Origin of the sequence: Maritalea mobilis (assembly GCF_004363175.1) — a bacterium.
Taxonomy (GTDB): Bacteria; Pseudomonadota; Alphaproteobacteria; order Rhizobiales; family Devosiaceae; genus Maritalea; species Maritalea mobilis.
Genome location: NZ_SNYR01000002.1, coordinates 453053 through 510723, shown reverse-complemented (window position 1 = coordinate 510723; position 57671 = coordinate 453053). Strand labels below are relative to the sequence as shown.

Genomic DNA, 57671 nt, shown 5'->3' with positions numbered 1-57671 from the left:
TGGTAGCCTGCGATGGCATAATGGAGCAGGTGGTTGGCGCGCCACGCACTTCACCGGAATGGGCACATTCAAATCCAAAAGCTGCTGCTATAGAATTTGCCAGTTCAAATTCAAATTTTGAAATCCAAGAACCAAGCTGGCCTTTCAATGAAAGCCATTTGAAGAGCCGGGTGACCTATTGGCCAAGTGCATTTATCAAACGGATCAGTTGATGGCCGCCAATCTCGGTATGGCGCAGAAAAACTCAACGTGTTTGGGCAGCTTAGGAGTTAAGTTCGAGATAATCTCAGGGGCAATATTCCAAGGCAAAATCAACACAATATCCGGCTGCGTTTCTATCAGTGCTTCAGGCGAAACAATTGGAATGTGGCTGCCGGGCATAAATTTCCCCTGCTTGGAAGGCGCAGCGTCTGCAATTAGGGGCAGGAGTTCGGGCGTTATTTTTGCGAAGTTGAGCAGGGTGTTGCCTTTCGCCGCTGCACCATAACCCGCCACTTTTTGCCGATTAGATTTTGCGGCAATGAGGAAGGTTTTTAGCTCTGAGATGATCCATTCCGCTTCTTTTTGCAGCGCGGCATAGGCATCCATACCTGTGAGGCCAAAATCCATTTCTTCTTGCAAAATTGCATCCACATTCGCGCTCGGCGCACGTGGGTCGTCCTGATGCGCCAAATAAAGCCGCAAGCTGCCGCCGTGCGTTGGTAACTGCATCACATCGATCACTTTAAGCGCCGCCCGCCGTACAATCTTCTGGACAGACAATAGAGAGAGGTAGGAGAAATGCTCGTGATAAATCGTATCAAATTGACAATGGCGCAACAGATTAAGCAAATGCGGAAATTCAAAGCTTATCGTGCCGGTAGACTTTAACAAGTTTGCGGCACCTGCAACAAAATCATTTATGTCAGGCACATGCGCAAGCACATTATTGCCGATAATTAAATCCGCTCCACCATGCTCTGCCTTGATTTGCTCGCTAGTGGCATATCCAAAAAAATCACGCCATTGGGGTATGTTTAAAGCTTCCGCTGCGTCTGCCGTTGCAGCCGTTGGTTCAACGCCGAGACAAGGTATATCCGCCGCTACAAAGTTACGGAGCAGATAACCGTCATTGGAGGCCAGCTCTACGACAAAGCTTTCAGCACCTAGATCAAACCGTTCACTCGCCTGTTGCGAAAATTTTGCTGCATGTTGCAGCCAACTCTTTGAGGTTGACGAGAAATAGGCATAGTCGGCGGTGAACAGATCATCTGCGCGGGTAAAGTCCTCAGTTTGAACCAGAAAGCAGTTGTGACACACTTTTACCTTAAGCGGATATGTCACCTCATTGTGCTGCAATTGCGAAGCGGTCAAATAAGCATTTGAGGGCGGCATTTCGCCCAAATCAATCACGCTATGGCTCAGCACTGTTTGGCAATGGCGACACTTCATAGGGTAACACCATCTCCAAAGCTAGCGAGCAAAGGCAATTCTTGGTCACGAGGTGACAGATTTTGTGGGGTCAAGGGCCATTTAATATTCAGCGCAACATCGTCAAACCGGACACCACTTTCAGCTTCTGGCTGATAGGAGGCCGAATGATGATAAATAAGCGTGGCACTGTCGCTTAGCACCTGAAATCCGTGCGCGCACCCTTTTGGAATAAGAAGCCCCATTTGGTTTTCTGCGCTCAGTTCCGCGGCAACATGCTGGCCAAACGTGGCAGAGCCTTTGCGCAAATCCACTGCAACATCCCAAACACGACCCGCGATGGCTTGAACAAATTTCATTTCAGCATGAGGCGGCAATTGAAGGTGCAAGCCGCGCAAAGTGCCAGCACCGACATTGCGAGACATATTGGATTGGATGACGGTTTCGTTCCATCCATATGCTTGGAGTTGTTCTGCACAAAACAAGCGAGAAAAACTGCCGCGCTGATCACCAATCTCTTGGCGTTTCAGAATGAACACACCTTCAATCGCAGTAGAATGCGCATCAAACTTCATTGGCACCCCATAAAGTGTTCAATATCAGCATCACAAAGATCGATTGCATCCTGCCCTTGGTAAAAGGCCTTGTACCAAGCCATACATTGTTCGAGTGATCGCTCATTCGACCATCTTGGCCAAAGGCCGAATTCATCCCCGATGCGAGACGCGTCAAGTTGTAATAAGCCGGCCTCGTGCGGACCATCATGACCATCGCCCAGTTTGATCTCACCGCGCCCAAATTGTTCTTGTGCAATTTCGATCAGTCTGCCCACTGTCATCTTGTCATTATTGCTTGGCGCAATATTGTAGCTGGAAAATTGAGCATGCTCCGCCTGTTCCGACAGATAAAGATAGCCGAACAAAGGTTCTAAAACATGCTGCCACGGGCGCACTGCCTGTGGTCGACGCACATTCAGAGTTTCGTCCTTTGTCCAAGCCCGAACAGCATCTGGAACAATGCGATCAACAGACCAATCGCCGCCACCGATGGCGTTGCCCGCCCGAACGCTGATGAGTTTGGTTGACGTGTCTTCAAAAAAGCTTTGACGGTAGGACGAAATAACAATTTCTGCCGCAGCCTTGCTGGCGCTATAGGGATCATGCCCACCTAAGGGATCATCTTCCTTAAAGGGGCGACCTTCCTCCAAATTTCGATAAACCTTATCAGTCGTCGCAACGAGGCAAACTGCTGGATTATGATTTTGCCGTATGGCTTCCAGTACATGAGCTGTGCCCATTACATTGCTTGCAAATGTATCCAGCGGTGCATCATAGGATGGTCGCACTAGGGCCTGCGCTGCCAAGTGCAATATAATATCTGGTCGAGTATTTTGGATGATTTTTTCTACATCGGCAAAGTTTCGTAGATCGCCGATATGGCTATCCAAACGATCCTCAAGCTTGAGCAAATCAAAAAGATTGGGACTGCTGCTGGGGGGCAAAGCAAATCCCGTGACCTTTGCACCTAATCGTAAAAGCCATTGGCAGAGCCACGCGCCTTTAAAGCCGGTATGACCTGTCACCAGAACCCGTTTCCCTTCCCAGAATTTTGGCGTTAAATGCGGCCTTGCCATTCGCGCCTAATCCCAAACTTTCCAGGGCGCTTCACCAAGTTGCCAAGCACGTTCCAGTCGGTTTTTGTCGCGCAGTGTATCCATTGGCTGCCAAAACCCATCATGATTGAACGCACGAAGTTGGTTAGATTGTGCAAGTTGAACCAGCGGGCCTTCCTCCCAACTTGTTTGATCATCTTGCACCAGATCGAGGCACTGTGGTGAAAGCACAAAGAAACCGCCATTGATCGCGGCGCCATCTCCGCGTGGCTTTTCATTAAACCCAGTCACAGCGTCACCGTCAGTTTCCAATGCGCCATAACGTCCGGGCGGCGCAACTGCCGTTATGGTGGCTAAACGACCATGATCTTTGTGAAAGTTGACCAACGCACTAATATTTACATCTGCGACCCCGTCGCCATACGTCATGCAGAATGCGTCATCCTCGGCCACATAATGCGCAATGCGCTTAAGCCGTCCTCCAGTCAATGTATCGATACCAGTATCGACAAGTGTAACTTTCCATGGCTCTGCATGCCGCTCATGCACATGCATTTCATTTTTGGCAATGTCGAATGTCACATCAGATTTATGCAGGAAATAATTGGCGAAATATTCCTTGATCACATAGCCCTTATAGCCACAGCACACCACAAATTCATTGATTCCATGATGTGAATATAGCTTCATAATATGCCACAAAAGCGGCATGCCACCGATCTCAATCATCGGCTTAGGACGCAAATGTGTTTCTTCCGAAATGCGCGTGCCAAGACCACCAGCGAGGATTACGGCTTTCATGCGTGCGCCTCACAATAGCGTGTCCACATTTGTCGATAGGCTTGGCCCATTCGGCGGGCAAATCCTTCTTCATCCATTGCTGGACTATTCTGCAACTTTTTGCGCAGTCCGGTACGAATGTGTTCCAATTGATCAAGGTCTTGCGCAAGTTGTGTGGCAATTTCTATATAGTTTTGCTCAGTTTTCGCCACCCAATCTTCCAATCCAAGATTGGTTAAAATCGCGCCGCCCAGCGTGCCAACACTCGCACGGGCATAAAGCGTGACGAATGGATTCCCCATATAAAGATGCTCAACTAAGGTAGTGCCGGAATTGTGCGGGAAACAATCTAAAGCGATATCGACTTCACGCAAGACATCCCATGGCGGGGAATGAAAGCCCATGATCAATCTGTCTCGCTCTATCCCAAATTTGGCGAATTTTTCGGCGATCAAATTGCACATTTGAGCATCCTCAAAATTGCGACTATCGAGACGCAATTTCGATCCCTCAACTTGCTTTAATATTTCTGCCCAAACGCGCAATGTTTTGTCGTTTAAGCGCACTGTTCGAGAAAGCGAACAGAATGTCACAAAGCCATTTTCTTTGGCGGGAAGTGGACTTACGTCGCCCATTCCTGGCCCTGGGCGGTATACGAATGAAGGTCCCTCCATGCGCCAGACGGCACCTTCGCCGAACAAGTGATCATCATGTTCAGGTGTAACCAATGGGTCACCCAAATAATAATCAATTGCGTCCATACCTGTTGTGTAGCCGAAATCGAGCCAGTGTAACGATACCGGAGCGGGTTTCTCCGCGAAAGTTGGCAGTCGATTGCCTTTCGCATGGCCCGAAATATCAATCAAAATATCAATTTGATCGTCACGAATGCGCTCAGCTAGCGCATGATCACTCAGCTCATTGGTCGTAATCCAATGGTCGCAATGGGATTTATACTGGGCAGTAAATTCGTCAGATTTGTTTAAGTCGGCATAGGCATAAATCTCAAACTCATCCCGCATCGCATGTTCGAATAGCGGCAGCAAAAAATGATGAGTTGAATGCTTATAAAATGTGGAACACACATAGCCGACGCGCAAGCGACGTTTCGGATCTTTTGAATTTGCGTGCGGCTGTTGCATATGCTGCAGTGGCTCAGCAAAAACTTCGTTATATTTTTTATACCATTCAAAGATCTCTTCGCCAGATTTGCCCGGATCATAGTTCATTGTGAATAGCATGTTTGAGAAGGCTTCAGCATACCGAGGTTTGGCTGCAATGGCTTGCTCATAATGGAATTGCGCTTCGGCAAACTCGCCATATTCCTGATGCAGAACACCCATATTGTTATGGGCGCTGGCATGGTCAGGGCGTAATTCGAGTGCACGTTCAAATTCAGAACGGGCTGCCTCCAACATGCCTCGACGCAAAAAAGCATTTCCCGCATTGTTATGCATGCCCGCCGAATTTGGCGCCAACTCCAGCGCTTTGGCATAACTGGTGCTGGCCTCTTTACTTCGCCCCATTGCAAATAGTGCATTGCCATGATCATTAAATGCGTGAGCATGTTCTGGATTAAGTGTGTAGGCACCTTCAAAACATGCAAGCGCGTCGGTGTAGTCGCCCGCTTCAGCTAGTGCCAACCCCAAATTATAATAATGGTCAGGATTTTGCGGCTCGAGTTCCGCTGCTTTTTGCAATAATTCGACGGCAATGCCGAGTTGACCATTATCTTTATGGAGCAATCCCAAATTTCGATATGCGGGCGCAAATTTCGGGCTCATTTCGATAAGGGCTTTATATTGCGTTTGAGCCTCATCTATTCGGCCCTGCTGTTGCAAAGCATGTGCGCGATTGAATTGGCCATCCAGAAATTTAGGGGCCAATTTGAGCGCTAAATCGATGTAGTTTAATCCACGTTCTGGCTCGCCTAGTTCGACATACAAATTGCCAAAATTGCTAAGTGCTTCTGGAAATTGCGGCTGAAGCTCCAACGCTTTTTCAAAGGCACTTCGTGCTTCATCAAAACGCTCTAATGCTTTTTCGACGATGCCTAAACTATTATAAGCTTGAGCAAATTGAGGATTGGCTTTAATCGCCAGCTCGTGATGCGTTTTGGCGCTTTCTAAATCCCCCAAATCCTTTAGCACTGCACCCATATTGTTGAGATATTGCGGATGATTGGGATTCGCCAACAGGGCCTTTTCAATTAACTGTTTTGCGATGTCAAACTTGCCAACTTGTTTGGCCAGAAGGCCCATCAGGTGGTTGGCGTCGCCATGTTGCGGATTGATTTTTAGGATGGCTTGATACTTGGCTTCGGCTTGCGGCAGTTCGCCTTTTTGGTGGTGGGCAACACCTTGTGCCAGCAAGTCGTTTATCGGCCCTTGACCCGTGCCAGTATTTTGCTGCTTTTGCGCAAGCTTTTCTTGGCGGCGGCGTTCTGATCGGTTCATGCTTTAGGCCTCAATTGCATCAAGAGAATCATACTTGAGCAAATGCTAGCATCATTAAAAAGAACCGCATAATTGAACCAGTTTACAAAAAAGGCGGAGCGATGAACGCTCCGCCTTCTTCAAAGCAAAATGATGTAGATGCTTATTCCGCGATTGTTACGTCTGCGAAGTAAGGTACACCCAATGTTGAACGCCAGAAGCCTTTAACATGTGTGCCCATCATCATGTATGAGTTGCGGTGATACATTGGCAAAATCACGTGATCATTCATCATGATCGCTTCAGCTTTTGCCATTTCCGCCAATGAGTCAGCTTGATCAACAGCCGCTTTAGACGCTGCAATTGCTGCGTCATAGTCTGCGTTTGACCATTTAGCCAAATTGTTCGGGCTTGTTGAAACAAAGTTGTCCAAGAACGTCATCGGGTGCGGGTAGTCAGCGCCCCAGCCCATTTGTGCGATTTGGTACTCAACCTTTTGCACTTCTGGGTAGTATACTTTCCACTCGCTCACATCGATTTTAACGTCGATATTGAGGTTCTCTTTCCACATTTGCTGAATAGCTTCGAGCAATTTTTGGATTGGAGGTGAAGCATAGGTCATGAACACGGTTTCAGGGAAACCTTCGCCATTTGGATAGCCAGCTTCAGCCAACAATTTTTGAGCTTCTTCAACTTTAGCTGTTTCACCCAAACCATAATCTTCAGCCACATCGCGGAAATCTTCGCCCGCAATGTTCATGCCGTAAGGCACCAAGCCAGTTGCTGGCACGTCAGCAGATTGAAGAACGAATTCTACGATCTCTTGACGGTCGATGGCCATTGAAAGTGCTTTACGCACTTTAACGTCATCAATTGGGCTTTGCGCAGGGTTGAAGAACGCATATGTGGTGCCCAAAGATGGGATCACCAAGAACGCATCGCTTTCAACTGACAAACGCGGAATTTCAGAGGCTGGAACAGATTCAATACCGTCCACATCGCCTGCTTCCATCGCAGCCAAAGCTGTTGATTGTTGTGGGATCAAACGGAAAGTCAGTTTGTCGAGTTTAACGCCCTCAGCACCGTAGTAATTTGGGTTTTTCTCAAAAACAAAACCTTCACCCAAATTCATTTCAGTCACGCGGAATGGGCCGGTGCCGATATATGTGTCTGGGTTGCGTGTCCAACCTTCTGGGTCAGCTTCAACAACATCCTGACGAACAGGGAAATATGTTGAGTAAGCCACAAGCTGCAACATGTAAGGCACGCGCTGCTTCAAAGTGAACTCAACAGTGTGCTCGTCAACAGCCTTCATGTTTGGCTTGGCTTCTGCACCTTCATAAAACTCTTGTGCGCCTTCAATGTGATAAAGAAGGGCAGAGTTTTTCGCGCCGCTGGCCGGGGTCAAAACCCGTGTCCATGCATAGATGAAGTCTTCAGCAGTGACAGGTTTGCCGTCTGACCATTTTGCATCTTCGCGCAATTTGAATGTGTAGGTCAGGCCATCTTCTGAGATTTCCCAGCTTTCAGCCAATGCGGGCACAATCGCACCATCAGGTGCAAATTTCACCAAACCTTCAAATGTGTTGCCAATGATTGGCGCCGCAAATGTTTCGTTTGTGGTGCCTGGATCGAACGTGTCAGACTCATTGTTGACCACATAGACAAGTGAAGATTCAGCATATGCTGCACCACCAAGTGCCAATGAAGTTGCTGCAATGAGAGGGATCAGTTTTTTTAACATCTCACTCCTCCATTGGGGAAAGTCCCCATTGTTATCATTCGGGCCATTTTGAGTTGGCCCTTGGTTTAATGTGCCGATTATTCGGCGTAATGGCAGGCAACTTTGTGGTTGTCAGCCAATTCCTTTAGCTCAGGCTCTTCCACGGCGCACAAATCGGTTGCCAAGGGGCAACGTGTGCGGAACCGACAGCCCGAAGGCATATCGATTGGGCTTGGGATTTCGCCCTGCATTTGATCCTGATTATCTTTGCGCGCTTCCACCGGGTCCGCAATGGGGATGGAGGCCAAAAGTGCGCGGGTGTAAGGGTGTTTCGGATCGTCATAAAGCGCATTGTTCGGCGCGATTTCGACCAGTTTGCCCAAATACATCACACCAATCCGGTCAGATATGTGCTTCACCATGGAAAGGTCATGGGTGATGAACAAATAGGTGAGACCAAGCTCTTTTTGCAGATCCTCAAGCATGTTCACCACTTGCGCTTGGATCGACACATCAAGCGCCGAAATGGCTTCATCGCAAATCACAAGTTGCGGGTTGAGCGCAATGGCGCGGGCAATGCCGATCCGCTGGCGTTGACCGCCAGAAAATTCGTGCGGGAAGCGGTTGGCATGGTCCTTGTTCAAGCCCACAACTTCCAAAAGTTCATGCACCCGTGCTGTGCGGCTTTTATCGTCGCCTATGCCTGCAATTTCCAATGGCTCGGCAATCAAATCGCGCACATTCATGCGGCCATTGAGCGAGGCATAGGGGTCTTGGAAGATCATTTGAATATCACGGCGATGAGGCGTCAGCTCTTTTTCCTTGAGCTTGGCCAAATCAGTGCCGTTAAATTCAATCACGCCATCTGTGGGGCTATAAAGCCGGATCAAGGTGCGGGCGAGGGTGCTTTTGCCGCAACCGCTTTCGCCCACAAGGCCCAGCGTTTCGCCACGACGAATATCGAGATCTACACCATCAACGGCTTTTAGAAATTTAGGGTTTTGACCGAAAAATCCAGCTGACACCTGAAAATGCTTTTTCAGGTCACGCACCCGCATCAAAATTTCATCTTCATTCATGTGCGTTTGCTTATCCATTGGCAGCCTCCGGGGCTTTGAAAATCGCTTTCAGGGAATCCGGCGCATCATCATGATGCAACCAGCAGCGGGCTTCATGCACTGTGGGCTTGGCGTTGGGGCGCTCAAATAGCGGCGGCATTGCTTCCAAACATTGCTGCATCGCATGAGGACAACGTGGCGCAAACGGACACCCTTCCGGTGGCCGCAACATATCTGGCGGTGAACCGGGGATCGGTGTTAGCCGCTCTTTTTTGTGGCTGCGCACATCTGGGATCGAATCCAAAAGCCCTGTCGTATATGGATGCTGCGGAGACTCAAACACGTCATAAACGTCGCCTGTCTCCATCACCATGCCGCCATACATCACCAAAATCCGGTCAGCCACTTCAGCAATCACGCCCAAATCATGGGTGATCAAGATGATGGCCATGCCCAGCTTTTCCTGAAGGTCTTTCAGCAACAGCAAAATTTGGCGTTGAATGGTCACATCAAGCGCGGTCGTCGGTTCATCCGCGATCAGCAATTTTGGGTCACAGGTGAGGGCCATGGCAATCATCACCCGCTGGCGCATGCCGCCCGAAAATTCGTGCGGGTAATTGTCCAACCGGCTTGCAGCGCTTGGAATTTTCACCAGTTCAAACAGTTCAAGCGCCCGCTTGCGGGCTTCGCCGCGTGAAACAGGCTTGTGCGCCACAATGGTTTCGATCAACTGTTCGCCCACTGTTAGAGTTGGGTTCAAGCTGGTCATCGGGTCTTGGAAAATCATCGCAATGTCATCACCGCGGATGGCACGCAAATCTTTATCGGACAGGCCGGTAAGTTGCTTGCCCTCAAAATCGGCAGACCCGTCCACCACTTCGCCATTGGCTTTCAACAAGCCAAGCACAGAAAGGCAGGTGATGCTCTTGCCGGAGCCACTTTCGCCCACAATGCCCAAAATCTCGCCCGGCTTCACGTCAAAGCTGACGCCGCGCACTGCTTGCACATCGCCACGCGACGTGTGGAAATGGGTGGTGAGATTGTCGACTTTCAATAAAGGTGCTGAACTCATTTGCGCAACCTCGGATCAAGTGCATCCCGCAATCCATCGCCCAAAAAGTTAAAGGCAAACATGGTCAATGAAATTGCGGCTGCAGGGAAAAACAATTGGTGCGGATAGGCGCGCAGGGTTTCCACCGCTTCAGCGGTCAAGGTGCCCCAGCTAGCCATCGGCACGCTTACGCCCAAGCCGATAAAGCTCATAAAGCTTTCGATGAAAATCGCGCTTGGGATCAACAGCGTCAGGGTCACCAAAATTGGGCCCATCGTGTTGGGCAACAAATGGCGGGTCAAAATCCGCTTGGTGCTGGCGCCCATGGTTTTGGCCGCCGCCACATAATCCTGATTTTTAAGCGAGAGCATTTGCCCGCGCACAATCCGCGCCATATCCACCCAGAACACCGAGCCGATGGCGATGATGATCGAAAGGAAGCCGGATTGGAAAACCACCATCATCAGGATCACATATAGCGTGAGCGGAATGGTGGAGATAATTTCCACAATCCGCATCATCACATTGTCCACATTGCCGCCGAAATAGCCCGCAACGCCGCCATAGAAAACGCCGATAAAGAAGTTCACGAGCGCGGCCACAAAAGCAACCGTAAGCGAGATGCGCGCGCCATAAAGCTGACGCACCAGCACGTCGCGGCCCAAACTATCAGTGCCAAACCAGTTGGTCTGGTTCCATTTAAGGCCAAGTGAGGTGGCTGGATTACCATCGCCATCCACCAGCGTCGCTGGCAACTGGCTATAATCCACCCGCAGTTCTTCTTCGCCAAAGGCGTAGATGTGCTGCTTTTTCATCAAATCTTTGCGCTTTGCCCGCAACAGACCCAGAATTTCGCCACCTTCGTTCACTTCATAAAGCTTGAAGTTGCCGCTGTTCAAAAACACATATTGCGGCTCACCATCTTCCGGCGAGGTTTGATAAACCTCAAAGATTGGTGGGATATTTGAAAGCTTCAAATCCTGATCATAATAGGTGTGATGTGTCATCATCGGGCCGAAGATGGCCGCCAAAATCAGAAAGATGATAAAGGCAAGGCTGGCCATTGCGGGGCGATTGCGCCACAAACGCTGGCGCACATCCTGCCAATAGGTCAGGCTTGGCGCAGCGATAAATTCCGCATCCTGCGCACCGCGATCAATCGGGGCCCATTTATCTGCCGGGATCGTCATTTTATGCTGGTCCATTATGATTTCTCCGCCAGTTTAATGCGCGGATCGAGCACCATGTATAAAAGGTCAACAATCAAGATCATCAGCATCAAAAATGCTGCATAAAAGATCGTGATGCCCATAATGGTGGTGTAGTCGCGGTTGGAAATTGAAAGCACAAAGTGGCGGCCAATGCCCGGCAACGCAAAAATCTGCTCAATCACGAATGAGCCGGTCAGCAAGTTTGCCACAACAGGACCCAACACGGTCACGATAGGGATCAACGCATTGCGCATGCCATGCTTGAACAAAATGGTTTGGGGATGCAGACCCTTTGCCCGCGCGGTCACCATATAGTCCTGCCCCAACACTTCCAAAAGTGATGAGCGCGACAAACGCGCAATGAAAGAAAGCCAAAAGCCAGACAAAGCAGCCACGGGCAAAATATAACCGCGCCAATCGTCCAACCCGAATGTGGGCACCAGGTTCCATTGCAGCGCAAACAGATAAAGCGCAATGGTGGCCAACACATAAGATGGAATGGCCACACCCATTGTGGCGACGGCCATAATGGTGGTGTCTTGCCACTTGTTTTGATTGAGGGCGGCCACAATGCCCAGCGGAATACCCAGCGCCACAACGCACAACATGGCCAAAAAGCCAGTTTGCGCCGTCACGGGCAAACCTTCGCGAATAAGGTCATTCACGCGCACGCCTGGATATTTAAAGGAAGGGCCAAGATCGAACGTCAGAATGCCCTGCAGATAACTCAAATATTGTTGCCAAATCGGTTTGTCCAAACCATATTTGGCATTCAATGCTGCCTCAATTTCTGGCGCTAACATTTTCTCAGAAGTGAACGGCCCACCAGGAATGGCGTGCATAAGAAAAAATGTAAGCGTAATGATCAAGAACAAGGTCAAGGCCATCATTAAGATGCGCTTGATAAGATATTGTAACATTTAACGCCCCGCTGGATGGTTACATCGGCGTGTGCTTGACTCTCCCCATCCAGCACCGTCGCCGCCATCATATTGATCTTCAGAAGATACAAGAATGTTGGGGTGAGTAAAGAATTTTTTATGTTATAAAAATTTTTTCGATAGGTTCGACGCTGTTCGATTGGTCCAACGCCCCAGATTCTATGGGTAATCATCCGGAAATTTTTATTCGTGGATGGAATTGGCAGGAATTTTTGCTGATAAATTAGCAAAAACGCGACTAAATTGTCAGTATCGTAACACTTTCATATTTGATTAAGCACAAATTGTGATTAGTGTGCCAGTTAACTGAACGAGGGAAATCGACCATATGGCTTCACCCCCATTGCTCATTCTTGGGAACGTGAATATCGAACTAGTGATGGGCGATTTGGACCGTTGGCCGGATTTCGGGACAGAGATGACCATGTCATCTTCAGACTTTCGCGCAGGCGGGGCCGCAGGCACCACAGCATTGGCGCTTTCAGGCCTCAGCGTTGACCATCGTTTGATCGCCACCGTTGGGTCAGACAATTTGGGCACATGGTTGCAGGGCGAGTTTCAGCCGGGCACCACCGCTTGGACCACCATCCCTACAGCGACAACAGTTTCTGTGAACATGCTGCACAATGGCGGCAATGTGGTGGTGTTCAACTCCACCGGACATTTGCAGGATGTAACGCTCGACACCATGATCGACGCCATTCCGCCCGCTACGTCAAAATCTTCATTCGCTCTCGTCACCGGCGCGCATTTGATGCCAGCGGTAACCGCTGGCCTGTCTCAGCTTCTGATGATGTTGTCCACCATGGGGTGGACCACCGCGCTCAGCCACGACCGCCCTTTTGAAGGGTGGACCGAAGATACACGTGCCGTGTTCCTAAGCTGGGTGCGCGCTACCGATTGTATCTTGATGCGCGAGCATGAATTGTGCGCCGTGATGGAAGAAGATGATGTGGACGAGGCCGAAAAGGCATTGGTGAAAACCTTGGCCGACCACCAGGTTTTGGTGGTGCAGCGCGGCCACACCCGTGCGGATGGCTTTTATCAGGGCCAAATGGTCACCGCCTCGATTGACCCATTTGAAACCAACGACCCAGTTGGATATTCCGATATTTTCAATGCAGCCTTTATCTCATCCTATATGGCAGGTGAGGGGTTGCAGATGGCGTTGGAAGGTGGCCTGACCGTCGCATCAATTGCAGTCAGCACATCGCCACGCATCTATGGCGTGTTCGTTGATTAGGATAGACACGAAAAAGGGGCCATGCGGCCCCTTAATTCTTTTAGCTAAACGCAGAACTTAGTTCAGGTCGCGCTTAAAGCTAGCACCAATGCCATAGGTGCGTTCACCTGCCACATGGCCCGCATCAAGCGCATACATCACATCAAACTGCAAAGTGCTGAACGCATCTGGCTGCATGAAGTAGCTTGCGGCAATATCGATCTCACGACCAGATGGTGACAAATTGCCAGTGACCTGATCATAGATGATGTTGCCATCCTTATCCCGTCCGACAGGCAAATTCATGGTGACCGTACCTGCATCAGCGCGAATGGGCTGCGCTAAGGAAAGGGTCACGCGGTCACCCTTTTGCAGCAGGTCAGCTTTCGCCACGCCAATATGGAAACCAGAAAAGCTTGCGCCATCAAAATTGGTCACAAATCCATCGCCACTTGCCTGGCCAACTGCGCGGCCCAGCTCGGCACCACCAAATAGATTGATGCCGTTTGAAAGATCAGTGTTGAAGCTCAAATTGGCGCTCTGGGCGCTGGCCAATGTCGGCGTGTTAAACGCATCATTGCCCACCATGCCGAGGAAAGCGCCGCTTTCCACCATCTGGTTAAAGCCGAGTCGCAAAGAAGAATTGCCAAGATTGAACTTCGCAGAAGCCCCCGCGCCAGAAAGCGAGCCGTTCAGATTTTCGCTATGCTGGGCACTAAAGCCGTAAAATCCATATTCGCCAAAGCTTGTTTCATGGCTTTGGTAAACCGCAGTTGCTGTCTCTGCAAAAGAAAGTACCGACACATTTGGCGCCAAACTATTGGCTAAACCCAAATCTGTTTGCAATTGTGCAAGGCCATCTTGCGCCCCGAAATAGAGCACATTGTTCACATTGCTTGTCTCGTCACCCAATGAAAGTGAAGTGCGGGACTGGCCTTTATCTTGCAATTGATCAACAGAAGCGGATTGATAAGTGTTTTTGCCCTCTTGCACAAAATAATCTGCGCGAATGCTGAAATCTCCATTCAACGCATCAAACACAGCCATTTCCTGCTCACGCAACATGCGTGACAACCCATCACCATAGCTTGCACCGGTAGAGATCGATGCATCACCCAAAGATGAACGCGTACCGCTACTCAAATCCGCCCCGCGCACCACACTCACATCCCCAATAGGCTGCAACGCTGCAGAGATGTTCATCACACCATGGCCAAAAATATCGGAATAACCATGCGTGACACCGCCGCCGAAGTCGGTTGTTCCGTCAATGTTACTAGCAAAAAAAAGGTTGTCTGCGGAAGCAAGGAGCCGGTCGCGCCACTCCCCTGGAGTCAAAGACGGAAAGCCCTCGGCCAGCAAAGCAACCGCACCAGCGACTTGAGGTGCCGTGTAGGAGGTGCCGGCTCCTCCTTCGTACGCGTTATTCGCATTGTCAGATGCGGCGTAGGTCTCACCGTCACCAACAAGGCAAAACTCTGCGGCTTGCCCACAAGGCGTGGACAGTAATTTTGCAGACAAAATCTTTTCGGTAGATGCATCAATAAAGAACTCTACTTCAGAGACCGAAATCCAAGCTTCGGCCAATTCTGGCGCAACAACCGGCAGTCCTGCGCTCATATCTACATCGCCCAAATTTGTATTCGCATTGGCAAACACAATGACGCCTGTTTTCTGGAATTCATCCAGTGCATTGATGTAGTATTGCCAATCCGCAGTGCTGTCGGTGGTATAAGTTGCCAATGCCGCCGCTGCCGACTTGCCAGACGACATCTGGCTCTGGATGTTGGTTATAGAGTAATTGTATCCCCAAGAATTGTTCTGTACCACGGCGCCTTTGCTTGCTGCATCCTCGGTCGCATAGCCAAGACCTAGGATGCCGTTTCGTTCAAATGAGGCAAGATGAAGATCTGCTTCTGGCGCGACGCCCATAATCTCACCTGTACCTTGATTGCCTGTCGCAATCGAAGCGACATGTGTGCCGTGATCGGAACCGAGATAAGGTGCGACGATGCCATACTCGTGGATGATCTTACCGCTGAACTCTTCGTGGGTTGTTAGAAAACCATCATCGACAACAGCGACAAGCTGGCCAGATCCAGTTAAACCAGTTGAAAGCGCATTGTGAAGCTTGATCAAACGATAGGCATGCGGCTTGGTGCTCGCGCGGACGTAATTTCGGTCAACGGCAAGAAACTCGCTTGAGTTTGCAATTGTCGTCGCAAGGGCTGAATTCTCGGTGCCAGCGCTGCCTGTCGCCCAAGCTGCTGTAATGCTTGTTGATGTGCTACCGCCTGTGCCGCCTCCAGATGCGCCAGGGCCGCAAGCCGCTAGCATCAGAATACTTGCGCATGCAGAACTCATTAGTCCCATTCGATGAATTTGTTTTGGTAACGCCATGTTCAGTCCCGGTAACCGATCCATTTAAATGCTACTTGAACGCAATTCGCCTTAAAAAGCATTAACTATTTTAATTTGCCCAGCAAATTTGAAGTTCAAAACCTACTAAATACCAATGTATGATCAATGGTCTGTTTTTGCAGTTCAGCCAGACCTTTAAAACGTAGTTTCAAATGGTACTGTGTCGAAATTCGAGATAAGATCAACTCTAGGTTTTGGGAAAAATCATTATAATTCAGTATGTTAAATTAGATTAACGTTCTTGTTTTTCACAGGTGTAATTTTTGGGATTTTTTGGTTGCAAAATGGTATTAAATTGGATTTAATGAGATTGGGAAGGGCGAGATTTGTAGTTTCTAATCTGTTTTGAAATTGCATTCGCTAAAGGAAATTAAGGCGCTGTCAGTTGATCTGCGGTGCAGGAGGGCGAAATCGATGGCGATTCTACTCAAAAATGCCTCAGTCTTTGATGGTGAGACTTTTTTGAACGGCCATATGGTCGAGATCGCTGACGGTAAGATTGTCCGTTTAATTTCCGGTTCTGATCAATTCGACCAAAATGCATATGATCAAGTGATTGACCTTGAAGGGCAGGTGCTTGCGCCGGGCTTTGTTGATGTGCAGGTCAATGGCGGCGGCGGGATCATGTTTAATGATCAGCGCAATGTTGAAGGGTTGACGGAAATTGTCCGTGGCCACCGTCAATATGGCTCCACCACGCTTATGCCGACTTTGATTACAGATTCCTTCGAAGTTATGTGCGAAGCCGCTGATGCAATCGGCACCGCGATCAAGGCTGGCGTGCCGGGTGTGCGCGGCGTGCATTTTGAAGGACCATATCTCAGCTTGAAGCGCCGCGGCGTACATGCTCCAGAGTTTTTGCGCCAAGTGGATGCGGATGCCTTTGATCTGTTCACACGTGGTGATCTGGGAAAAGTGATTGTCACCGTGGCACCCGAGTGCGTGCCAAAAGATTTTATTGCAAATTTGAGCGAGAAGGGCGTGCATGTTTGCGCTGGCCACAGCGCCGCCACTTATGAGCAAGTGGGCGAAGCGCTGGATGTTGGTCTGCGCGGCTTTACGCACTTGTTTAACGCGATGCCACCTTTGGCAAACCGAGAGCCTAGTGTTGTTGGTGCGGGTCTTGATGATCCGAACAGCTGGTGCGGCTTGATCGTTGACGGCTACCATCTGCATTTCGCCAGCGCGCGCATTGTTGTGCGGGCGAAAAAGCAGGGCAAAATTATGCTTGTGTCTGATGCGATGGCGACAGTTGGCGCGAAGGAAAAGCATTTCAATTTATACGGCGAAACCATTCACGCTGTGGATGGGCGCTGCGCGCTGGAAGATGGCACATTGGCCGGTTCCGATTTGGATATGATGCGCGCGGTTGAGCTCACCCACAAAGAGTTGGGCGTGGAGCTTGGTGAGGCCTTGCGCATGGCTGCGCTTTATCCAGCAGAATTTTTGCAACTTGATGATCAGATTGGCCGCATTACACCGGGCTTTGATGCTGATCTCGTTGCTTTTGGAAAAGACGATATGAAGGTCACCCAAACTTGGATTAAGGGTGAAGGGGAGGCGCACTAATGCCAGTCTGCTTTGACATTGGCGGCACCAATATTCGATCTGGCTGGCCGGATCAGGATGGCATTGTGCAGATTGCTGGCAAGCGGCCAACGCCCGGCGATTCACTGGATGGCTTTTTGACCGCGATGGTTGAAATGGTGCAAGAAGCGCCGGCTGCGCAGCGGGATTATGTTGCCATTTCAATCGCAGGTTTTGCCGACCCTAAGACGGGCGCGCTCACCATTGCCAACATTCCTTGCCTAAAAGGCGAGAACCTTTCCGGCTTGCTTGAAGCGCGGGTTAATGTGCCTGTGATTGTAGCAAATGATGCGGATTGTCTCGCGCTTGCCGAAGCCTATGCAGGCGCAGCCAAAGGCGCGCAAAACGTGTTTGCCATTGTGCTGGGCACGGGCGTCGGCGGCGGCATGGTGATCAATGGCGATATTGTCACCGGCTTTGGCGGCATTTCAGGTGAATGGGGCCATGGGCCTGTTGTTGACCCAACGGCTGGCGGTATGGTCGAGCATATGGGCTATTTTCAGTGCGGCTGCGGCCAAAAAGGCTGTTTGGATACCGTCGGCGGCGCACGCGGCATGGAAAATGTTCATAAGGCGCTGCATCAAGCTGAGCTTGGCGCGGAAGATATTCTGAATGCATGGCGCCAGGGCGATGCCGCGGCGACACGCACAATCGAGGCATGTACCGAAATGGTCGCGCGGGTGCTCAGCACGTTCGTCAATGCGCTAGGTCCAGAATCTGTGCCTGTTGGGGGCGGCTTGGCCCATGCCAATGATCTGATTGCTGAAATTGATCGCCGCGTGCGCACCATGGTGCTGAACACATATGACCATCCTTTGGTTGTGCCTGCACACCATGTGAAAAATGCGGGCCTGGTTGGCGCAGCCTATTTGCGCCCCAATCAAATGCGTGGGGTGGCGTAATGTCAAAAATCACGCTTGAAATTTGCATCGATACTCCAGCGGCATTGATCGCAGCCAAAAAGGGCGGCGCTGATCGTGTGGAGCTTTGTTCCGCGCTTGTTGCGGGCGGTCTAACGCCAAATCGTGGCTTTATGCGCTTTGCTGCCGCGCAGAAAATGCGTGCGCATGTGATGATCCGTCCGCGTGAAGGCGACTTCTGCTTTGATCAGCATGAAATGCAATTGATGTTGGACGATATTGCGCTGGCGCAAAGCGAAAATATGCAAGGCGTGGTGCTTGGCGCGACCCAGCAAGATGGTCAACTCGATATGGCCATGTTGAACGAGCTGGTGGCTGCTGCCAACGGCATGGATATCACCTTGCACCGTGCATTTGATGTGACGCCAGACCCGTTTGAAGCGTTGGAGCAAGCCATTGAGCTTGGCTTTAACCGTATTCTCACTAGCGGGCAAAAAACAAACGCCAGCGCGGGCATTGAATTGATTGCCCAATTGGTCGAACGCGCGGCGGGCCGCATTGAAATTATGCCAGGTTCTGGCGTTGGTCTGGCCAACGCAAAAGAGCTGTTGGCGATCAATGGCATCACAAGTTTGCATTCCTCCTGTTCTGCGCCCTTGGCACAATCGCCAAAAGCGGCGCAGGACCTTGGATTCTCGGCCAAAGATGGTCGGCGCGAAACGGTGCAAAGCCGTGTTGAAGAATTGGTTCAAGCATTGGCAAATTTGGAGGGCGCAGCATCGTGACTACATCTGCTTTCCACATAAACTTGCCTAAAATTGAATTTAAGATTCAAGAACTTACCGCACTTCATGAAATTGATTTTCATAAATTGGGGGCAAAATTACGAATCTCGCTTGAGAATTTACAAATTTTGGTCCAAAGTACGAAAATTAATTTCATACAAGATCGGGAGGGATCGTATGACCTTTAAAATCGGTGTCGTTGGACTGGGATATCGTATAGGTTATTTGATGCAGGTCATCGGCCAAACTCAGAAGGATATTGAGTTTGTTGGTTATGTTGACCCAAATCCGGCTGGCTTAGGCTTGGTCAATGGTCAAGGGGTGCCTGGCATCTCAGTTGACCCTTCGGCGCTAAAGTCTTTTGATCCGGGTAAGCCATTTAACAGCTTGGAAGAGCTTCTTGAGCAAAATGACCTTGATCTGTTGATGGTCGGCTCACCAAACCATATGCACCTTGAGCATTTGCGGATCGCAATTAAAGCTGGTGTGAAAACCTTTGCTGAAAAGCCAGTGGTTACAACGGAAGAGCAAACCTTTGAGTTGCTTGAACTGTTGCAGGAAGCTGGCAATGTTGACCAAGTGATGATTGGCTTGGTGTTGCGCTACGCTCCGCTTTACCGCGATTTGATTGCAGCACGCGACAACGGCAAATTGGGCAACATCGCATCTATCGAAGCATCAGAACATATTGCGCCTTATCACGGCGCATTTTTTATGCGCGATTGGCGCCGGAACTCAAAATATTCTGGTGGCTTTATGCTGGAAAAATGCTGTCACGATTTGGACCTTTATCAAGGCCTTGTGGGCAAACGGCCAAAACGTGTGGCCAGCTTTGGCGGTCGTCGTTCTTTCGTGCCAGAAAACAAACCAGCAGAATTGGCGAATGTTTACCAATATAAGCCAAGCGGCTGGAATGGCAGCGATAAGGTTTTCGATAGCGATGGCGATATCATCGACTATCAAACAGCGCTGATCGAATATGAAGGCGGGGAAAACCTGTGCTTCCACACCAATATGAACGTGCCAGACGAGTTTCGTCGTTTCGCAGTGATCGGCTCTAAAGGCATGGCGGAAGGCGATTTCATTCGCAATTTCTTCAAGCTGACAGCAGCTGAAAATTCCGAGACTTTGGTCGACAAATCATATGAAGCCTCAAATCTTTCTGCTCACTACGGGGCTGATGAGCAGATGATTGAGGATATTTTCAATCACTTGCGGAATGGCGCAAAACTTCCAGTGTCCATTTTGGATGGTTTGGAAGCTGGCCTGACTGCAATTAAACTAGACGAAGCACGCTTGTCGCATTCTGTCATTGACCTCACTGAGACGTGGGCGAAATTTGACAGCTACAAGCTTGCAAAGGAGGAGGTTGCTTAAATGCAAGCAATGGGGGGACGTCCAAATGTGTTTCCGTATTTGCTGCTTTTGCCAGCGTTGTTCATAACGCTCGCAATTGTAGCATGGCCGCTGTTGGAAACAGTCCGGCTATCTTTTACGGATGCATCGCTAAAGCCAACTGAAGAATTTATCGGCTTTGCCAACTATGAGAAAATCTTTTCTCGCAATTTTCCGGAAGTGATCGGCCGTACATTCTATTGGATGGCGATTTCAGTATCCTTGAAAATGATTGTTGGTGTTTTGGGCGCGATGTTGCTCAACTCGGCAGTGCCAGGCCGCAGCTTTTTCCGCGTGTTGGTGATGCCCCCCTGGATTGTGCCAATTGCGATTGGCGTATTCATGTGGCGCTGGATGTATAACGGCCAATTCGGCATGATTTCCGGCGTTGCACAGCATTTGGGTATTCTTGCAGGACCATATGAATTTTTGGGCGACCGCACGGGCGCATTCTATTCAACCGTTGTTACAGACGTTTGGGTGGGCACGCCAATGGTCACCATCTATTTGCTGGCGGCCATGCAATCTATCTCGCCTGATTTGCACGAAGCTGCATGGGTAGATGGTGCAAGCCGTTGGTACCGTTTCCGTCGCATCACATTGCCGTTGATTATGCCAGCGGTGGCCACCATGGGACTATTGAGTGCGATTTGGACCTTCAACTCATTCGACATCATCTGGATTTTGACCGAAGGCGGACCACGTGGCTCCACAACGACCATGATTATCGACACCTATAAAACGGCGATTTCTCGAAACCGCTATGGTGAAGGTGCCGCACGCGCTGTGATGATCGTGATCTTCTTGTCTTCGTTCGCAGCATTCTATTTCTGCATGCTTTCACGCATGGCAAGAAGGAGCTTGAACAATGATAAATAAGTACCGTTGGTGGGAAATTGTCGGCATCTATCTCGGCATTGCCCTGTTCCTCATGTTCATTCTCGCGCCGTTTTTGGAAGCTTTCTTGGTGTCCATGCGTCCGCTGAACCGGATCAACTCTATTCCGTATAAAATTGTTACGGAGAATATGAGCTTTGAAGCCTATTTCACCATGTGGGAAAACGTACCACGTTTGGCGCGCTACATTTGGAACAGCTTCTTCATCGCAACCTGCGTGACGATCATCGTGTTGATCGCTGTGGTGCCAGCAGCTTGGGCCTTCGCACGGTTCGAATTTAAAGGCCGCGATGCAATGTTGGCCGCATTCCTTGCCATTAACATGGTGGGTGGTGCTGTGTTGATCATTCCATTGTTCCAGCTGATGCGCAATTTGGGCTTGCTCAACACTTATATGGCGATGATCATTCCGGGCGCAGCCTTTTTGATCCCAACTGCCATCTGGTTGTTGCGCTCATATCTAATGAAAATTCCACGCGAATTGGAAGAAGCCGCTTGGGTTGATGGTGCAAGCCGTCCGTATATCTTGCTGAAAGTGATCTTGCCGATCGCCATGCCGGGTATCGTTGTGGTGGCCATTGCGACCTTTATCGGCGCCTATGCACAACAATTCTTGTTCGCGTTAACATTCAATTCAAATTCTGACCTGCATCCTTTGCCGGTTGGTATTTACCAGTTCTTTGGTCGTCAAACCGTTGTTTGGAACGAAGTGATGGCCGCGAGTTTGGTCGGCATTTTGCCAGTGCTGATCATTTACATCTTCTTGCAGCGATACATCATCGCTGGCCTGACTGCTGGCGCAGTTAAGGAATAAGAAGCGCTGTACTAATTGGCAGAAAAAAGGGAGTTCAAGATGAAACTGACTAAAATTATGCTTGGTGGCGCATTGCTGCTTAGCTCTGCAACTTTCGCAGTTGCACAAGACCAACAAGCGATCCAGGTTATCCTGTGTGGCGATGACACATTTGGCGGTGAAGTAAACGCCAAGCACATCGGCGAGTGGGAAGCAGCCAATCCTGGTTTTGACGTTCAAATCGAATATGTGCCTTGGGGCCAGTGCCAAGAAAAAGCAACAACACTTGCTGCTGCCGGCACTCCAGCTGCGGTTGCTTACATGGGTTCTCGTACCCTTAAGCAGTTGGCACAAAACGATCTGATCTTGTCTCACGACTTGTCAGAAGAAGAGTTGGCAACTTGGGCCGACCCAGTTTTGGCAACAGTAACTGCGAACGGCAAAGTGTGGGGTCTACCACGCGCGTTCTCTACAAAAGCATTGTACTGGAACAAAGACCTGTTTGAAGCTGCTGGTCTAGACCCAGAAACTCCTCCTAAAACTTGGGATGAGATGTACGACGCTGCGAAAGCCATTAAAGACAACACCGACGCTGATGGCTTCGGTTTGGCTGCCGCTTCATTCGACAACACAATGCACCAGTTCATGAACTATGTGTACACAAACGGTGGTGAAGTGATCAACGCTGACGGCGAGATCGTATTCAACTCACCAAACAACGTACAAGCACTTGAGTTCTATGGTAAGATGGCTGAAGTTTCTCAGCCAGGTCCAGTTGCTTATGACCGTGCGAAATTGCGTCCATTGTTCGTGGAAGGCAAAATCGGCATGTTCATTTCTGGTCCATGGGAGCGTTCTGCTATTGCCGACACAAACTGGGGCGTAGCACCAATTCCAGTTGGCCCAATGGGCACACCAGGCACATTGTTGATCACTGACTCATATGCAGTGTTCAAAGGTTCAGGTGTTGAAGAGGCTGCGTTGGACTTTGCGAAGTACATGACAAGCCCAGACAAGCAAATGGAATTTGACATTGCTGCAGGTTTGACACCATTGCGTCCTAACCACCCAGGTGTGGCGAAAATCTTGGAAGAAGACCCAACCTGGGGTGCATTCCTTGACGCCATCGAAACTGGTGGTCCAGAGCCTTTCGTAACTGACTATGTTGGTCTGCAAGACGTGATCAACGAAGCTGTTCAAGGCGTTGTATTGGGCGAAGTTGAAGCCGCTGAAGCTGTTGAAATTGCAGCTGAAGACTTGGAAGACTACAAGTAAGCCTTTGCAAAAACGTGGGGTCCGCCATTGGCGGGCCCTGCAATGAAAACCGCAAATTAGGGGGGGATGACCGTGGGTCAACTCAAACTCGATAACGTTAAAAAAAGCTACGGCGACGTTGAGGTCATTCAGGGCGTTTCACTTGACGTAAAGCACGGTGAATTCATCGTGTTCGTCGGACCATCAGGTTGTGGCAAGTCAACTTTGCTGCGCATGATTGCCGGCCTTGAAGAAATTACAGCTGGTGATGTTGAGATTGACGACAAGGTTGTCAACACATTGCCACCAGTTAAACGCGGCATCGCGATGGTGTTCCAATCATATGCGCTTTACCCGCATATGAGTGTATATGAGAACATTGCATTCCCTTTGCGCGTTGAAAAACGATCAAATGAAGAAGTGGATGAAAAGGTTCGCAAAGCTGCAGAGATTTTGCACCTGACCCCACGCCTTCAACACCGTCCGGGCGAGTTGTCTGGCGGTCAGCGCCAGCGTGTGGCCATTGGCCGTGCGATTGTGCGTGAACCAAGCGTGTTCTTGTTCGACGAACCTTTGTCAAACTTGGACGCTGCATTGCGTGCCACCATGCGTGTTGAGCTCACCAAGCTCCACCATGATTTGGATGCAACAATGATTTATGTGACCCACGACCAAGTGGAAGCCATGACCATGGCTGACCGGATTGTGGTGTTGGACGCAGGTAACATCGCCCAAGTTGGTTCGCCACTTGAGCTGTATCACAAGCCAGACAATCTGTTCGTGGCCGGCTTTATCGGCAACCCAAAGATGAACTTCTTGGAAGTAATTGGCAAAGGCGTTGAAAAAGATGGCGTTCGGGTGGAAGTGCCTGGTGTCGGCGAATTTGTTTTGCCCGTCACTGCCGTTGATCCAAACAGTGTTAAAGATCGTGCGCTCACTTTGGGCATCCGTCCTGAGCACACCCACTTGTCAGAAGGCGAGATTGGTTTGGACCTTCAAGCTAATGTTGTTGAGCGTTTGGGCATCCACACAGTGGGTTATGCCAACCGCGAAGGCCAAGATGAAGTGATCTGCACCGTGCAAAGCGGCTCAGCGCCAATCAAAGCCGGTGAGAAATTCAAACTGCGCTTCAACGCAAAAGACTGCCACCTGTTTGATGCAGATGGCAAAGCCTTTACGCGCAATTTGGACCTTAAAGGATTGGGCTTGCCTGATCTCGACTAAGACTGACAGAAAATCTCTTTCGAGGCTTTCTTGGCTCCTCCCCACGGGCCTGAACCCCATCTTTTGATGGGGTTCTTTTTTGTCTACGCCATTGTTTCCAATTCGCATTCACCTTCTAAATGCCAAATCTTGGCCACGATCTGCCAGCCCCGTTTTTCGTCCCAGGCAAAATTGAGGTGATCGACAAAGATGCTCGTGCGTGAGCGCAGGCGCAATTTCACCATGGCACTCAATGGCGACAACCAATCAATGGTGATGATCTCATCATATCGCTTTTGGTTGAAACTGGCAGGCGAAGGACGGCTGGCCACATCAGCGCGAAAGCTGGCAATGGGGTCAACGAAGATCTCGCCATTGTCTGCATCGAATAGGGTGGATGAGGGGTGAAACACCGCATCCAACTTATCGACATCGCAAGAATAGATGGCGTCCAAATAGGTAGAAATGGCGGTGAAAAGCAGATCTGTGCGTGACATATAAAACTCCATTGAAATTCTGCTGTAATTTCTTGGAGTTTTCTAAAATTTTAGATCAATTTCCAGTGGCGGAAATGACGATATGCGTCAAATTCCCGCCAAACTGATCTTCGCCTCGAAATAAGGGCTACCAAACCCGACCGCGTGCAGCGACATCGATCATTTCGATAAACTCGCCATTCCGATGCAACGCAACTTGGTCCATCAAATTGCTCACCACACATGTGTGGTTCGGGATGATGCGGATTTTGTCGCCAACCTTCGGCTTGTCTTTGCAGGCAGAAAGGTCAACAACCGCATGTTCTTCAGACAGGCCGCTGATCACTGCTTCAGGATAATCAACAATATAGCCAAAGTCCGAAAAGCCCAGCAGATCAGACGTAAGCGCTTTCGACCCAGCGTCCAGCACCGCACGATTATCGGTCGGGCGCGACACAACAGTGGCCAAAATGGTCATGGCACAATCATCAAACGTGCAATGGCCCGCCCGCACCAAAGAGCGGTCATTATAAATATAAGTCCCCGCACGATGCTCGGTAGCAGACTTGGCTTTTTCCGCTGAAAATAGGCTCGGCGACCCACCGCTTGAAAGTACAGGGCAGGCAATGCCTGCCTCATCCAGCAACGCTTTGGTTTGATTGAAGAACAGATCAACATCATCTTCGCCATTGGGTGACGGATATGTCATCAACCCACCAAAGGTGAGGCCAGATGCGGCGTCGATTTTCTTCGCCAAGGCTAAGGCTTCGGCAGGCGATTGTACCCCGCAGCGCCCGCCGCCTGTGTCGCATTCCACCAAAACGGTTAGGGGCTTATGGCCATCGAATGCGGCCGCTAAGCCTTCAATGGTTGCAGCGCTGTCGGCAACGACGGACAAGGTGACTTGCTCGTTCAAATGCCGCAAGGGCTCCATCTTTTCCGCGCCGACAATGTTGAACGTCAACATAATGTCCTTAATGCCCGCATCAGCGAACACCTGGGCTTCAGAGATTTTTTGACAAGTGATGCCAATGGCTCCGGCATCAAGCTGCTTTTGCGCAAAGCGAGGAATCTTATGGGTTTTGATATGCGGCCGCGATTTTTTGCCCGCTTGATCGAGGTAAGATTGCACCCGTTTAATATTGGCATCCACGATGTTCTCATCGATCAGCACAACAGGCGTACTCAGATTATAAATCGAGTTGTTTTCAGTCATTATGATTTCCCGCTTGGCGCGTTTGATTTGGTTAGCCCAGATTATGCGGATCAGCGACCTTGGGCCAAATGTTTTTTGGCGCTTTTTGATAATCTGTTGTCGCAGGGTCGTTAGGATAAGGCCGACCTGCTGAACAATAAATCACCTTCTCCGCAATCGGCGCGAATGAATCATAGAAATGATTGGTGGATTTGATCAGCAAAATATCCTTGCGCGTCCAATCGACACCGCCCACCTCAAAAAGGCTCTTATCAAAGCTTTGGCAGCGGGTTGAATTCAGGATAACTTCAATCCCGTCAAAGCTTATGGTGGCAATATCGCCCATGGGCACAAAGCTATCGCCAAAACGATGCTCTGCATTAGTGACAAGCTTTTCAACCTTCACCCGCTTATCCACCGGATTGCCAGTGAAAGGAGCCGACTTAGCGCCAAAGCGAAGTGGGATCACTGCACCTTCGCCCGCTGCGAAACAGATTTGCACCGCAATCGGGTCCCAAATGGTCCCCACAGCAAAGTTGCTGGCGCCAACGCGCATCAGCTCTTCCAAAATCACGGTAGCGTCACCCGCCGTGCCGCCACCCGGATTGTCCCACATATCTGTTAGAACAACAGGCTTTTGCGCACCTTTTGCGGTGGCTACGGCATCGGCTACTGCGTCAACCTCATTGGGTTGCTCCGGCATGCTTTTGCCGCGCATGGCAAAAACTTCAAGGCCGAGTTCCCGCGCAAGCTGCGCGCCTTTTTCCCTCTGCCCATCAGTCACCACCACCATTTTGGTGCCCATTTCGGGTACGTCAGATGCCATAAAACCGTGGATGAGGGAGAGAGATAAAATATCTTGATCGCTTTGTTCAAGCGATATCATCTTATCGACGAAATTGCGCATTGGCTGGCGCGATGTGGGAAACACATCGATCATCTTGCAATCAAATACATTCACCTCAGGCTTCACTTGGCCCTGAAGTGTGGCATCCAAAATGCGATAAAGATCTTCTGCGCGATCCACAAAATCAATGTGAGGAAACTCTTTGAACGCCATAAAGAAGTCGAGTTGATCCACCCGCTTTTGCGTAAGCTGGCTGTGCGGATCAAAAGTGGCGCAGATCACACAATCCGCGCCAACAATTTCACGAACCCGTGCGAGCAAGTCGCCCTCCGGGTCATCATAATCTGCGGCCACCATCGCCCCATGCAAACCAAGCGCCACCGCATCAAGCGGCATGGCTTGTTTCACTTGGTCCAAAATCTCATCACGCAAGCTTTCGAAAGCCTGAGAGTTGATGATGCCGGCGGGGTCTGCCCAAGCGGCGGTGCCTTCAATAAAGGTCCACTGCTTTTCCTTTGCCCATTTGCGGCCAATTGGGATGACGGCAGAACAAAGGGTCGGGGTCTCTGGGTGGGTGCCAGGACGGGCATACAAGGATGCCTCAAAACCCCGCCGATCAATTGCGATAGGTGAAAAAGTGTTCGATTCGGTAGCCAAAGCCGCCGAGAAGACGCGCAGATTTGCCATGTTAATTAAGCTCTTTCGCCACCCATGGGATTAGGCAAATAGCCAGTGAAACCTGTAATCTTCCAACGCCCGTCCACATTGGCGCAGTAATATACAGTTTGCCACAACATGCGATCGCTCGTGCCATCAGCGCGTGGAATGCGACCATCAAATTTCTTGTGCACAATGGCCTTATCACCATTAATTTCAATGTCGCGGAGCACGGTTGCGCTGAAAATCGCGTCCATCGGGTCACCAGCAAAGGCACCTGCCTGCGATTCCTTTTGGAAATCGTGAGCCTGACGCAACCACTCATCTGCATAATCTTTAAGGGTCGGGAAGGCCAAACGCCAATGGTCTGGGTTGGCGGTGTTGTGTCCATGAACGCCCATAAAGCCTTGTTCTACAAAGTCATTTTCGACCATTGACCAATCGGCTGCGATAAAGGCTTTGATGTCACGATCCACCAACATTTCCCAAATTTGATGGCGTGCACTGTCTGATTTTTCGAAAGGATTCTGTCTTGCTGTCACGATACTTTACTCGGCAAAAAATTTTCATTTTTGTTAAAATTCCTATAGAAAAACTGGATTATTTCTGCTCATATGTCAATCTATAAGAAAATAATTTACATCGCTGTAGAATTTGGAGACGATCAATGACGATTAAACGTTATGGGGCGGAAAAATCTGGCGCGGGCGGCCAAAATTTGCCTTTTGCACGCGCAGTTGAAGCCGATGGCTGGCTGCATGTTTCCGGCCAAGTGGCCATGGTAGATGGCGAGATCGTTGGTGGCAATATTGTTGAGCAAACTCATGTGGCCATCAAAAACCTGATCGCCATTTTGGAGGAAGCTGGCTATGGCATGGAACATGTTGTGCGCGTAGGCGTGTGGCTAGATGATCCACGCGACTTCTGGTCATTCAATGGCGTGTATAAATCCTACTTCGGCGAGCATCCACCGGCACGTGCCTGTGTACAATCGAGCCTAATGGTCGATTGTAAGGTTGAAGTGGATTGCATTGCCTTTGATCCAAGCCGTAAATAGAGGCGTGTAACAAAAGGCGGATCAATGGCGGATATCATTGCCACATTGCAAAAAGAACGGGACGGGCTTTCACGCTCAGAACAACGTATTGCAGATATTGTTTTTGAAGAGAAACAATTCGCGGTGAATGCATCCATCATCGAATTGGCGGCGCGTGCGGACGTGTCGCCCCCAACCGTCACTCGATTTTGCCGTCGGCTGGGCTGCAACTCATTCTCTGAGTTTAAGGTGCGGCTGGCGCAATCTGCCTTTATCGGCACGCGCTATTTGGAACCTGAAATCAAAGTGTCGAGCACCCAAGAAGTGATCGACACGGTGATGGGACGGGCACAATCAACCCTGCATGTGCTGCATGAAAATGTAGACGCGCAGAGTGTTGAGCAAATTGCGGACCAGATTTTGAAGGCCAAAATGGTCTATGCTTTCGGTTCGGGGGGCAACTCCTCGCTATTTGCCCATGAAGTGCAAAACCGCTTGTTCCGGCTTGGCGTGCGGGTCACCGCTTCTGAAGACCATTCCATGCAGTTGATGACCGCATCGACCTTGGGTGAAGATGATATGGTGATCGGGCTTTCCATTTCTGGGCGAAACCGCGAAATGGCGCGGGCGCTTGAAGTGGCCGCAGGCTATGGGGCCGCAACGGCGAGCATCACCAAAGGTAAGAGCATTGTGGCGCAAGCCAGCGAATTGAGTTTGGCGGTGGATTTGCCTGAGGGCACAGACGTGCTGCGCCCATCTTCTGCCCGATATGCCTTTTTGGCTGCGATTGATATGATCGCCTTTTTGGTGGCGATCAGACGCAAAGACAGCGCGATTGAACCGCTGCGCCGCATTAAGCGGCAATTGGTGACCTATCGCGATGAGGACGATACACAAGTACTTGGAGATTAGATCGTGTCTGATCAAGCACAACAAAAAACAGCCATCGTCACAGGCGCTGGCGGCGACATTGGCCGCGCCATTTGTGTAGAGCTAGCAAAAGATGGCTTTGCGGTTTTGGCGCTTGATATCGCGCAAGAACCAAATGATGAAACCATCCGCCAAGTGCGCGAAGCGGGCGGCAAAGGCGAAGCCTTGATCTGCGATATTTTGGATGCGGATGACCGCGCCAAAATGGTGGAAGCTGGGCGGGCGCTGGGCGCAATTTCATTGTTGGTGAACAATGTGGGCGCCATCACAGCGGAAAGCTTGCAGCAGGCCACTGTCGAGAATTTTCAACAAGATTTTAAAATCAATCAGCTGGGTGCCTTTGCATGTTTCAAAGCCATCGAGCAGGATTTGATCGCCAATAAGGGCGTGTTGACCAATATTGCATCGGTCAATGGTTTGGGCGTTTTCGGGCACCCAGGCTATAGCGCCGCGAAGGCAAGCCTTATTCACTTCACCCGTTTGGTGGCAGTTGAATATGGCAAATATGGCATTCGCGCCAATGCGATTGCCCCTGGCACCGTGCGCACCCAAGCATGGGACGAACGGGCCAAGAAAAATCCTCAAGTATTTGAGGATGCAAAACGCTGGTATCCCTTGCAGCGTGTTGCGGACCCTGTCGACATCGCAAAAGTGGTGAGCTTTATTTCGTCTCCAGCTGCGGCTGCAATTTCAGGCGCCTGTCTGCCTGTGGATTGCGGGCTAACCGCAGGGCAGGCGGAATTGGCCGGCACCTTTGCACAATCTGAAGACTATTAGGGAAAATCTGCAGATTTCAATCCCTAAGATTTAAGAGGAACATATTATGTCAACGCCAAAATTCCGTCTTGAGGCCACATGGGTGGACCACGGGGAGGAGCCAGCAAAGATGAAGCTGGCGCTGACGAACCTTTCTGGCGCCGACCTGAAAAATTTTCGATTGTCCTACACAGGTTTGATGCGTGTTAAAGCTGACGTGAAAGTGGAAAACGCCACTTTCGTGCAACGCTTCGCCAATTTCCACCAGTTCGATCCACTGGAAAATACAGTGATCGCAGATGGTGACACTTGGGAGTTCACCGTTCAAAACCTAACCAGCAACGCCCAACACCGGATGGACGGGCCAAAATCTGGTTATGTGACCCTTGAGGACGGGTCTCATGTGGATGTGGACGCCGGCGACTTGCAAATTGAAGGTCGCCCAAGTGAATTTGCCGGCAATCTTGTCCCAGAAGGCAAATTGACTGACCCAATTGCTGTGGTGCCATGGCCAAACCATGTTGCTGTTGGTGATTTTGATACGCCACCAGTGGTGCTGTGCGCTGCTGAAGGCACAAGCGCTGATGAAAAGCGTGCGATCAACACTGTGGCGGCATTGGCCAAACGTCTGAAGCACGAATTGCCAGACCGGTTGCGCCTGACAAATGTGCCCGGCGGTCGCAAATTGACCTTGGTGAACAATGCCGCATTGGCCAGCGAAGCCTATGAGCTTTCGTTCGCGAAAGACGAAGTTGTTTTGACCTATGGTGACAAGGCTGGTTTGAACTATGGTTTGATCACCCTGTCGCACATGATGGACGGGGCAAAAGCTGAACCGACAAAGTTCAAATTCCCAACATCAGGCGAAATCAAAGATGCCCCACGCTATGAATGGCGCGGGTCTCATTTGGACGTGTCTCGCCAATTCTACCCAACAGATGCAGTGTCTCGCTTCATCGACATTTTGGCGTGGAACAAGCTGAACAAATTCCACTGGCACTTGTCTGACGATGAAGGCTGGCGCGTGGAAATTAAAGGCTATCCAAACCTCACCAAAGATGGGGCTGTGATGGGCGAAGGCCATGCCATGCCTGCACAATTGGGTGCTGGCCATGAATCAACAGGCGGTTTCTACACCCAAGAAGAGATCAAGGATTTGATCATTCACGGGCAGGCACTCAATGTTGAGATTATGCCAGAATTGGATATTCCGGGGCACTGCAACGCCGTGTTGGCAGCTTATCCTGAGTTGCGCGACCCTGAAGAGCCAGATGATAATTACCGCTCTATCCAAGGCTACCCAAACAATGCCATCAACCCGGGCATTCCAGCCACGTACAAATTCATCGAAACAGTGATGGAAGAAATTTCCGAACTGTTCCCGTCCAAATATATCCATGTGGGGGGTGATGAAGTGGATGAGAACTCTTGGTTGCAATCTCCAGCAGCACAAAAAGTGATGAATGAAGAACGCTTGAACGGCACCATGCAGTTGCAAGCACACTTTTTGGGTAAAGTGCAAAAATCAATCCGCAAAAAAGGCAAAATTGTCGGCGGTTGGGATGAAGTGTCCCACGGCGGCGGCATTGATAAAGAAGGCGGCACGCTTCTGTTTGCATGGCAAAAGCCAGAAGTTGGCTTGGAGCTTGCGGAGCAGGGCTATGACGTGGTGATGACACCGGGCCAAGCCTATTATCTCGACATGGCACAATCGCCAGTTTGGCAGGAATCAGGTGCATTTTGGGCGGGCTATGCCTCACCAGAAAAAACCTACACCTATGAAGCCGCTGGTGAATTCCCGGACCATTTGAAAGGTCGCTTGAAGGGCGTTCAAGCTTGTATCTGGTCAGAGCATTTGATTTCGCGTCAAGTGTTCAACCATCAAGTTTTCCCCCGCTTAAATGCAATTGCTGAAGCTGGGTGGACGGAAAAGGAGAATAAGGACTGGCCACGTTTTGCTGCACAATGCAAAATGCTGCCACGTCTATAATCCTCCCCAATTAAACCCTTCAAGAGAATAGGGACATCATAATGAGAATTGCCGTTGCAGGCTTGCACACAGAGTGCAGCACATACACCAGTGTGGAACAGACAAAAGAGAACTTTAATATCATGCTCGGCGCCGATGTGCTTAAGCATGAATTGTTCAAATTTCTGGACCATGAAGGCGTGGACATTGCGCCCTTGTTTTACGCACGGGCAACGCCCGGCGGGCCTGTGGCGGCGAAAACTTATGATGAATTTAAAGCACAAACCTTGGCCGCGCTCGACGCGGCCTTGGCTGAAGGCCCTTTAGATGGGGTCTATCTCGCCATGCATGGCGCGGTGCATGTGACCGGCATGGAAGATGCGGAAGGTGATTTTCTCGAAGCGATCCGCCAGCGGGTGGGCGACGAGGTGATCATTTCCTCAAGCTATGATTTGCATGGCAATGTGACCCAGAAAGTGATCGATCAACTCGACATTTTCACTGCATTCCGTCACGCGCCACATATCGATACCTATGAGACCTTCGAACGTGCATTCCTTTATTTGGTCGACGCGTTGAAAACCGGCAAACGCCCTAAAGTCTGCTGGGCACCAATCCCCGTTTTGTTGCCGGGCGAAAAGACCAGCACCGTTGATGAGCCAGCGAAATCGCTCTACGCCCAATTGTGGGACATCGATAAGCGTAAAGGCGTTTTGGATGCATCCTTGATGGTTGGCTATGTGTGGGCTGATGTGGCTCGCGGCACAGCGGCAGCCGTTGTGTGCGGCTATGACGACGCTGCAATCAAAAAGGCGGCGGAAGATATTGCCCAATCTTATTTCGATGCACGGGAAGACTTTGCCTTTGGTGTGCCAGCAGCCCCGTTGGCAGAAACATTGGACGCAGCGTCAAAAATCGAAACTGGCCCGATTGTGATTTGCGACAGCGGCGACAATCCCGGTGGCGGTGGCGTAGGCGATCGTGTGGACGTGTTGAAAGAAGCCATCTCTCGCGAGCTGAAAGATTTGCTGGTGATTGGCATTTGCGCGCCAAAAGCGGTGGCCAAAGCCTTTGAAGCAGATTTGGATGCGAAAGTGCATATGAGCATTGGCGCTGAGCTGGACACGCTAAACTCCCCAACCATTGAGGGTGATGCCACGATTTTGCGGCGGGCAGAACTGGCCAATGGGCAGCGCTTGGCGCTGGTGGAAATTGGCGGCGTGCGCGCGGTGTTGAACGAAAAACGGCAAACATTCCATGAGCCATCTGACGTGGCGGCGCTTGGTTTGGACGTGGCAGAAGAAAAGATGATCGCCATCAAATGCGGCTATATTTCTGCCGATATGTCAAAAATTGCCAACCCAAATCTGATGGCTTTGACCGATGGCGCGGTGAACCAAGACATTGAACGTTTGGTCAATAAACATCGCCAAAGCCCCACATTTCCGTTCCAGAAAGACTTTTCATATACGCCCAAAGCCATTATGTCAGAGTAAATTGATCTGATCGTAACGCACCATCGTTTTCCGATGGTGGGAGAATAGGCACAATGGAAAAGTTTGATTTAGCGATTATCGGCGGTGGCGTGAACGGTTGCGGCATCGCCCGCGATGCGGCGGGGCGCGGAATCAAAACCTATCTGTGCGAAATGGACGATTTTGGCGGCGGCACATCGTCCGCCTCCACAAAATTGATCCATGGCGGGTTGCGCTATCTCGAACATTTCGAATTTGCGTTGGTGCGCGAAGCGCTGACCGAACGCGAACGCCTTTGGTCCATCGCGCCACATATCATTTGGCCATTGCGGCTGATTTTGCCCCACCGCAAAGGCTTGCGGCCCAAATGGATGCTGCGCGCCGGGCTTTTCCTTTATGACTATATTGGCGGCCGCAAACGGTTGCCAACCGCACGTACGGTGAATTTGAGCACCGACCAAACAGGCGCTGTGTTGAAAGATGATTATTCAACCGCGTTCGAATTTTCAGATTGCTGGGTGCAGGATAATCGGTTGGTTGTGCTCAACGCGATTGACGCGCAACGGCGCGGCGCCACGGTTGAGAAATATCAAAAAGCGGTGGATGCAAAGCGCGTTGAGGGCGGCTGGGAAGTCACCTTGGAAAATGTGCAAACTGGCAGCCAAAAAGTGATTTTTGCGAAAGCGTTGGTTAATGCTGCAGGGCCATGGGTGGAGCAAGTGTTCCGCTCTGTCACTCACCAGAACACCCAGGCAAAAGTGCGCATGGTCAAAGGCTCCCACATCATTGTGAAAAAGCTGTTTGAGCACGACAAAGCCTATTTCTTCCAAAATCCAGATGGCCGTATTTTCTTCGCCATTCCATATGAGATGGATTACACGCTGATCGGTACCACCGATCAGGATTTTGAAGGTGATCCGCGCGGCATCCAAATTTCGCCAGAAGAAACCACCTATCTGTGCGAGGCCGTTTCAGCCTATTTCAAAAAGCCCGTGACGCCAGAAGATGTGGTGTGGAGCTATGCTGGCGTACGCCCGCTTTATGATGATGGCGCGTCCAACGCTTCTGAAACCACCCGCGACTATGTGCTGAAACTGCGCGGTGAGGGCGAGGCAGCACCAATCCTCTCCATCTTTGGCGGCAAGATCACCACCTATCGCCATTTGGCAGAGGAAGTGATTGAAAAACTAGCAGCCCGTTTCCCAGAATGGCACCAAAATGCGGGTTGGACGGGCAAAGAGCCACTGCCCGGTGGTGCGTTCGGCATTGATGCAATTGAAGCAACGGCGGAGAAACTGGCGCAAACCTATCCATTCTTGAGCGCGCGGCATATTGAGCGCTTTATGCGCCATTATGGCGATGCGAGCTTTGACGTGTTGGGCAATGCAAAAAGCAATGAAGATCTTGGCCAATGGTTTGGCCCCGATCTGAGCGAAAAAGAAGTCCGCTATTTACAGCAGCATGAATGGGCGGATAAGCTGGACGATATCATCTGGCGGCGCACAAAGGCGGGCTTGTCCATGAACGAAACGGACAAAGCGGCTTTGGAGGCGTTTCTCGCAAAATAGCGCCGCGCCTCATCTGACGCGGATTGCTTTATGCTCTTTATCTTTAATGTTATCGCCCCGGTATTTTGCCTTGTGGGTTTGGGCTACTTCGCCACCTGGTTTAAGGCGTTTCCGCAAGATGGCATTAAAGGTCTAATCGCCTTCACCAACAATTTCGCCGCGCCGTTCTTGTTGTTCCGCGCCATGCTGACGATTGATTTTTCCTCAGCGCTCAACCCCAACCTGATTCTGCCCTTTTACATCGCGGCGCTAACGGGCTTTGTGGTGGGCATCATCTTGGCACGCACACAATTTGGCGCACGGCCCGGCGTATCCGTGGCGATCGGCTTTTCCGCGCTGTTCACCAACACAGTTTTGCTGGGCATTCCCATCATTCAGCGTGCCTATGGCGATGAAGCGCTGCCAACGATCTATATGATCATCGGCTTCCATGCGCCCACTTTGATGAGCGTTGGTATGTTGACCATGGAAATGTCGCGCCGGGATGGCCGACCCATCAGCCATGCATTGCGCGACGCGCTGAAACGCATCGCCACCAACCCGCTTTTGATCGGCATCGCGTCCGGCGTGGCGCTCAATCTTTCTGGCTTGCAGCTGCCATTGTTTCTCGACGACGCAACAAAATTGCTGGTCAGTGCGGTGCTGCCAACGGCCTTGTTTGGCCTTGGGGCAGCGTTGACGCAATATCGACTTTCCGCAAGCTGGGCCCCAGCTTTGGCCATGGCGTTAATCAAAAATCTGCTCCATCCGGCGCTTGCCTATGTGATGCTGGTGCCGTTGTTGGGCGTGCCGTTGGAGATTGCGCGGATTGTGGTGCTGCTGGCGGCAATGCCCACTGGCATCAACGCCTATATCTTTTCCACCTACTTTAATCGCGGCACAGACGTGGCCGCCACAACAGTTTTGATCGGCACGCTGTTAAGTGTCTTCACCATTTCATTCTGGCTATGGGTGCTCTCATGAAAAATATTCTGATCGCGGGCGGGTTGCCGCAAGATTGCCTGCAATTGATGGACCAGCATTTCAACTTATTCCGCATGGACCAAGCAGACGATAAAGATGCGTTTTTGGCCAAACATGCAACTGAAATTGACGGGGTAAGTGGCGGTGCCATCGGTGCAGAATTGATGGATAAACTGCCAAACCTGAAGATCATCGCCAATTTCGGCGTGGGCTACGACAATATTGATGTTGCCGCCGCAAAGGCGCGCAATATCATTGTCACCAACACGCCAAACCGACTGAACGCTGCTGTGGCGGAACTAACGCTCGGTTTGATGATCGCCTTGGCCCGCCGCATCCCCAAAAATCATGAGATGGTGCGCAATGGCCATTGGCCAAGCGTAAAGCGTGCGCCATTGACTGGGCAGCTGGCCGGAGCAAAGCTGGGCATTTTAGGGCTAGGCCGGATCGGCAAAGCCATCGCCAAACGCGCCGAAGCTTGCGATATGGATATTAGTTATTTTGGCCGTACGGACCAACATAATCTCTACCGATATTTTGACGATCTCACCCAAATGGCCAGCCATGTGAATTGGCTGGTGATCATCGCCCCCGGTGGCGCAGAAACGGATAAGTTGGTCAATGCTGATGTGATCGATGCATTGGGGCCTGAAGGTTTTCTCGTCAATATCGCCAGGGGCAGCATTGTCGACGAGGCAGCGCTGATCGCAGCGCTTGAACAAGGCAAGCTGGGCGGCGCAGCATTGGACGTTTTTGAAAACGAACCGCATGTGCCAGACACCTTGCGCAACTTGCCAAACGTAGTGCTCTCCCCCCACGCAGGCAGCGCCACCCACGTGACGCGCCAGCAAATGGGCGCACAAGTGGTGGACAATCTGATTGCCTATTTTGATACGGGGCAGCCGCTCGATCCCGTGACATGAAAATCCATGTCACCGGCAATTCAGGAGCGGGCAAGACCACATTCGCAAAAGAGCTAGGCAACGCGATCAGTTTGCCGGTGTTTGGACTGGACAAAGTGGTTTGGCAGGCGGGTTGGCAAAAAACACCGCCTGATCAACGCACTCGATTGGAAAGAGAGCTGATTGAGCGGCCTGACTGGATCATTGAGGGCGTTTCCGCACAAGTGCGACAGGCAGCGGACATCATTGTGTTTCTCGATGTGTCTCGCCCCGTTGCATATGCTCGCGCGTTAATGCGCAACCTGCCTTATCTATTTAAAAGCCGTCCGGAACTGCCCCAAGATTGTCCTGAATACAAACTGGCGCTGCGCCATTTGAAACTGGTTTGGAACTTTAAGCGCCAAACCCGCCCCAACATTATGCGCGATATGCATCTCCATCCTGAGAAATTTCTGGTGGTGAAAACCAAGGCAGACCGGGCCGCCGCGATAAGCAAACTCCGACTTCAAAAATAATTTGACAATTCATAACTGTGTAGTTATGAATTAAAACATAACTGGAGAGTTATGAATTATGACCCAAACCCAACTAAATCATGATGTGCTGTTCAAAACATTGGCAGACCCAACTCGTCGCGCGATTTTTGAGCAATTGTGCCAAAAGGGCGATCAGACGGTGGTGGACCTCACCAAGCGGGCAGGGGTGTCGCAGCCAGCTGTGTCGAAACATCTCGGCGTGTTGAAACAGGCCGGGCTTGTGGAGGGGCGAGTGGACGGGCGGCAAACCCATTATACGCCCAAGCTGGAAGCGCTGTCGCCGCTTGCCGACTGGACGCAGCAAATGACCCAGTTCTGGCAGAGCCGCTTTGATGATTTGGATGCGTTGCTAACAAGGATGGATCAATGAGTGATGTGCGTACCGTTGTGGTGGAGCGAGAAATGGCCCACGCGCCGGAGAAAATTTGGCGGGCACTGACCCAGCCTCATCTCATTCAGGAATGGCTGATGCAGTCTGACTTCGCGCCAGATCTTGGCCACAAATTCCAGTTTAAGGCTGAGTGGGGCGCGGTGGACTGCAAAGTGCTGGAAGTGGAGCCAAAAAAGCGACTTGCTTATAGCTGGGAAGCTTATGGACTGGAAAGCGTGGTGACATGGACGTTGGAGCCAACAGCAAACGGCACGCTTTTGCGCATGGAGCAGGAAGGCTTCAAGCCAGATCAAAACCAAGCCTTTCACGGTGCCCGCCACGGGTGGCAAAACTTCTTCAATCAATTGGAAAATGTGTTGGCACAGCCAGAGCAGGAGGAGGCTCAATGAAACTGAACCGCTTTATTCGAACATCTCATCGCTGGATTTCACTGGCATTCACCCTAATTGTCGGGGGAATATTTCTCACCCTCGGCTTAGGGCAAGAACCCGCACAATGGGTCTATTATCTGCCGCTATTGCCTTTAGCTCTGTTGCTGATCAGCGGATTATATTTGTTCGCTTTGCCCTATTTTTCAAAAGGGCACACCGCCGCACCGGCAAAATAAAAAAGCCCCGCAGTTGCGGGGCTTTCTTTTAGCTGCTTGGCATTGCCGTTTCCACAAGCTGCGCCCAGTAGGAGCAGCCATAGGGAATGACATCATCATTAAAATCATATTGGTCTTGGTGCAGACCGGCCGTGTCGCCATTGCCGACAAAGATAAAGGCACCCGGGCGCGCATTCGACATGAAAGAAAAATCTTCCCCGCCAAGGCTCGGCTCAGTGTTCGCGTCGACGCGATCTTCGCCCACCAAATTTTGCGCGACATTCACAGCAAATACTGTTTGGTCTGGCGCATTCATGGTGACGGGATAGCCGTCATTATACTCAACGTCCGCTTTGGCGCCAAAGCCTGCCGCCACAGTTTCAGCAATTGAAATCAGACGAGATTTCACCTGCAGACGCACATCTGGATCGAGCGCACGCACGGTGCCAGAAATTTCAACATGCATCGGGATGATGTTGTGGGCCGAACCGCCCTTAATGATGGTGGTGGACACCACAGCAGATTGAACCGGGTCCACATTACGGGCCACGATGCTTTGCAGCGCCAAAACAATGTGCGATGCAACAACAATCGGGTCGATTGATTTGTGCGGCATGGCAGCGTGAGAATCGACGCCAGTAACCTTGATGTTCCACATATCCGCAGCCGCCATAATGCCGCCTTCACGGATGGCAAATTCGCCCACCGGAATGCCGGGGAAATTGTGCATGCCGAACACTTCTTGAATGCCAAAACGGTCCATCATGCCATCATCAACCATGGCCTTGCCGCCCGCGCCGCCTTCTTCCGCAGGTTGGAAGATTACAGCTACTGTGCCGTCAAAATTGCGGGTTTCGGCCAAATATTTTGCAGCACCCAGCAACATGGCGGTGTGCCCATCATGGCCGCACGCATGCATTTTGCCCGGTGTTTTAGACGCATAAGGCTTGTCGGTTTGCTCATGAATGGGCAGCGCGTCCATATCGGCGCGCAGGCCGATGACTTTGCCTGAACTGTCTTTATTGCCTTTGATGATGCCCACAACGCCGGTTTGGCCGATGCCGGAAACAACCTCGTCACAGCCGAAGCTTTTGAGCAATTCTTCCACTTTGCCCGCGGTGCGGTGCACATCATACAAAAGCTCTGGATGTTCGTGAAAGTCGCGTCGCCACGCGGTAATCTCATCATGAAATTCTGCGATACGATTGATAATCGGCACGTTGTGTCTCCCTAGATATTTTGGTTTTGCGCGCCTTGGCGCGAAATTGGATGCGGCATAGTGCAACAAATCAATTGGTTTGACCAGAGGTCAGTGTAACCATCAACAAGGGCTCAGAAAATCTGAAAAATCTCAGTTCTGCCGGAGCGGAGAGGGACACGCAATTTGCCATCATTTAATGACACCGGGCCTGCAATTTCGCCCGTGAGTTCAACCGTGCGCAACACCTCAAATCCATTTGCAAAGCTGATCATATGCAAACTTTTGCGGTTGGGGCCGGGCACAATTAAATCAGTAACCCCGTCTGCATTCATATCAGCCTGTGCGGAAAGCTGTTGCTCACGAGAGCCGAGGCGATGGTTGGAAAAGCCCACATGTGTCGAAACCAATGAGAGCTTGCCTTTAGAAAAGCGCCAAAGCTGCAATTCTTTGGCCAAATGTGGCTTGGAGACCAAAGCGATCTCTACCCGCCCATCACCGTCAAAATCGGCAATGCCTGCTGGGTTCAGCCAGCGATTGGATTGGCCGATATAGGGCGTTTGCGCCAGCAGGGAAACATTGCTTGGTGCAAGGTCGTATATCGCCAGCGACGCACCTTTTTGAATATGGCTTTGCACCACAATCAGTTCTTCAACGCCATCGCCTGTAATATCCACAAGGCGCGGAATGCGGTCTTCAAAAACCTCGGTGGCAGGCAAGTTGAATATCGCCTTTGTGCCATCGGGATAATGGACCTGAAAACCAGCCGCCTCAAATTGATCGCCCAACACAAAATGCTGATAACGCTGGGTGGGGTCAATCAGTTCAACAGAGTGTACAAGATTTGTGCCCATCGCGGTGTGGCTGTGCGGCAGTTTCTGCGCCCACGCCTGTGGGGTCATCAATGCCAAGGTGAGGGCGAAAAAGGTGAAATTTCGGCTCAAGCGGTGAATTGGTCGCAAAATGATAGGTCCTATGCGTCGAATGGATAAGGAATCTATCTTGCCAAACGGGTGAAATCGCATGCAAATCACTTGCACGTGAAACGATAAGCGCCTACCAAAGTGCAGCGAACAAAGCGAACCCACAAAAGTTGGAAAGACAATGTTTGAAACTTTAAAACCCGCCCCGCAAGATAAAATTATTGCCTTGATTGCTGAATACGCAGCTGATGAGCGCGACAGCAAGATTGACCTTGGCGTGGGCGTTTATAAAGACGCAACAGGCAACACCCCGATCATGACCGCTGTCGCCAAAGCGGAAGATCGTCGGGTGAAAGAGCAAACCACCAAAACCTATGTTGGCATGGCCGGCAATGTTGGCTTCAATAATGCTATGATCGACCTCGTTTTGGGTGACTCAATTTCTCGCGACCGCGTACGCGGCGCACAAGCACCTGGCGGCACTGGTGCTCTGCGCCTGATCGCTGATCTGTTGGACGTGGCGAAGCCCGGCGCGACCGTTTATCTGTCAGACCCGACATGGCCAAACCACGTGCCATTGATGCAAGCTGCGGGATTGAAAACAGCCACTTACCCCTATTTCGATGCTGAAACCGGCAAAGTGAAATTCGACGAGCTGTGCGCTGCGTTGGAAAAAATGACAGCCGACGACATCGTGCTGCTGCATGGCTGCTGCCACAACCCAACGGGCGCCAACCTGACCAATGAACAATGGGACAAGGTGACAGAAATCGTCGCGAAAACCGGCACATTTGTGCTGGTGGATATTGCCTATCTCGGCTTTGGCGATGGCTTGGAAGCTGATGCTTATGGCGTACGCAAATTGGCGAGCACCTTGCCAGAGATGGCCGTTGCTGCATCTTGCTCCAAAAACTTCGGGCTATACCGCGAGCGTGTTGGCTGTGCGATGATTATCGGCGCAAATGAAGAGGTGGCGAACATCACTTTCTCACAATTGCTCAGCGCTGCCCGCGCAAACTATTCTATGCCACCTGATCACGGCGCAGAAATCGTGCGGATCATTTTGAATGATGACACCTTGCGCAAAGAGTGGGAAGAAGAATTGAGCCAAGTGCGCAACCACATGGTGACCATTCGCGAAAAATTGGCCGAAGCCATGCGTCAGCGCTCCAACAGCGCCGACTTCGACTTCTTGGCCGAACACCGCGGCATGTTCTCCTTGCTCGGCATTTCACAAGACAAGGTGGAGCAGCTCAAAAAAGACTTCGGTGTTTATATGGTGGGCAATTCCCGCATGAACATTGCTGGCCTCGGCGTCGATAAAATTGATCAATTTGCCGATGCATTGGTGAAAGTCACCCGCGAGGGCTAAACTCTGCTTAAACCGACTGAATGAGGGCGCCTTTTGGCGCCCTTTTTGTTTATGCCACGATAAGCAAAATCATGGCGGCAACCGTCAGACTATTCACAACCAAATGGATGGCGAAAGCGGGCCAGATGCTGCGCGTTTTATAAACGACAAAGGCCATAAACAGGCTAAGCGGTAGAATTTGCGGCAAAAGCCACAATTGGAATGTGTGATAAAACGCAAAGCCAAACCCATTCACCACCCATGAAGCACCGCCGAGAAATTGCATCTTCGGCAACAGCCATGCGCGAAAATAGAGTTCCTCCACCAATATGTTGAGACCAAGCGTAATCAACATCAACCCGATCAGCCAATATGCGCCTTTAAGGTAAAAATCCGGCGTCATTTTTGACGAACTGGTCGACATGGGATCGATCGATGGGTCGAGGAAGAAGGGAAAATAGTCAGGCGCGTTCAATCCGGTCGCGTTGCTCCAGAACTGGCTTGCACTGCCCAATCCAGCTGCAGCAGCGACGCCGATCAATAAAAGCCCGATCGCAAATCCCCACTGCTTCAATGATAATGGTTTGAGGCACATGCGGGCCTTCAGTGAAATGCCCAGCACATCAGCTTCCCGCTTCATCAAAAACACAGCGGCACCGGCGAACCCAAGCAACATGATGCTCGCGATGGTGGGCCAGGCGACAATTGCAGGAACGTCAGATGCATAGATCGCAGGCAAAATGACGTGAAACCCGGCAAATGCGATTGCGCTTGGAATGGCGAAAGCTGCGAAAAGTTGCAGCCCGTTAAACTGTCGAACAGATTGCCATTCAAACTGGAGGTTAGACATAGGCAGCCTCATTGTTGCGATACCAAATTAGACATGCAGTAATGAAATGCTGCAGGGGTTGCGGCCAATCAATTTGATTGGCACTTGAAACCAATGATGTTTTGAAAATTTAGCGACTGTCTAACAATAGGGTCAACTACTAAAATGATAGTTTGGGGCACAAGTTGCGCCCCAAAACTTAAGGCAACTTACGGACAAAAGCGTCGAACTTACCCATATCGCGCAGCACGGGTCCATGGCCGAAACAAATGATTTTCGGTCTAAGGGCATGCAGCTTTTTGATGGACCGAATATTTTGCTGCTGATCTGTGGTAAAGGCGGCAGGGGGAAGACCTAATCCAACTCTGGTGGTCAGTAAGTTCATATTGACCAACGCATCGCCCGCGATCAAAACGCCATCATGCCTACGGAAAAATGAGATGTGACCAGGCGCGTGGCCGGGCGTGTCTATCACCTCGAAGCTGCCGACCATATCGCCTTCCTTCAGCGTTTGGTCGACTGGATGACCGGGCCCCGCCCAGAATTTTTGCTGAAATTTCGCAATTAACCCGTCACGATCCGGATAATTGCGCGTGGCATATCCGCTCTCGGCATTCTCGCGTTCAATTTCTGAGGAAAGCAGGGGGATGCCAAGGCGCATGCAGATTTCTTTGCTGGCACCTTGGTGATCAGCGTGCGCGTGGGTCAACGCATGTTTGCTGATTTGATACCCCTCTATTGCATTAAGGATTTTTTTGCCTGAGCTTTTGATGCCAGCATCCACCAGTACATCATCGATCACATAGCAGTTGATGCTGTTGCGCGGCATGAGCGGGATTTGAAATACGTTTTCTGCAACTTGTTTCATGAAACCGCCTATTCAAATGCCGGGTAAGCGCTGATCTGCTTCACCACATTGCCATCATGGGTGGGCACGATCATCAGGTCGGGATTGGCCTTCATGATTTGCTGCAACAACCAAAGCTGGTCGTGCACCATCGGAACATCATGGTCGACAATGTTCTCAGCGAATGGCAAGCGTGGATGCGCCTTTTCAATGGCTTCGATTGACCAGCTTGTGTCGCCGATAAAGAAGTAGCGCTTGCCGCTTGCTGCTGTCACAACAAAGCCCATGCTGCCTGCTGTGTGCCCAGCCATCGGCACGGCAATCACCGTTTGGTCCCCAAACATATCTTTGGATTTATCAAACGGGCCATAAGGGCCATCAGTGAATTCCAAAAACTCCCACTCGGTTTCCGGATTGATCAGATATTCTTGGAAATAGGATTGGTTCTCCACCGCTTCTTCCCGCGCCACATTCAGCTCATGTTCCGTCACCAAAATCGGTGTGTCTAAAAAGTCAGGGATGATGGCCGCGTGGTCCCAATGCAAATGGGTGAGGGCGATGAAATCCACGTCACTCTGGCTTTTCCCATTCGCCGCCAGCAATTCTTTGGCGGTTTCCGTCGCAGTGTAAGCAAACAGATTTTCATAGAAAAAATCAAAGTTGTCGGCATGTTCGCGAGCAATATTGGTGCCAATACCGCCTTCTAATATAAACGTGGATTGCGGATGTTCGACCACGAAACCGGAATAAACGCTTTGGTGCTGTTCGAAGAAATTGCCGCCGGTATAAATCAAAGCCTCTGGTGAAATATTGTGGCCAGTGGAGAATTGTGAGATGCGAATTTCACTGTTCTGCGGGGCAGGTGGAAACTCTAAAATCAATTCCATCGGCTCACGCGGTCCTTCAATGGTGCGGGGCCAGGTTTGATAGGTGATCAAGCTGCCAATGGTCAGCACAATTGCCCCGGCGGCGAGCGCCGAGATATATCTCTTCTTCATGGGATACGCCTTACTTTAGATAGTTACTCAAATGGTGCTGCACCCGATCCAGCGGATGCAGCGATTTTTGCGTGCGTGCCAAAATCAACGCACCTTCAAGGGCGCAAAAACTAAATTGCGCCAAGTCATTTGCCTTCTGTTCGTCCATGCCGAAGGCAACAAATCGGTCTGCCGCCAGACTCTGCCAGTGGGCATAGCAAGCGGAAATGGCCGCGCCAATCTCAGCTTCCTGCGCGCTCAACTCCAACGCCAAGGTGGAAACGGGGCAGCCCTTTTCGTAGTCTGACTGCACCAGATTTTGGGCAAAGCCCTGTACCAATGCAGCAATAAAACTGTCTAAACTGTCACTCGCAGCGCCAGCTTGCCGAATGCCTTCGCCAATCTCCTGCTTTGCTTGTTCAACCACAGCAATGGCAATGTCGTTTTTGCCCTTGGGGAAGTGATAATAAATCGACCCCTTAGGCAGATCACCCGCGCTACAAAGTTCATTTAAACCCACAGCCGCAAAGCCTTTGCGCTGGAACAAATCCATCGCAATTGCAGTCAGTTTCGATTTTGTCGTTTCGCCTTTGCGCTTGCGGCGCGTCGCATTCTCATTCGTGTTCATAGTATTTTATATAGACCAGTCGTCATAAAAATCAAGAATATTTTTGAAATTGGAGGTCTTGCGCTTAAAAAATAATATATTTTAAGGGGTTAGCTTAGGAGGCGTTGGGGAGCCGACGTAGTGTGCGTGGCGTCATTCAACTTTTATCGCTAAGGGCCTCAGGTGAAACCTTTTGCCGCAAACTGCTGAGGAATTGCGCAACCTCTCGGCGCAATTGATCAAGGGGAAGTTGTTTGAGGTCTGCCGGTGCGATGGAGAGTGATTCAAGGTTGTGTTGATGCGCGGCGCGTTGTTGCTCTAGCAGTTCAGGAAGATTGAGTTTTTGGGCCGCTTCAAGCATGGAGATGAGGCCATGCAGTTTTTCGACTTTGGAAAAAGCGTCAAACATCTCTTGAGCCAGTTCCGGATGATCACGCCAAGATTTGCCTGCGTAAATCTCCTGCGTCACCCGCTGCCCAGCGCCAAAACAATTATAGCGCACGCAGCCTGAGAACCCTTTTTGATCTAATTGCGCATGGATGCGGCAATAATGATCGGGCAGGAGGTTTGGGCAGGCAACGCCTGCCGTTTTATCAAAATCAAAATGGTCGCCCTGATCAAAGGCGAAGGCTACGCAGCAAAATGCCACGCAGTTTTTGCAATCTGGATGTAACGAAAATGCCGCCATGTTTCTGTGCTATCGGGGAGCGAGGATACAAACAAGCATTTTATTTTTGATCATTTGGTAAAAATAATTTAGGGTTCGCGACATATTGGCCGATTGCGCGGCTTTAGCCCTTGCGAATAGCTAAACAAGTGTGAGACAAGGCCCATCAACAATGTTCCTAACGTCGATCAGGTGACCTATGAAATTTTTTGTCGATACAGCCGAAGTGGCTGACATTAAAGAACTCAATGAATCTGGCCTTTTGGATGGTGTGACCACCAACCCAAGCCTTATTGCCAAATCTGGCCGTGACTTTATTGAAGTGGTGAAAGAAATCTGTGACCTGATTGAAGGTCCAGTTTCAGCCGAAGTGGCCGCCACAGATTATGATGGCATGGTGAAAGAAGGCGATTATCTTGCGTCTTTGGCTGACAATGTGGTGATCAAGCTGCCTTTGACCATGGAAGGCTTGAAAGCCTGCCGCTATTTCACCAATAAAGGTGTTAAAACCAACGTCACCTTGTGTTTCTCCGTGAACCAAGCGCTGTTGGCTGCCAAAGCTGGCGCAACTTATGTATCACCTTTTATCGGCCGTTTGGATGACATCAATCTTGATGGCATGCAACTGATTGAAGATATCCGCACCGTTTATGACAATTACGGCTTTGAAACCGAAATTCTTGCGGCTTCTATCCGCTCTGCCAACCATGTGAGCGACAGCGCGCTGGCAGGTGCTGATGTGGCGACCATTCCACCAGCGGTGATCCGCAAATTGGCTGAACATCCATTGACCGACAAGGGCTTGGACGCGTTCGTCAAAGACTGGAAATCAACAGGACAATCAATCCTTTAAGGATCGAAGGAATATATTATGTCAGATAAGGCGCTGGAACAATCAGTGCGCAATGCACTGGGCAACATCAATGTGCCAGGCGGGGGCGTGCTCTCGCAATATCCGGGCCTATCTGACATAATCGTAACGCAAAGCGCGGTGGCCTTCGCGATCACCGTGCAACCCGGCATGGAAGCGGCGTTTAAGCCGATTGTTGATGCCGCGAAAGAAGCTGTGGCCAGCGTCGCAGGCGACAAAAAAGCCATGGTGTCGCTCACCAGCGACAAGGCCGCTGCGCAAAAGGCGCAAAAAGCCGGACAACCCAAACCAACCGTTCAAAAAGAGCCTGTTAAAGGCGTGAAAACCGTGATCGCTGTTGCCTCCGGTAAGGGCGGTGTGGGCAAATCCACCACAGCAGTCAATCTGGCTCTGGCCTTTGCTCATGAGGGCAAAAAGGTCGGCATTTTGGATGCGGATATTTACGGTCCATCCATCCCTAAGCTATTGGGTTTGCAAGGCAAACCAGCGGTGCGCGAAGATGGAATTTTCGCCCCGCACGAAGCTTATGGTTTGAAAGTCATGTCCATCGGGTCAATGCTGGAAGGCGATCAGGCGGTGATGTGGCGCGGCCCAATGGCCAGCTCAGCACTCAAGCAATTGCTGCGCGAAACCGATTGGGGCGAATTGGACCTATTGGTGATCGATTTGCCACCTGGCACAGGCGATGTGCACATCTCCTTGGTGCAGCAAGTAGAATTGACTGGCGCCGTGATCGTGTCAACGCCACAAGATTTGGCGCTGATCGATGCCCGCAAAGCCATTGACATGTTCGCCCGCACCCAAACTCGCATTTTGGGCTTGATCGAAAATATGAGCTATTTTGAATGCCCCAACTGCGGCAGTCAGCATCATATTTTCGGTGACCACGGCGCGGAGAATACAGCCAGCGAATTGGGCTTGAAATTCTTGGGCGGTATTCCGCTACAGATGGCCATTCGGGAAAATTCTGACAGCGGTAAACCTGTTGTTGCTACAATGCCGGACAGCATCGAAGCTAAAGCTTATTTGGATATAGCGAAAAAGCTTTAGGGGTGTCTGCCCCTAAAATCCGCTTGTGATGCCTCGCGCTAGGTGCCGAACCGTTGTCCTCAAATGGATTGCAAGATCAAGTCTTGCAATGACGATGGGGGGACGGGTGCGCCTTTAGCAGATGTATGCACAAGCCGAAACTACCTTAGTCGCAACGCTTCAGCACCACACACCACGTCACCCCAAGACTTGATCTTGGGGTCCAATTGCGCCATCAACATACTGAAGCTGTTGAGATTTAAACCAACGCCTAAAGTTGCTTCCCATAAAATGCACCGAAATAGCCCACTTACCGTACAATCGTAATCCGCTCCGCTGCCCGAGTAATTGCCGTATAAAGATGCCGGGCGCGGTCTTCGCGGAAGGCGTAGCTTTCGTCGAACAGATAGACATTATCCCATTGGCTGCCCTGGGCTTTGTGCACGGTGAGGGCGTAGCCGAAATAGAAATGATCTAGCTCGCGCTTTTCGCCCCAGCTCAATTCGTCCTCACGGCCCTCAAAGAATTTTTCGTGGGTCTTGATCTTTGCCCTTGTGCGGCGGTCGCCTGCGTCGTCGGGCGAAAGCTCCATTTTGATGACGCCCTTTTTCTTTTCCACCATCTCTTCAATGCGCCAAAGTTGGCCGTTGAGCAGCTTTTTCTGATGATTGTTGCGCAGGCAGATCAGCTTGTCGCCAACCACGGGGATTTGAGCGGGCAGATTTTTTAACGCGCGCACGCGGTCATTATAGGTGAGGCGGGTGGCATTGGTGCCACACAATATTTGGTCCGCCGCCAACACCTCATCGCGGTCCACATCGCGTCGAGAAATCACCTTGCTGTCGCCGTAAACACCCTGTGTTAGCGCATCGCCATTACGGATGGCCATGGAGAGCTGAATGATCGGGTTGTCCGCGGCCTGACGGTGAATCTCGGTGAGCATAATATCTGGCTCAGCATCGGTGAAAAAGCCGGTGTCGTGGATGGGCGGAAGTTGGAACGGATCGCCCAAAACCAGAATTTTCTTGCCAAATGACATCAGGTCACGCGCCAACCCTTCGCCGACCATGGAGACCTCATCAATCACCACCAGATCGGCCTTTTTCACTTCGCTATCGCGGTTGAGTTTAAACTCAGGGTCACCGCCTTGAATGTCATCATCCTTGCTGTCCACATAGCGATAAATCAGCGAATGGATGGTGCTGGCATCGGTGCAGCCGCGGCGGCGCATCACCATGGCAGCCTTACCCGTGAAGGCGGCATAAACGACCTTATCAACCCCCTCAGCCAGATGAACGGCGAGGGTGGATTTGCCGGTGCCGGCCCAGCCAAAAAGACGAAAAATCTGTGGCGCATCTTTATCGGCAAGCCATTTTTCGACCGCGCGCAGCGCTTCTTCTTGTTGGGGAGACCATTGCATGAAAATCAGCCAGAACTTTTGAAACAAAGGGTGAAAATGGCAGCATAAATGAGTCGATTGTCTGCGGCCATAGACTGCGCAAATTGAGCAAAATTGAGGGCAATTGATTTGCAGCCTTCAGACGTAAAATTTGACCCCGAATTTTCGCTGTGAGCTTGTTTCATAAATTTTGACAATAGGGGCGCATTTATTGAAATAATAATTTAAACCATTGAAAAATAATGTTTAATTTTATTATTTTCCTCCGGAATTTCACTACTTGGCAACCTGTCACTTTTGTGTAAACTTAATAAGGCAGGCTTTTTGAGCTTCATTTTGTCTAGTTTCCAAAACGTTTTGGAAGTGACGTTTCGGAAGGCAAGATGAAAACAGATTGGTGGGTGATCATTTCTGATCCTGGCAAACTGGCTCAAAGCAAAACATTATTTTGATGCACCGATTGGGAGGAATGCATGCAAAGAATTTTGATTTCAGGGGTTTCCGCACTTGCACTTAGCCTTGGCATGGGCAGCGCAGTGTTGGCAGACAATCATTCAATGGATTTGTCTGGCGAAACCATTACCGTTTTTGGCCCATGGTTGGGCGTTGACAAAGAGCATATTGAAGCTGTGCTAGCGCCGTTTGCAGAAAAAACAGGCGCCACTGTTGAATATTCAGGCTCTGACAGCTTTGAACAGCAAATCGTGATTGATGTTCAAGCCGGTTCTGCGCCAAACGTTGCTGTGTTCCCACAACCTGGCCTTGCTGCTGATTTGGCATCAAAAGGGGGCTTGGCACCACTTGATGCGGACACCACTGAATGGGTGAAAGAAAATTATGCTGCTGGCCAATCATGGGTAGACCTTGGCAGCTATGCTGGCCCAGATGGCAACAAAAACCATTATGGCTTTTTCTACAAAGTGGATGTGAAGAGCCTTGTTTGGTATTCGCCTGATAACTTTGCGGATATGGGCTATGACGTGCCTGAAACCATGGAAGATCTGCTTGCCCTTTCAGAGCAAATTGTTGCTGATGGCGGCACACCATGGTGCATTGGCCTTGGTTCAGGCGGCGCAACAGGCTGGCCAGCAACCGACTGGGTGGAAGACATTATGCTCCGCACCCAATCGCCAGAAGTTTATGACCAGTGGGTGGCCAACGAAATTCCGTTTGATGATCCACGCGTGGTGGAAGCCATCGAAACATTCGGTACATTTGCCCGCAATGATGATTGGGTAGATGGCGGCGCTGCAGCCGTTTCAGCCACTGATTTCCGCGACAGCCCGAAAGGCCTGTTTGAAGTGCCGCCTAAGTGCTACATGCACCGTCAGGCCTCATTCATTCCATCCTTCTTCCCTGAAGGTACAGAATTGGGCACCGATGCGGACTTCTTCTACTTCCCTGCCTTTGAAAGCAAAGATTTGGGCAAGCCAGTTCTTGGTGCAGGCACCTTGTTCGGCATCACCAATGATTCAAAAGGTGCACGGGCTTTGATTGATTATTTGAAATCAACCGAAGCGCACGAAATTTGGATGGCACGTGCGGGCTTCCTCACTCCGCACAAAGGCGTTGATACCTCCAAATACGCCAATGACACATTGCGTGGTCAGGGCGAAATCTTGCTCAATGCAACCACTTTCCGGTTTGATGGGTCTGACCTGATGCCGGGTGCTGTCGGTGCCGGCTCCTTCTGGACCGGTATGGTGGACTATGCCGGCGGCAAACCAGCAGAAGAAGTTGCTGCAGAAATCCAGGCAAGCTGGGATGCGATCAAGTAACCTTGATCTGATTGGGAAGGCGCTGCTTTAATGCAGCGTCTTCTTTCATTTTCGTTTTGCTAGTGAGGGAGGGGCAAAATGATCGCGCAAATTTTAAGCGCAACCCAAACTGTGATCTTGGGTGTTGCAGCTTGCGTTATCTACTTTTGGGGAACCAACTGGGTTCTAGATCGATTGTTGGGCGGCGCCAATGCGTCCGTTGCCCATGAAAGCCGCCGAGCGGCAATCCGGCCTTGGGTGTTCTTGGCACCAGCCTTGTTTTTTCTCTCCCTCTATTTGATTTATCCGGTGTTCGCTACACTCTGGCTCAGCTTTTTCGATGCGGCAGGCACTGAATTTGTTGGCTTTTCGAACTTCTTGTGGGCGCTGGGCGATCCAAACTTCCAGCAATCCGTGTTCAACAATTTGCTCTGGTTGATCGTTGTGCCGTCCTGCGCCACCGCCTTCGGCCTTGTGATTGCAGTAATGGCTGACAAATTATGGTGGGGCAACATCGCCAAAAGCCTGATCTTTATGCCCATGGCCATTTCGTTCATCGGCGCATCGGTGATCTGGAAATTTGTTTATGATTATCGTAGCGGCGACAGTGAGCAGATCGGTATCCTGAATGCTGTGATCCAAGGATTGGGCTTTGAGCCGCAAGTATGGATTCAAATTCCGTTCTGGAACAATTTTTTCCTGATGGCGATTTTGGTGTGGATTCAAACCGGGTTTGCCATGGTGATCTTATCTGCGGCCTTGCGCGGCATTCCAGAGGAAACGCTAGAGGCGGCCCGTATCGATGGCGCGAATGATGTGCAGATTTTCTTCAACATCATGGTGCCGCAAATTTTCCCAACGATCTTAGTGGTGTGGACCACCATCACCATCCTTGTGCTGAAAGTGTTCGACATTGTGTTGGCCATGACCAACGGCCAATGGGACACGCAAGTGCTGGCCAATTTGATGTTTGACTGGATGGTGCGCGGGGTCGACTTTGGCCGCTCCTCCACCATCGCATTGGTGATCATGATTGCGGTGTTGCCGATCATGATCTGGAACATCCGCCAAGCCAATCAAGAAGAGGGGACACGCTAATGCGCATGGATATGTCACGTATTTTCACCCACATTATCCTTCTTGTTTTGGTGGTGCTTTGGACCTTGCCAACATTGGGGCTGCTGGTTTCATCAGTGCGCGACAAAGATCAATTGTCCGTTTCGGGCTGGTGGTCTGCACTGACCACAACGGAACGCACCGACCAAGCCCGCACCGGCGCAGCAGACATGCAGGTGCAGGAAAATGGACAGTTCGTGATCGCTGGCGATTTGTTCGATGGCGATGCCGCTGGCCGGCAAATCCAGTTCTTTGGCGTCACCAACAACACTTTTGGCGACAATAAAGCGGGCGACACAATCACCTTGCGCGATGGCACGGCGCTGACTGTAAATGCAGATGGCAGCTATCGCTGGGTGTCTGAAGAGCAGTTCGACACCAATCGTGGCCAACGTGTACTTTATGTGGCAGCAACGCCGCCGCGCTTCACACTAGAAAACTATGAAGAAGTGTTGGAAAGCGAAGGCATTGGCCGTTCATTCATCAACTCTTTCACGGTGACCATTCCTGCTACCATTATCCCCATTCTTATCGCCGCCTTCGCTGCTTATGCATTGGCATGGATGCAGTTTCCGGGGCGCGGCGTGCTGGTGGCTGTGGTGGTTGGCCTGTTGGTCGTGCCGCTGCAAATGTCGCTAATCCCGATCCTGCGGCTCTATAATGGCGTGATGCCGCTGTTTGGTGCGGAGAGTAAATCCTATCTCGGCATTTGGCTGGCGCACACCGGATTTGGCTTGCCGCTGGCGATCTATTTGCTGCGCAATTATATGGCCAGCTTGCCAAAAGAGATTATGGAAAGCGCGCGCATGGATGGCGCGTCTCACTTCCATATTTTCACCACCATGGTGCTGCCTCTGTCTTTCCCGGCGCTGGCGTCATTCGCCATCTTCCAGTTCCTTTGGGTGTGGAATGACTTGCTGGTGGCCACCGTGTTCCTGGGCAATAATGATCGTCAATTGGTGCTGACCGGACGCTTGCGCGAACTGATTGGTTCACGTGGTGACAATTGGGAAATTCTCACCTCTGGTGCCTTTATCTCGATCATCGTGCCGCTTGTCGTTTTCTTCGCGTTGCAACGCTATTTCGTGCGCGGCTTGTTGGCGGGGTCAGTCAAAGGCGGCTAAATCAAACAACTCTGGGAAGAGTAGACGGCCCGGCGCTCAGCGCTGGGCCGTTTTATATTGGTGCCACACAAAGCGCGAGGCGGGCAAACCAATGCCAATCGCCATAAGGCCAAGGGCAACAATTTCCAACATGATCGGCAACTCGCCCAAAGCCATCGCACCCAAAATCGCTGTGGCGATGGGAATGCCGACCAAAAACAAAGAGGCGGTTTGCGAGCCCAAATGACGGGCGGCAAATGTTGTCAAAAACAAAGCAATCGCGCCAGATAATATGCCCTGAATGATGGCCTGCGAGATAATCTCAGCAGGGGCGGCCACAAACAGATTGCTGGGCATGGCCACAAACATGGGCACCATAAGCGGCCAAGAACACCAAATAATACCTGCGGTCACCGCAAGGGGATCAATTTGTAACTCGCGCACCGTCAGGCTGAAATAGGCAAAGCCAGCACCGACGGCAAACAGGATCATGTCGCCGGGCAACGCCCATGGGTCAAAGATCAAATCATAGCAAACAAACAGTGCCATGCCGCCGCCAATCAGCATGAGGCTGATGCTGCTGTAGCGAGAAATTGGCGTTTTGAATGCGAGCCATCCCAATATGGCTGAAAATAGCACAACTGATGAGGGCAAGATGGCCGCCGCATGTGCTGCCGGAGTGAAGTCTAATCCGATATTGATCAAAAACGGATAGGGCGCTCCGGCTAAGCAGGTGAGTAGAGCAATCCGCTTCCAGCCCAAATTGAGGAATGAGCGCACATGCCGCCGTCGCAAAAAGGGTAAAAAGAACAAGCCCGAGGCAATGATCCGCAAAATCGTAAGGTCGGTCGAAGTTAGACGTGCCAACTCACCTTGCGTGGTGAGGCTGAACCGTGCGCCCACAAATTGCAGCGCATAGATACCGATGGTGCTCAATCCAGCCAAAATGGCGAGAAGTCGGATATTCATGATGAACCTAGAAATTGAAGCAGATCAAACTGATCTTAAAAGGAAGGCAAACCGCCAAGAACCAGCGGTTCAGCCAATAATGGCTTATATCCCGCCAAATGCAAGCGCACATTGGGTTCGCGCGGGTTGCACTTGGCAATATTTCCGCATCACATCGCGTCGAAAAAGCATAAAAAAGCCCGGCCAAAGGCCGGGCAGGTGAGAATGGAGGGGTCAGATTAGATTTAGTTGGCCCAGGTTGTGTAACCCAGTTTCATGGTGGTGCCCGAATAACCGTTCAGACGGAACTGTGAAATGCGACCCTTATTGGTTTTTACGCAGACATAAGAACCAACAGGCATGGCCCAGATTGAAATCGGATTGCTGCTGAAGCTTTCAGCTTTACAACCGGCATAGCCACGGTTTGACTTGTCGCCAAGCGCTAGTTTTGCGCCATTGCGTGGTTCGATATATTTCTCAACCGGGTTCACCGCATGGTACCAAATATCAGCGCCAGCACTGCCCACATTACCATTGTCCAAATTCGCCATGAAGCTAGACTTCAAATTGATCGGACCTGTTGAATGGGTCACAGGTGTAACCGGTGTTGGGGTTGGCAATGGCACTGGAATAAAGCCAGTGAAAATGCGGATTGAAGACGCTTTGTTGCGAATGGTCACCGGCAAGGTAGATTGGCTGCTGGTGAAATTTTTACACACACCACCCAAATTTGCGTTCCGGCACAAGCGTGCTTTTGCACTGCCATAGAGCTTCACAGAGGCGATATTGTCGTTAAATGTGCCATCCAAAGTGTTCAGCACCGCAGGGCCATGACAGAATTCATTGCCTGTAAAGTTTGGACCCGTGTAGAAACAAGCCACATTGCCTGATGGTGGGGCGGGCTCTGGATCAGGTGTCGGCGTTGGTGTCGGTGAACCGCCACCGCCTTCACCGCAATTTATGCTCAAGCTTGGACCGCCAGAACCAATATTGAAGGAAAAGCTGCAATCTTCGCCTGAAGAGCCGCCACCGCCGCCGCTGCCAACAGGTTCAAGATAGTTAGAGCTTACCCAGCCATCTGGGCCTTCATGCTCAATATAGCACCAGCCATTTTCCGCGCATTCATTCACATCAACATTTTCGCCCGGTGTCAGCGTGTCAACAACGCCGAAAGATGTGCCCGGACCAGTGCGCACATTGAGTGCTGTGGTGGCTTGCGCCGAAGTGGCGAAAGCGGCTGAGGTGGATAAAATAAAAGTGGTAGCAGCAAAACCGGCTGCAACGGTTAGTTGTTTAAAGGTCATTTTCTCTCTCCCAATTCCAAAGCTGCCAGCAATGACAGTAACCTTGCTTGAGAGAAAAGCAAAATGCGCCTGAACGTTTTCTGAACGGAGGGTTTGGAAAAGGTTTAGGTGGTATTCTACTTAAATCTTAGCGGCTTACTCCACCTCAAATTGCTCCGGCACCAAATGGGCTGGCAAATTGGGGCGCAGCTTAAACCGGCCGGGGATCAATTCTCCACTTGGCCCGCTCTTTCCCTGAACCCGTTTCATCAATTGGCGCACCAGCGCGTGGCCACTGTCATTCAACGGTGCGCGGGCAAAACTAATGCGGCCCTCAAGTGGGCTCAAATCCACATGGCGCAGCTCATCGTCCATGGTGGCGATTTCCAAATCTTCGCCAATGGTGCGGTGGGAATTTTCAATTGCTGCTTGCCCTTCTACAGCCATAACGGCTGATGAATAAAGGATTGCGGTGATTTCAGGATCTTCCAAAGCCTTCTGTGTGAGCTGAAAACCCGCATGAACCATCGGGTGCACTGCGTTAAAAACTTTCAAGCTTTCCGGCGGCAAATTCATATCAGCAAGTGCAGCCTGCGCGCCCAATTTACGTTCAAGTGCAAATGAATAATGCTCATCACCGTTGATAAAGGCAATCTTTTTGTGGCCCGCGCCTGCCATCACCCGCGTGAGCGTTTCAAACAGGCCAAAATTGTCGATATCCACCCAAGAATATCGGTCCGATTTATTTTCGCGCCCATGCACCACAAATGGAATATCGGTGCTCAGCAGAAAATCGATGCGTTTATCATTGGGTTGTGGCAGCTCCACAATAAAGCCGTCTACGCTCTGGTCTTTCACATAGCGCTCATAAAGCGAGATGATTTCTTGCTCAGCGCCGGAGGCAAACACCACATCATAATCGTAGTTTTTCACCTCACGCAGCACGCCTGCAAACACTTCCACAAAGTGGGGGTCAACAAAATGCTGTGAGCCATCGCCCTTGATCCAGCCGATTGAGTGAGATTTTTGCGTAACCAAGCGTTGGGCATTGCGGTTTGGGGTGTAGCCCATTTCGCGCGCGGTCTGTTGCACCCGCTCGCGTGTTTTGGTGCTCACATCTGAATAACCGTTCAATGCGCGTGAGATGGTGGTGATCGAAAGGCCCAAAGCGGCCGATAGATCTTTAATCGTAACCTGTTCTCTTTCCCGTCCTAACGGTGTTTCATCTTGCATCGGTTTCCGCTTTCCGGCTCAGGGGAGCCTTCAATCCGTAATTTTCCCGACCGAACTTTCAACAATCCGGTTGACGAGGGCAATATTAACCCGTTAAAAATAGTCTACCAAAACGTTTTGGAAAAAGAAATACCAACAGTTTTGCGCAAAATGAATGGGTCAAGTTCTGTCGCGTGAAGCAAAATTGAGATGCAAAGATAAACGGGTATTTGATGACGAGTTCTTTCGCCTTGCAAGATAATGCCAACCAAAAGTGGCAAAAACAGAAAGATTGGTGGCGCGGCGCGGTGATCTATCAGATTTATCCACGCTCGTTTCAAGATGCGAGCGGCGATGGGGTAGGCGATTTGCGCGGTATCACAGATCGGTTGGATTATGTGGCAGATTTGGGCGTTGATGCCATTTGGCTTTCGCCCTTCTTCACCTCACCGATGAAAGACTTCGGTTATGACGTGTCCAATTATCGTGATGTTGATCCAACATTTGGCACCTTGGCAGATTTTGACCAATTGCTGGACAAAGCCCACCGCTTGGGCTTGAAAGTGATGATCGATCAGGTGATCAGCCACACATCAGATTTGCACGATTGGTTTGAGCAAAGCCGCCAA

General features: G+C 50.7%; 55 protein-coding genes (2 of these 55 running past the window's edge). 29 read left to right on the top strand and 26 right to left on the bottom strand.

The features are described from left to right. On the top strand, window positions 1-212 hold the final stretch of the coding sequence (locus ATL17_RS10285) for a cephalosporin hydroxylase family protein (protein ID WP_246028684.1). The gene continues 529 nt to the left of window position 1, outside the view; 212 of the gene's 741 nt are visible here — the last part of the coding sequence; the start codon falls outside the window, past its left edge; it ends in the stop codon at window positions 210-212. Here ATL17_RS10285 and ATL17_RS10280 read toward each other — a convergent pair. The 10 genes from ATL17_RS10280 to ATL17_RS10235 form a co-directional block, all read right to left on the bottom strand. Beyond that, window positions 205-1431 carry a class I SAM-dependent methyltransferase gene (locus ATL17_RS10280; protein WP_133572708.1) on the bottom strand — a complete coding sequence of 409 codons (1227 nt, stop codon included), beginning with the start codon at window positions 1429-1431 and terminating at the stop codon, window positions 205-207. The genes ATL17_RS10285 and ATL17_RS10280 overlap by 8 nt on opposite strands. After that, window positions 1428-1985, bottom strand: a complete 558-nt coding sequence (gene rfbC, locus ATL17_RS10275; protein WP_133572707.1) for a dTDP-4-dehydrorhamnose 3,5-epimerase — start codon at window positions 1983-1985, stop codon at window positions 1428-1430. Before rfbC ends, ATL17_RS10280 begins: the two co-directional genes overlap by 4 nt. After that, a complete protein-coding gene (rfbG, locus tag ATL17_RS10270; protein WP_133572706.1) occupies window positions 1982-3043 on the bottom strand; it encodes a CDP-glucose 4,6-dehydratase in 1062 nt (353 codons plus the stop codon). Before rfbG ends, rfbC begins: the two co-directional genes overlap by 4 nt. A 6-nt stretch (window positions 3044-3049) precedes the next feature. Next, entirely contained in the window at window positions 3050-3823 is a 774-nt protein-coding gene (gene rfbF / locus ATL17_RS10265; RefSeq protein ID WP_133572705.1) for a glucose-1-phosphate cytidylyltransferase, read from the bottom strand. Beyond that, the gene (locus tag ATL17_RS10260) at window positions 3820-6258 is read right to left on the bottom strand and encodes a tetratricopeptide repeat protein (protein ID WP_133572704.1); all 2439 of its coding nucleotides are present in this window, start codon (window positions 6256-6258) and stop codon (window positions 3820-3822) included. Before ATL17_RS10260 ends, rfbF begins: the two co-directional genes overlap by 4 nt. A gap of 142 nt (window positions 6259-6400) precedes the next feature. Then, window positions 6401-7981, bottom strand: a complete 1581-nt coding sequence (locus ATL17_RS10255) for a peptide ABC transporter substrate-binding protein (RefSeq protein ID WP_133572703.1) — start codon at window positions 7979-7981, stop codon at window positions 6401-6403. A gap of 77 nt (window positions 7982-8058) precedes the next feature. Next, entirely contained in the window at window positions 8059-9057 is a 999-nt protein-coding gene (locus ATL17_RS10250; RefSeq protein WP_208111183.1) for an ABC transporter ATP-binding protein, read from the bottom strand. After that, window positions 9050-10090 carry an ABC transporter ATP-binding protein gene (locus ATL17_RS10245; RefSeq protein ID WP_133572702.1) on the bottom strand — a complete coding sequence of 347 codons (1041 nt, stop codon included), beginning with the start codon at window positions 10088-10090 and terminating at the stop codon, window positions 9050-9052. The genes ATL17_RS10250 and ATL17_RS10245 overlap by 8 nt, the downstream gene beginning before the upstream one ends. Continuing rightward, window positions 10087-11274 carry an ABC transporter permease gene (locus ATL17_RS10240; protein ID WP_133572701.1) on the bottom strand — a complete coding sequence of 396 codons (1188 nt, stop codon included), beginning with the start codon at window positions 11272-11274 and terminating at the stop codon, window positions 10087-10089. Before ATL17_RS10240 ends, ATL17_RS10245 begins: the two co-directional genes overlap by 4 nt. Beyond that, on the bottom strand, window positions 11274-12200 hold the full coding sequence (locus ATL17_RS10235) for an ABC transporter permease (protein WP_133572700.1): 927 nt from the start codon (window positions 12198-12200) through the stop codon (window positions 11274-11276). The genes ATL17_RS10240 and ATL17_RS10235 overlap by 1 nt, the downstream gene beginning before the upstream one ends. 349 nt (window positions 12201-12549) lie before the next feature. Between ATL17_RS10235 and ATL17_RS10230 the strand changes: the two genes are divergently transcribed. After that, window positions 12550-13464 carry a carbohydrate kinase family protein gene (locus ATL17_RS10230; RefSeq protein ID WP_133572699.1) on the top strand — a complete coding sequence of 305 codons (915 nt, stop codon included), beginning with the start codon at window positions 12550-12552 and terminating at the stop codon, window positions 13462-13464. Window positions 13465-13521: 57 nt separating this feature from the next. On the opposite strand, the gene ATL17_RS10225 is transcribed toward ATL17_RS10230, so the two are convergent. Beyond that, window positions 13522-15807 (bottom strand): S8 family peptidase, encoded by a 2286-nt coding sequence (locus ATL17_RS10225; RefSeq protein WP_166638996.1) that lies wholly within the window; start codon window positions 15805-15807, stop codon window positions 13522-13524. Window positions 15808-16278: 471 nt separating this feature from the next. Here ATL17_RS10225 and nagA point away from each other — a divergent pair, with 471 nt between their 5' ends. The 8 genes from nagA to ATL17_RS10185 all read left to right on the top strand — a co-directional run bounded on the left by nagA (window position 16279) and on the right by ATL17_RS10185 (window position 24659). Then, window positions 16279-17433, top strand: a complete 1155-nt coding sequence (nagA, locus tag ATL17_RS10220) for an N-acetylglucosamine-6-phosphate deacetylase (RefSeq protein WP_133572697.1) — start codon at window positions 16279-16281, stop codon at window positions 17431-17433. Next, the gene (locus tag ATL17_RS10215; RefSeq protein WP_133572696.1) at window positions 17433-18353 is read left to right on the top strand and encodes an ROK family protein; all 921 of its coding nucleotides are present in this window, start codon (window positions 17433-17435) and stop codon (window positions 18351-18353) included. Before nagA ends, ATL17_RS10215 begins: the two co-directional genes overlap by 1 nt. Next, window positions 18353-19096 carry a copper homeostasis protein CutC gene (locus ATL17_RS10210; RefSeq protein WP_166638995.1) on the top strand — a complete coding sequence of 248 codons (744 nt, stop codon included), beginning with the start codon at window positions 18353-18355 and terminating at the stop codon, window positions 19094-19096. The genes ATL17_RS10215 and ATL17_RS10210 overlap by 1 nt, the downstream gene beginning before the upstream one ends. 177 nt (window positions 19097-19273) lie before the next feature. Beyond that, window positions 19274-20473: a Gfo/Idh/MocA family protein gene (locus ATL17_RS10205; protein WP_133572695.1), complete on the top strand. Its 1200-nt coding sequence runs from the start codon at window positions 19274-19276 to the stop codon at window positions 20471-20473. A gap of 9 nt (window positions 20474-20482) precedes the next feature. After that, a complete protein-coding gene (locus tag ATL17_RS10200) occupies window positions 20483-21370 on the top strand; it encodes a carbohydrate ABC transporter permease (RefSeq protein ID WP_133573162.1) in 888 nt (295 codons plus the stop codon). After that, on the top strand, window positions 21360-22202 hold the full coding sequence (locus tag ATL17_RS10195; RefSeq protein WP_133572694.1) for a carbohydrate ABC transporter permease: 843 nt from the start codon (window positions 21360-21362) through the stop codon (window positions 22200-22202). Before ATL17_RS10200 ends, ATL17_RS10195 begins: the two co-directional genes overlap by 11 nt. Before the next feature lie 39 nt (window positions 22203-22241). Continuing rightward, window positions 22242-23456, top strand: a complete 1215-nt coding sequence (locus ATL17_RS10190) for an ABC transporter substrate-binding protein (protein WP_133572693.1) — start codon at window positions 22242-22244, stop codon at window positions 23454-23456. Between the two features lie 66 nt (window positions 23457-23522). Then, window positions 23523-24659 (top strand): ABC transporter ATP-binding protein, encoded by a 1137-nt coding sequence (locus ATL17_RS10185; RefSeq protein WP_166638994.1) that lies wholly within the window; start codon window positions 23523-23525, stop codon window positions 24657-24659. Window positions 24660-24742: 83 nt separating this feature from the next. Here the strand turns inward: ATL17_RS10185 and ATL17_RS10180 are convergent, their stop codons facing one another. The 4 genes from ATL17_RS10180 to ATL17_RS10165 form a co-directional block, all read right to left on the bottom strand. Continuing rightward, window positions 24743-25135, bottom strand: coding sequence for a nuclear transport factor 2 family protein (locus ATL17_RS10180; protein ID WP_133572692.1), 393 nt, complete (start codon window positions 25133-25135; stop codon window positions 24743-24745). 127 nt (window positions 25136-25262) lie between these two features. After that, window positions 25263-26330 carry a D-TA family PLP-dependent enzyme gene (locus ATL17_RS10175; RefSeq protein WP_133572691.1) on the bottom strand — a complete coding sequence of 356 codons (1068 nt, stop codon included), beginning with the start codon at window positions 26328-26330 and terminating at the stop codon, window positions 25263-25265. 31 nt (window positions 26331-26361) lie between these two features. Next, window positions 26362-27834: a M81 family metallopeptidase gene (locus ATL17_RS10170; RefSeq protein ID WP_133573160.1), complete on the bottom strand. Its 1473-nt coding sequence runs from the start codon at window positions 27832-27834 to the stop codon at window positions 26362-26364. A gap of 14 nt (window positions 27835-27848) precedes the next feature. Continuing rightward, window positions 27849-28295, bottom strand: a complete 447-nt coding sequence (locus ATL17_RS10165) for a hypothetical protein (protein ID WP_246028709.1) — start codon at window positions 28293-28295, stop codon at window positions 27849-27851. A gap of 185 nt (window positions 28296-28480) precedes the next feature. Between ATL17_RS10165 and ATL17_RS10160 the strand changes: the two genes are divergently transcribed. From ATL17_RS10160 to ATL17_RS10105, 12 genes are read left to right on the top strand one after another with little or no spacing between them, the layout of a single operon-like run. Continuing rightward, entirely contained in the window at window positions 28481-28870 is a 390-nt protein-coding gene (locus tag ATL17_RS10160) for a RidA family protein (protein ID WP_133572689.1), read from the top strand. Window positions 28871-28894: 24 nt separating this feature from the next. After that, the gene (locus tag ATL17_RS10155) at window positions 28895-29761 is read left to right on the top strand and encodes a MurR/RpiR family transcriptional regulator (RefSeq protein WP_133572688.1); all 867 of its coding nucleotides are present in this window, start codon (window positions 28895-28897) and stop codon (window positions 29759-29761) included. 3 nt (window positions 29762-29764) lie between these two features. Beyond that, complete coding sequence (locus ATL17_RS10150) at window positions 29765-30556, top strand: SDR family oxidoreductase (RefSeq protein WP_133572687.1); 792 nt, start codon at window positions 29765-29767, stop codon at window positions 30554-30556. 46 nt (window positions 30557-30602) lie between these two features. Next, a complete protein-coding gene (locus ATL17_RS10145; RefSeq protein WP_133572686.1) occupies window positions 30603-32525 on the top strand; it encodes a beta-N-acetylhexosaminidase in 1923 nt (640 codons plus the stop codon). 41 nt (window positions 32526-32566) lie between these two features. Beyond that, window positions 32567-34000 carry a M81 family metallopeptidase gene (locus ATL17_RS10140; RefSeq protein WP_133572685.1) on the top strand — a complete coding sequence of 478 codons (1434 nt, stop codon included), beginning with the start codon at window positions 32567-32569 and terminating at the stop codon, window positions 33998-34000. 53 nt (window positions 34001-34053) lie between these two features. Next, window positions 34054-35547, top strand: a complete 1494-nt coding sequence (gene glpD, locus ATL17_RS10135; protein ID WP_133572684.1) for a glycerol-3-phosphate dehydrogenase — start codon at window positions 34054-34056, stop codon at window positions 35545-35547. 30 nt (window positions 35548-35577) lie between these two features. Beyond that, on the top strand, window positions 35578-36510 hold the full coding sequence (locus ATL17_RS10130; RefSeq protein ID WP_133572683.1) for an AEC family transporter: 933 nt from the start codon (window positions 35578-35580) through the stop codon (window positions 36508-36510). Continuing rightward, window positions 36507-37433 (top strand): 2-hydroxyacid dehydrogenase, encoded by a 927-nt coding sequence (locus ATL17_RS10125; RefSeq protein WP_246028682.1) that lies wholly within the window; start codon window positions 36507-36509, stop codon window positions 37431-37433. The genes ATL17_RS10130 and ATL17_RS10125 overlap by 4 nt, the downstream gene beginning before the upstream one ends. Next, entirely contained in the window at window positions 37430-37927 is a 498-nt protein-coding gene (locus ATL17_RS10120; protein ID WP_133572681.1) for a P-loop NTPase family protein, read from the top strand. Before ATL17_RS10125 ends, ATL17_RS10120 begins: the two co-directional genes overlap by 4 nt. Window positions 37928-37985: 58 nt before the next feature. Then, entirely contained in the window at window positions 37986-38318 is a 333-nt protein-coding gene (locus ATL17_RS10115) for an ArsR/SmtB family transcription factor (protein ID WP_133572680.1), read from the top strand. Further along, complete coding sequence (locus tag ATL17_RS10110; RefSeq protein WP_133572679.1) at window positions 38315-38728, top strand: SRPBCC family protein; 414 nt, start codon at window positions 38315-38317, stop codon at window positions 38726-38728. Before ATL17_RS10115 ends, ATL17_RS10110 begins: the two co-directional genes overlap by 4 nt. After that, on the top strand, window positions 38725-38946 hold the full coding sequence (locus tag ATL17_RS10105; protein WP_133572678.1) for a hypothetical protein: 222 nt from the start codon (window positions 38725-38727) through the stop codon (window positions 38944-38946). The genes ATL17_RS10110 and ATL17_RS10105 overlap by 4 nt, the downstream gene beginning before the upstream one ends. A gap of 28 nt (window positions 38947-38974) precedes the next feature. On the opposite strand, the gene ATL17_RS10100 is transcribed toward ATL17_RS10105, so the two are convergent. Further along, window positions 38975-40144: a M20 aminoacylase family protein gene (locus tag ATL17_RS10100; RefSeq protein ID WP_133572677.1), complete on the bottom strand. Its 1170-nt coding sequence runs from the start codon at window positions 40142-40144 to the stop codon at window positions 38975-38977. Between the two features lie 113 nt (window positions 40145-40257). Beyond that, complete coding sequence (locus tag ATL17_RS10095) at window positions 40258-41085, bottom strand: FG-GAP repeat domain-containing protein (RefSeq protein ID WP_133572676.1); 828 nt, start codon at window positions 41083-41085, stop codon at window positions 40258-40260. Between the two features lie 142 nt (window positions 41086-41227). On the opposite strand from ATL17_RS10095, the gene ATL17_RS10090 reads away from it, so the two are divergent. Beyond that, complete coding sequence (locus tag ATL17_RS10090) at window positions 41228-42418, top strand: amino acid aminotransferase (protein WP_133572675.1); 1191 nt, start codon at window positions 41228-41230, stop codon at window positions 42416-42418. A gap of 49 nt (window positions 42419-42467) precedes the next feature. On the opposite strand, the gene ATL17_RS10085 is transcribed toward ATL17_RS10090, so the two are convergent. The 5 genes from ATL17_RS10085 to ATL17_RS10065 form a co-directional block, all read right to left on the bottom strand. After that, the gene (locus tag ATL17_RS10085; protein WP_166638993.1) at window positions 42468-43247 is read right to left on the bottom strand and encodes a CPBP family intramembrane glutamic endopeptidase; all 780 of its coding nucleotides are present in this window, start codon (window positions 43245-43247) and stop codon (window positions 42468-42470) included. Window positions 43248-43425: 178 nt separating this feature from the next. Further along, the gene (locus ATL17_RS10080; protein WP_133572673.1) at window positions 43426-44094 is read right to left on the bottom strand and encodes an MBL fold metallo-hydrolase; all 669 of its coding nucleotides are present in this window, start codon (window positions 44092-44094) and stop codon (window positions 43426-43428) included. Between the two features lie 8 nt (window positions 44095-44102). Further along, a complete protein-coding gene (locus ATL17_RS10075) occupies window positions 44103-45071 on the bottom strand; it encodes an MBL fold metallo-hydrolase (RefSeq protein WP_133572672.1) in 969 nt (322 codons plus the stop codon). 10 nt (window positions 45072-45081) lie between these two features. After that, a complete protein-coding gene (locus ATL17_RS10070) occupies window positions 45082-45678 on the bottom strand; it encodes a TetR/AcrR family transcriptional regulator (protein ID WP_133572671.1) in 597 nt (198 codons plus the stop codon). 136 nt (window positions 45679-45814) lie between these two features. Further along, window positions 45815-46345, bottom strand: a complete 531-nt coding sequence (locus tag ATL17_RS10065; protein WP_133572670.1) for a hypothetical protein — start codon at window positions 46343-46345, stop codon at window positions 45815-45817. Window positions 46346-46523: 178 nt separating this feature from the next. Between ATL17_RS10065 and fsa the strand changes: the two genes are divergently transcribed. Continuing rightward, window positions 46524-47177: a fructose-6-phosphate aldolase gene (gene fsa / locus ATL17_RS10060; protein ID WP_133570792.1), complete on the top strand. Its 654-nt coding sequence runs from the start codon at window positions 46524-46526 to the stop codon at window positions 47175-47177. An 18-nt stretch (window positions 47178-47195) separates the two neighbouring features. Beyond that, window positions 47196-48245, top strand: a complete 1050-nt coding sequence (locus tag ATL17_RS10055; protein WP_133572669.1) for an Mrp/NBP35 family ATP-binding protein — start codon at window positions 47196-47198, stop codon at window positions 48243-48245. A gap of 289 nt (window positions 48246-48534) precedes the next feature. On the opposite strand, the gene ATL17_RS10050 is transcribed toward ATL17_RS10055, so the two are convergent. Further along, entirely contained in the window at window positions 48535-49644 is a 1110-nt protein-coding gene (locus tag ATL17_RS10050) for an ATP-dependent DNA helicase (RefSeq protein ID WP_133572668.1), read from the bottom strand. Between the two features lie 452 nt (window positions 49645-50096). On the opposite strand from ATL17_RS10050, the gene ATL17_RS10045 reads away from it, so the two are divergent. The 3 genes from ATL17_RS10045 (at window position 50097) to ATL17_RS10035 (ending at window position 53620) form a co-directional block, all read left to right on the top strand. Beyond that, window positions 50097-51401, top strand: a complete 1305-nt coding sequence (locus tag ATL17_RS10045) for an ABC transporter substrate-binding protein (protein WP_133572667.1) — start codon at window positions 50097-50099, stop codon at window positions 51399-51401. Window positions 51402-51479: 78 nt separating this feature from the next. Continuing rightward, a complete protein-coding gene (locus ATL17_RS10040) occupies window positions 51480-52478 on the top strand; it encodes a carbohydrate ABC transporter permease (protein WP_133572666.1) in 999 nt (332 codons plus the stop codon). Further along, window positions 52478-53620: a carbohydrate ABC transporter permease gene (locus ATL17_RS10035; protein ID WP_133572665.1), complete on the top strand. Its 1143-nt coding sequence runs from the start codon at window positions 52478-52480 to the stop codon at window positions 53618-53620. The genes ATL17_RS10040 and ATL17_RS10035 overlap by 1 nt, the downstream gene beginning before the upstream one ends. Window positions 53621-53656: 36 nt before the next feature. Here the strand turns inward: ATL17_RS10035 and ATL17_RS10030 are convergent, their stop codons facing one another. The 3 genes from ATL17_RS10030 to ATL17_RS10020 form a co-directional block, all read right to left on the bottom strand. Then, window positions 53657-54568: a DMT family transporter gene (locus ATL17_RS10030; protein ID WP_133572664.1), complete on the bottom strand. Its 912-nt coding sequence runs from the start codon at window positions 54566-54568 to the stop codon at window positions 53657-53659. A gap of 224 nt (window positions 54569-54792) precedes the next feature. Continuing rightward, the gene (locus ATL17_RS10025) at window positions 54793-55851 is read right to left on the bottom strand and encodes an SH3 domain-containing protein (protein ID WP_133572663.1); all 1059 of its coding nucleotides are present in this window, start codon (window positions 55849-55851) and stop codon (window positions 54793-54795) included. 135 nt (window positions 55852-55986) lie between these two features. After that, window positions 55987-57063, bottom strand: a complete 1077-nt coding sequence (locus ATL17_RS10020) for a LacI family DNA-binding transcriptional regulator (RefSeq protein ID WP_133572662.1) — start codon at window positions 57061-57063, stop codon at window positions 55987-55989. 212 nt (window positions 57064-57275) lie between these two features. On the opposite strand from ATL17_RS10020, the gene bglA reads away from it, so the two are divergent. Further along, window positions 57276-57671 carry the start of a beta-galactosidase BglA gene (gene bglA, locus ATL17_RS10015; protein ID WP_133572661.1) on the top strand. The gene runs 1266 nt beyond the window's last position, so 396 of the gene's 1662 nt are visible here — the first part of the coding sequence; it begins with the start codon at window positions 57276-57278; its stop codon lies beyond the right edge, outside the window.

Excerpts from the sequence above, each read along its gene's own strand:
- ATL17_RS10180 (WP_133572692.1), bottom strand. The coding sequence starts at position 25,135 with ATGTCACGCACAGATCTGCTTTTCACCGCCATTTCTACCTATTTGGAC.
- ATL17_RS10105 (WP_133572678.1), top strand. The coding sequence starts at position 38,725 with ATGAAACTGAACCGCTTTATTCGAACATCTCATCGCTGGATTTCACTG.
- glpD (WP_133572684.1), top strand. The coding sequence starts at position 34,054 with ATGGAAAAGTTTGATTTAGCGATTATCGGCGGTGGCGTGAACGGTTGC.
- ATL17_RS10210 (WP_166638995.1), top strand. The coding sequence starts at position 18,353 with ATGTCAAAAATCACGCTTGAAATTTGCATCGATACTCCAGCGGCATTG.
- ATL17_RS10245 (WP_133572702.1), bottom strand. The coding sequence starts at position 10,090 with ATGAGTTCAGCACCTTTATTGAAAGTCGACAATCTCACCACCCATTTC.
- ATL17_RS10145 (WP_133572686.1), top strand. The coding sequence starts at position 30,603 with ATGTCAACGCCAAAATTCCGTCTTGAGGCCACATGGGTGGACCACGGG.
- rfbC (WP_133572707.1), bottom strand. The coding sequence starts at position 1,985 with ATGAAGTTTGATGCGCATTCTACTGCGATTGAAGGTGTGTTCATTCTG.
- ATL17_RS10090 (WP_133572675.1), top strand. The coding sequence starts at position 41,228 with ATGTTTGAAACTTTAAAACCCGCCCCGCAAGATAAAATTATTGCCTTG.
- ATL17_RS10115 (WP_133572680.1), top strand. The coding sequence starts at position 37,986 with ATGACCCAAACCCAACTAAATCATGATGTGCTGTTCAAAACATTGGCA.
- ATL17_RS10235 (WP_133572700.1), bottom strand. The coding sequence starts at position 12,200 with ATGTTACAATATCTTATCAAGCGCATCTTAATGATGGCCTTGACCTTG.
- ATL17_RS10045 (WP_133572667.1), top strand. The coding sequence starts at position 50,097 with ATGCAAAGAATTTTGATTTCAGGGGTTTCCGCACTTGCACTTAGCCTT.
- fsa (WP_133570792.1), top strand. The coding sequence starts at position 46,524 with ATGAAATTTTTTGTCGATACAGCCGAAGTGGCTGACATTAAAGAACTC.
- ATL17_RS10030 (WP_133572664.1), bottom strand. The coding sequence starts at position 54,568 with ATGAATATCCGACTTCTCGCCATTTTGGCTGGATTGAGCACCATCGGT.
- ATL17_RS10190 (WP_133572693.1), top strand. The coding sequence starts at position 22,242 with ATGAAACTGACTAAAATTATGCTTGGTGGCGCATTGCTGCTTAGCTCT.
- ATL17_RS10160 (WP_133572689.1), top strand. The coding sequence starts at position 28,481 with ATGACGATTAAACGTTATGGGGCGGAAAAATCTGGCGCGGGCGGCCAA.
- ATL17_RS10120 (WP_133572681.1), top strand. The coding sequence starts at position 37,430 with ATGAAAATCCATGTCACCGGCAATTCAGGAGCGGGCAAGACCACATTC.
- ATL17_RS10155 (WP_133572688.1), top strand. The coding sequence starts at position 28,895 with ATGGCGGATATCATTGCCACATTGCAAAAAGAACGGGACGGGCTTTCA.
- ATL17_RS10185 (WP_166638994.1), top strand. The coding sequence starts at position 23,523 with ATGACCGTGGGTCAACTCAAACTCGATAACGTTAAAAAAAGCTACGGC.
- ATL17_RS10250 (WP_208111183.1), bottom strand. The coding sequence starts at position 9,057 with ATGGATAAGCAAACGCACATGAATGAAGATGAAATTTTGATGCGGGTG.
- ATL17_RS10055 (WP_133572669.1), top strand. The coding sequence starts at position 47,196 with ATGTCAGATAAGGCGCTGGAACAATCAGTGCGCAATGCACTGGGCAAC.
- ATL17_RS10260 (WP_133572704.1), bottom strand. The coding sequence starts at position 6,258 with ATGAACCGATCAGAACGCCGCCGCCAAGAAAAGCTTGCGCAAAAGCAG.
- ATL17_RS10050 (WP_133572668.1), bottom strand. The coding sequence starts at position 49,644 with ATGCAATGGTCTCCCCAACAAGAAGAAGCGCTGCGCGCGGTCGAAAAA.
- rfbF (WP_133572705.1), bottom strand. The coding sequence starts at position 3,823 with ATGAAAGCCGTAATCCTCGCTGGTGGTCTTGGCACGCGCATTTCGGAA.
- ATL17_RS10085 (WP_166638993.1), bottom strand. The coding sequence starts at position 43,247 with ATGTCTAACCTCCAGTTTGAATGGCAATCTGTTCGACAGTTTAACGGG.
- ATL17_RS10175 (WP_133572691.1), bottom strand. The coding sequence starts at position 26,330 with ATGACTGAAAACAACTCGATTTATAATCTGAGTACGCCTGTTGTGCTG.
- ATL17_RS10240 (WP_133572701.1), bottom strand. The coding sequence starts at position 11,274 with ATGGACCAGCATAAAATGACGATCCCGGCAGATAAATGGGCCCCGATT.
- ATL17_RS10020 (WP_133572662.1), bottom strand. The coding sequence starts at position 57,063 with ATGCAAGATGAAACACCGTTAGGACGGGAAAGAGAACAGGTTACGATT.
- ATL17_RS10125 (WP_246028682.1), top strand. The coding sequence starts at position 36,507 with ATGAAAAATATTCTGATCGCGGGCGGGTTGCCGCAAGATTGCCTGCAA.
- ATL17_RS10225 (WP_166638996.1), bottom strand. The coding sequence starts at position 15,807 with ATGAGTTCTGCATGCGCAAGTATTCTGATGCTAGCGGCTTGCGGCCCT.
- ATL17_RS10025 (WP_133572663.1), bottom strand. The coding sequence starts at position 55,851 with ATGACCTTTAAACAACTAACCGTTGCAGCCGGTTTTGCTGCTACCACT.
- ATL17_RS10065 (WP_133572670.1), bottom strand. The coding sequence starts at position 46,345 with ATGGCGGCATTTTCGTTACATCCAGATTGCAAAAACTGCGTGGCATTT.
- ATL17_RS10255 (WP_133572703.1), bottom strand. The coding sequence starts at position 7,981 with ATGTTAAAAAAACTGATCCCTCTCATTGCAGCAACTTCATTGGCACTT.
- ATL17_RS10205 (WP_133572695.1), top strand. The coding sequence starts at position 19,274 with ATGACCTTTAAAATCGGTGTCGTTGGACTGGGATATCGTATAGGTTAT.
- ATL17_RS10195 (WP_133572694.1), top strand. The coding sequence starts at position 21,360 with ATGATAAATAAGTACCGTTGGTGGGAAATTGTCGGCATCTATCTCGGC.
- ATL17_RS10075 (WP_133572672.1), bottom strand. The coding sequence starts at position 45,071 with ATGAAGAAGAGATATATCTCGGCGCTCGCCGCCGGGGCAATTGTGCTG.
- ATL17_RS10165 (WP_246028709.1), bottom strand. The coding sequence starts at position 28,295 with ATGTTGGTGGATCGTGACATCAAAGCCTTTATCGCAGCCGATTGGTCA.
- ATL17_RS10110 (WP_133572679.1), top strand. The coding sequence starts at position 38,315 with ATGAGTGATGTGCGTACCGTTGTGGTGGAGCGAGAAATGGCCCACGCG.
- ATL17_RS10230 (WP_133572699.1), top strand. The coding sequence starts at position 12,550 with ATGGCTTCACCCCCATTGCTCATTCTTGGGAACGTGAATATCGAACTA.
- rfbG (WP_133572706.1), bottom strand. The coding sequence starts at position 3,043 with ATGGCAAGGCCGCATTTAACGCCAAAATTCTGGGAAGGGAAACGGGTT.
- ATL17_RS10070 (WP_133572671.1), bottom strand. The coding sequence starts at position 45,678 with ATGAACACGAATGAGAATGCGACGCGCCGCAAGCGCAAAGGCGAAACG.
- nagA (WP_133572697.1), top strand. The coding sequence starts at position 16,279 with ATGGCGATTCTACTCAAAAATGCCTCAGTCTTTGATGGTGAGACTTTT.
- ATL17_RS10080 (WP_133572673.1), bottom strand. The coding sequence starts at position 44,094 with ATGAAACAAGTTGCAGAAAACGTATTTCAAATCCCGCTCATGCCGCGC.
- ATL17_RS10140 (WP_133572685.1), top strand. The coding sequence starts at position 32,567 with ATGAGAATTGCCGTTGCAGGCTTGCACACAGAGTGCAGCACATACACC.
- ATL17_RS10130 (WP_133572683.1), top strand. The coding sequence starts at position 35,578 with ATGCTCTTTATCTTTAATGTTATCGCCCCGGTATTTTGCCTTGTGGGT.
- ATL17_RS10040 (WP_133572666.1), top strand. The coding sequence starts at position 51,480 with ATGATCGCGCAAATTTTAAGCGCAACCCAAACTGTGATCTTGGGTGTT.
- ATL17_RS10035 (WP_133572665.1), top strand. The coding sequence starts at position 52,478 with ATGCGCATGGATATGTCACGTATTTTCACCCACATTATCCTTCTTGTT.
- ATL17_RS10215 (WP_133572696.1), top strand. The coding sequence starts at position 17,433 with ATGCCAGTCTGCTTTGACATTGGCGGCACCAATATTCGATCTGGCTGG.
- ATL17_RS10200 (WP_133573162.1), top strand. The coding sequence starts at position 20,483 with ATGGGGGGACGTCCAAATGTGTTTCCGTATTTGCTGCTTTTGCCAGCG.
- ATL17_RS10280 (WP_133572708.1), bottom strand. The coding sequence starts at position 1,431 with ATGAAGTGTCGCCATTGCCAAACAGTGCTGAGCCATAGCGTGATTGAT.